Consider the following 54,202-nt stretch of genomic DNA (forward strand, 5'->3'; position numbering starts at 1 on the left):
CAGCTCGCGGCTCCACGTCTTGGTGAACCCGAGCACCCCGAACTTCGCGGCCGCGTAATTGGTCTGGCCGAAGTTCCCGTACAGGCCGACCACCGAACTGGCGTTGAGGATCACGCCGCCGCCCTGGGCCACCATGATGTCGGCGACGGCCTGCGATGTGTGGAACACGCCGCGCAGGTTGACGTCGATCACGCGGTCGAACTGTTCCAGCGTCATCTTCTGCAGGCGGGCGTCCTGGGTGATGCCGGCGTTGTTCACCAGCACGTCGATGCGGCCGAACCGCTCCTTCACGCGCCGCGTCGCGGCATCCACCATCTCGCGCTGGGTGACGTCGACGACCCAGCCCTCGGCCCGTGCGCCGAGCTCCCGGCATTGCCTCACTGCAGCGTCGATCGCTTCCTGCTTCACGTCCCAGATGGCGAGCAGCGCGCCTTCGCGGGCGAACTTGAGCGCCGTCGCCAGCCCGATTCCCTGGGCGGCGCCGGTGACGATGCAGACCTTGTCCTGCAGGCGGGTGGATGGCATTACGATGCTCCGCATTGGCACTGAAGAGCTGAAGTTACCATGAGCACGACGCCGCGCCTCGAGCCTTTCGTCAAGGGATTGGCATTTCCGGAGGCTCCGCGCTGGCACGCCGGCGCGCTGTGGCTGTCGGACTTCTACCAGTGCGTTGTCCTGCGCGTGACACCGGATGGCGCCGTGGAGACAGTGGCCGAGGTTCCGGCGCAGCCGTCCGGCCTCGGCTGGCTGCCCGATGGCCGGCTGCTCGTCGTCTCCATGAACGACCGCCGGCTGCTGCGACAGGACGGCCGGGAGCTGGTCGAGGCGGCCGACCTCTCCGGGCTGGCGGCCTGGCCGTGCAACGACATGCTCGTGGACGGGATGGGCCGGGCCTACATCGGCAATTTCGGCTTCGATCTGCACGCGCGGGCGCCGTTCGCGGCCACGTCGCTGCTCCTGGTGACGCCCGACGGCCGGGTCCAGGTGGCCGCGGACGACCTGCACTTCCCCAACGGCACGGTGCTGACGCCCGACGGGCGCACGCTCATCGTCGCGGAAAGCTACGGCCAGCGGCTCACGGCATTCGACGTTGCGCCGGACGGAACCCTCGGGCGGCGGCGGGTCTGGGCCCAGCTGGAGGGAAAAGGCGTCGGGCCGGACGGCATCTGCCTGGACGCGCAAGGCGCGGTCTGGCTGGCGTCGCCAGTCAGCCGCGAGGTGCTGCGGGTGAAGGAGGGCGGCGAGGTGGTGGAGCGGATTCCGACCGACGGGCAGGCGATCGCCTGCATGTTGGGCGGCCCCGACCGCCGCACGCTGTTCGTGCTCACCGGACGGGTGCTGGTGACGCCGCAGCAGTCACTCGCCGAGCGCAGCGGCGCGATCTGGCACGCGCGGGTGCCGGTGCCCGGGGCCGGCCTGCCTTGAGGCGCCGGCGTCAGCCGGCGAATGGGTGCCAGTCGTCCTCGGGCTGCGCCATCCGGTCGGCGATGATGCGGCGCACCTCGGGGTGGTCGGCCAGCGTCCGGTGGCCGGCCGCGGGCACCATGATCGACTGCGACAGCGGTGAATCGGGTTCCACGCACATCTGCCAGGGCACCGCGCGGTCGCTCATGCTGTAGATGGACGTGCAGGGGACGGGCGGCCGTTCGCGCAGTTGCTGCTGCAGGTCGGGCGGCAGCCGGCCGGTTTCGTCCTGCAGCGGGCGCAGCATCGCGCACTCGCCGGCCGCGGCGTTGAACGGCGTTCCCAGCGTGATCACCTGCCGCACCAGCGGCGCGGTGCGCTTGGCCAGTTCGCGGGCATAGATGCCGGAAAAACCCCAGCCGATCAGCGTCACGATGCTGCGTTCGGCCTCGAAGATGTCGATCACCAGCTCTTCCAGGCGGCGCAGGCGGTTGCGCAGGGAGCCCGAGCGCGGACCGGTGTCCTCGCCGTAGCCCCAGTCGTGGGTGCGGAAGCCGGCGGCATCCAGCGCGGCGCGCAGCCGGGCCGTGCTTTCCGGCCCGGCGCCGAACATCGGGAACACGAGCGCTGCCTGCCCTTCACCAAGGCTGGCGCCGGATTCGTGCAGCGCCCGCGGCACGGGGTGCCAGCCCTGCCACTGCTGCAGCAGCGCACCGGGGATCGGCGGCCGTGAGGGAACCCATGGGGAACCGCGTTCCATGCTTTTCCGTTCGCAAGAGCCGTAAGAAAGTGGCTGATGCTAGGAGCCCGCCTGACGGGCGCCGCATAGGACGACGCCCCGGCGGGCCGTAGGACGGCGATGACAGCGGCCGCTAGAGCAGACGCTTGAGTGCCTTGACCACCGAGGAGGCTTTGGCGCCGAAGGGCGGCCGCAGCATGGCGGTGCGGGCCAGCCGCGACTGCTCGAACACCGGCTTTTCCTTGGAGAACAGGCGAAAGCCCCATTCGCCGTGGTAGGCGCCGATGCCACTGTCGCCGACGCCCCCGAAGGGCAGGTTCTCCTGGGCAATGTGCAGCAGCACATCGTTGATCGTGACCCCGCCCGAGATCGTGGCGCGCAGCACCTGTTCCGCCCGCGAGCGCTCGCGTCCGAACCAGTACAGGGCCAGGGGCCGCGGCCGCTCGTTGACGAAGGCCAGCGCCTGCGCGGCCGTGTCGTAAGGCACCACCGGCAGGAGCGGCCCGAAGATCTCTTCGCGCATCACGGCCATTGCGCTGTCGACCTGCAGCAGCAGGTGCGGGCGCATGCGGCGCGCGGCCGGCTCCTGCGGCTCGCCGCCGGGATTGACCTCGATGACGCGCGCGCCGGCGGCGCGGGCATCGTCGATGAGCGTCTGCAGCCGCGCATGGTGGCGCCCGTTGACGATGCTGGTGTAGTCCGGGTTGCGCTCGAGCGTCGGATACAGCTCGCCGACTGCCTGCGCGTACGCGTCGGCGAATGCCTGCTGCTTGCCCGCCGGCACCAGCACGTAGTCCGGCGCGATGCAGGTCTGGCCCGCGTTGAACAGCTTGCCGGCGGCGATCTTGTGCGCGCTGTCGGCGAGGTCGGCGCTGTCGTCGACGATGGCGGGCGACTTGCCGCCCAGTTCCAGCGTCACCGGGGTCAGGTTGGCCGCCGCGGCCAGGGCCACCTGGCGCCCGACGGCGGTGGACCCGGTGAAGAAGAGGTGGTCGAAGGGCAGGCGAACGAAGGCCTTGCCCAGTTCGGCATCGCCGGTGAGCACCGTGCATTCGTCGGGCCTGAACGCGGCACCGACCAGTTCCGCGAGCAACTGCGACAGCCGCGGCGTGATTTCACTGGGCTTGATCATCACCCGGTTGCCGGCGGCCAGCGCCGCGACCGCCGGCGCCAGCGCCAGTTGCAGCGGATAGTTCCAGGGGCTGACGACGCCGACGACGCCCAGCGGCTGCGGGAGGATCCAGCTGCGGCCCGGCAGCGAATGGAACGAGGTGCCTACCCGCCGCTTCTTCATCCACCCGGCCAGGTGCCGGCGCGTGTGCGAGATGCCGGCCAGCACGAAGAACGTCTCCGCGATCATGGTTTCGTGCCGCGAACGGTTGCCGAAGTCGGCGCAGATGGCGCTGGCGAACCGCTGTTCGTTCTCCTCGACCAGCCGCTTGATCCGCTCCAGCCGGTCGCGGCGCGTCGCCGCGTCGGGAAAGCTGTCGGCCGCGAACGCGCGGCGCTGCGCCTGGAAGCGTGCCTGCAGGTCGGCGTCCGGCGCCGGGCTCGCGATGTGCGTCATCCGCTGGGCAGCGACGTCCATGGGCGTTCCTGGTTCAGTACACCGGCTGGTGCGAGCGGATCGCATCGACCACCTTGCCGGTCAGCACGAACCCGGGGCCGTAGCGCTGGGCGAGCTCGCCCGACCGCTCGGAGAAGCGGTCCATCCCCATGCCGTAGATGAACTGCAGCACGCCGCCGGTCCACGCCGGAAACCCGATGCCGAAAATCGAGCCCACGTTCGCGTCGTGCACGCTGGTCAGCACCCGCTCGGACAGGCAGCGGGCGGCCTCGATGGCCTGCCGATAGAGCAGGCGGTCCTGCAGGTCGCGCAGGTCCCACTGCGTGCCGGGCTTCTCGAACAGCTTCTTCAGCTCGGGCCACAGGTACTTCGCCGCGCCCTCTTCGGTGGGGTATTCGTAGAAGCCGGCGCCGGCGGCCCGGCCGTTGCGGTCGAACTCCTTGACCATCCGCTCCACCACCAGCTCGCCCGGCGATGCGATGTACGTGCCGCCCTCGGCCCGATAGTCGGCGCGGGTCTGGTCGAGCACGTGGACGGACAGCGACAACGCCGTTTCGTCCAGCACGGCCAGCGGGCCGACCGGCATGCCGGCCATGATGCCGGCGTGCTCCACCACGGGCGCCGGGATGCCTTCGCCGATCATCGCCGCCCCTTCCATCACGAAGGAGCCGAACACGCGCGAGGTGAAGAAGCCGCGCGAATCGTTGACGACGATCGGGATCTTGCCGATGGCCTGCACGTAGTCGAAAGCGCGGGCCACCGTCTCGTCGCTGGTCTGTTCGCCGCGGATGATCTCGACCAGCTTCATCTTGTCGACCGGGCTGAAGAAGTGGATGCCGACGAACCGCTCCGGCGCGCTGCTCGCCCTGGCCAGGCCGCTGATCGGCAGGGTCGACGTGTTGCTGGCGAAGATCCCGCCGGCCGCGAGCATCGGCTCGGCCTCCTGCGTCACGCGCGCCTTCAGCTCGCGGTTCTCGAAGACGGCCTCGATGATGAGGTCGCACCCCTGCAGCGCCTGCACCGAGTCGGTGGGCGTGATGCGCGCGAGCAGTTCCTCCTGCTCCTGCGTGCTCATGCGGCCCTTGCGCATCCGGGGTTCGGTGAGCCGGCGCGTGCAGTCGCGGCCGGCCTCCGCCTTTTCCATCGACACGTCGCGCAGCACCGTGGCCACGCCCTGGCCCGCCTGCACGCACGCGATGCCGCTGCCCATCATGCCGGCGCCAAGGATGCCGACCTTCCGCGGCCGCCAGCGCGGTGGGCCCTTCGGCCGCGACTGTCCCGACTTGACGGCGTTCAGGTCGAAGAAGAACGTGTTGATCATGTTCTTCGCTACCGGACCGACCAGCAGCCGGGCGAGATAGCGCGACTCGATGCGCAAGGCCGTGTCGAAGTCGACCTGGGCGCCTTCCACCATCGCCGCGAGCGCGCATTCCGGCGCCGGGTACAGGCCGCGCGTCTTGCGCTTGAGCACCGCGGGGGCGACCGCCAGCAGCCCCGCGACCTTGGAGCTGCCAGGGGTGCCGCCCGGCATGCGGTAGTTCTTGTCGTCCCAGGGGTGCCGGGCCGGCGCTTCGCCGCTCGCGTGCTTCTCGATCCAGGCCAGGGCCTGGGCCCGCATCGCCGCCGCGTCACGGGCGAGTTCGTGGATGAGCCCGCTCTGCAGCGCCTCGTGCGGGTCGAACAGCCTGCTCTCCAGGATGTAGGGCTGCGCGCCCATGAGTCCGAGCAGCCGGGTCATCTTGGTGATCCCGCCGCCGCCCGGGATCAGGCCCAGCGTCACTTCGGGCATGCCGAACCGGATCTGCGGATCGTCCACCGCGATGCGGTAGTGCCCCACCAGCGCGACCTCCCAGCCGCCGCCCAGCGCGGACCCGTTGAGGCAGCTCACCACCGGCTTGCCGAGCGTCTCGAGCGTGCGGAAATGGCCTTTCATCGCCTCGATCTCGCGGAACGCCCGCGGCCCGTCTTGCGGCCGCATCCGCATGACGGCTTTCAGGTCCGCCCCGGCGAAAAAGGTGCTCTTGGCCGACGCGAGCAGGATGCCGCGAATCGCCGCCTGGTCGGCCACGACCTGCGCCGTCGCCTCGGCCAGGTCGGCCTGCCACTGTTCGCTCATCGTGTTCACCGGCGAAGCCGGGTCGTCGAACGTGATCGTCGCGACGCCGTCGCGCAGTTCGTACTTGATGGTGTTCATGGCGGGCTCACATCCGTTCCACGATGGTCGCGATCCCCATGCCGCCGCCTACGCACAGGGTCGCCAGCCCGAAACGCAGCCGGCGGCGGTGCAATTCGTCGACCAGCGTGTTGAGAATCATGGTGCCGGTCGCCCCCAGCGGATGCCCCATCGCGATGGCGCCCCCGTTGACGTTCACCTTCTCGTGCGGTACCTCCATCTCGTGCATGAACTTGAGCGGGACCGCGGCGAAAGCCTCGTTGACCTCGAACAGGTCGATCTGCGCGATCGTCATGCCGGCCTTGGCGAGCGCCTTGCGGGTGGCCGGCATCGGCCCGGTCAGCATGATCGTCGGATCGGCGCCGGACAGGGCTGCCGCGACGATGCGCGCGCGCGGCTTGAAGCCGTGCACGCGACCCGCCTGCTCGCTGCCGATCAGGACCGCGGCCGCGCCGTCGACGATGCCGGACGAGTTGCCCGCGTGGTGCACGTGGTGGATGCGCTCGACCTGCGGGTAACGGCTGATCGCCACGTCGTCGAACCCCATGGCGCCGAGCTGCTCGAAGGCCGGTTTCAATGCCGCCAGGCCGGCCAGCGTCGTGTGCGGCTTGATGAACTCGTCCTCGTCCAGCAGCGTCTGGTCCAGGAAGTCCCTGACCGGCACGATCGAGCCCGCGAAGAAGCCGCCTTCGCGGGCCCGCGCCGCGCGCCGCTGGCTCTCCAGCGCGAAGGCGTCGACGTCCTCGCGGCTGAAGCCCTCCAGCGTGGCGATCAGGTCGGCGCCTATGCCTTGCGGCACGAACGCGGTGGCCGAGTTGGTCTCGGGGTCCTGCGCCCAGGCGCCGCCGTCGGAGCCGATCGGCACGCGGCTCATGCTCTCCACGCCGCCGGCGACCACCAGGTCCTCCCATCCCGAGCGGACCTTCTGCGCCGCCATGTTGACGGCCTCCAGCCCCGAAGCGCAGAAGCGATTGAGCTGCACGCCGGCACAGCGCCAGTCCCAGCCGGCCTTGAGCGCCGCCACCTTCGCGATGACGGAGCCCTGTTCGCCGACGGGAGAGACCACGCCCATGACGACGTCGTCGACCTGGGACGTGTCGAAGTCGTTGCGCCGCTGCAGTTCGGCCAGCACGCCGGCCAGCAGGTTGACCGGCTTCACTTCGTAGAGAGCGCCGTCCCGCTTGCCCTTGCCCCGCGGGGTGCGGATGGCGTCGTACACATAGGCTTCGGTCGTCATCATCGTCTCCTCCTCCGTTCACGCTCGTGCCGCGGGCAGGACCGGGTGGAAGCGCGGGCCGGGATGCCTCGTGCAGTATATTCATCCGCGCGACCCGCAGCGCTGTCATTGGGGCGACAGCGTCCGCCTGCGGCCCCGCCCTGCCGCTCGCGCTCCGCATGCGAAAGGACTCCGATGATCGAACGCACCTTGTTCAGCGCGGACCACGACGCCTTCCGCGACAGCTTCCGCCGTTTCATGGAGCGCGAGATCGCCCCGCACCACGAGGCCTGGGAGGAGCAGGGATTCGTCGACCGCGCCGTGTGGAACAAGGCCGGCGCGAACGGTTTCCTGTGCATGACCATGCCCGGGCAGTACGGGGGCGCCGGCGCCGACAAGCTGTATTCGGTGGTGCAGATGGAGGAACTCGCGCGCGGCGGCTACAGCGGGATCGGTTTCGGTCTTCACAGCGAGATCGTTGCGCCTTACATCCTGCACTACGGCACGCAGGCGCAGAAGCAGCGCTGGCTGCCGCGGCTGGCCAGCGGCGAGCTGGTCGGGGCGATCGCGATGAGCGAACCGGCCGCCGGCAGCGACCTGCAGGGCATCAAGGCGACGGCCCTGCGCCAGCCGGACGGCGGTTACCTGCTCCATGGCAGCAAGACCTTCATCACCAACGGCTGGCACGCCGACCTCGTGATCGTCGTCGCCAAGACCGATCCGCAGGCCGGCGCGAAGGGCACCAGCCTGCTGCTGGTCGAGCGTGGCATGAAAGGGTTCGAATACGGCAAGCGACTGAAGAAGCTGGGCCTGAAGGCGCAGGACACCGCCGAGCTGTTCTTCGACAACGTGCGCCTGCCCGCGGAGAACCTGCTGGGCGGCGAGTCCTTCGAGAACAAGGGCTTCATCTGCCTCATGGAGCAGCTGCCCTGGGAGCGGCTGCAGATCGCCGTCACCGCGGTCGCGGTCGCGGCCGCGCAAGCGGCGATCGACTCCACGGTGCGGTACGTGAAGGACCGCCAGGTGTTCGGCCAGCCGGTGGCCGCATTCCAGAACACGCGCTACACGCTGGCCGAGTTGCAGACGCAGGTGCAGGTGGCGCGCGTCTTCGTCGACAAGTGCGTGGAACTGGTCGCCGCCGACCGGCTCGACACGGCCACGGCCAGCATGGCGAAATACTGGACCACCGACCTGCAGTGCCGCGTCATGGACGAATGCCTGCAGCTGCATGGCGGCTACGGCTACATGTGGGAATATCCGATCGCTCGCGCCTACGCCGATGCGCGGGTGCAGCGCATCTATGGCGGCACCAACGAGATCATGAAGGAGGTGATCTCGCGGGCGATGGGTCTGGGCGGGCGCTGAGGGCGCCGCAACGCTTTCGAGGGAGACGACGATGCTCTACACCGGCAGCTGCCATTGCGGCCGCATCAAATTCGAAGTCGAGGGCGAGGTCGACAGCGGCCTGGCCTGCAACTGCTCCATGTGCTCGCGCAAGGGCTCGCTGCTGTGGTTCGTCCCGCGCGACAAGCTGCGCCTGCTCACCGACGAAGCGGACGCGGCCACCTACCTCTTCAACAAGCACGTGATCAGGCACCGCTTCTGTCCCACCTGCGGCATCCACCCCTATGGCGAGGGACCGGGGCCCGGCGGCGTGCAGATGGCCGCGGTCAACCTGCGCACGCTCGAGGATTTTGACCTCGACCGCGTGCCGGTGAAGCATTTCGACGGCCGGTCGCTGTAGCGGCCTGCGCGGCCTTCACCGCTCGCGCGGCACCGTGCGCTGCGGGTGGCGCCGCGCGGTGGGGAAGGGCGTCTTCGGACGCGTGTAGTGGTCGTAGATCTTCTTGGCGAGGCCGGACGAGACGGCCAGCCACAGCAGTTTGCGAAGCATGGGAATTCTCCTGAGCGTCTGGAATCAACCATAACGGCCCCGCCCCGGCCGGCGTGGCAGCGCATTGCGCATGAGGACGTCGGCGCGGCGCCGACGCGTATTCTCCGATCCTGAAGGACTCCCATGCTGCGTGCACTGAAAAACCTCCTCGACACCGTGCTTGCGCCGCCGGCGGAGCGCTCGGAAGCCGAGCAGTCGCATTTCCTGCGGCTTGCCACGGCCGTGCTGCTGGTGGAAGTGATGCGGGCTGACCCGGCGCTGGGCGTCGCGGAGCGCCGCGCGGTGGTGGCGGGGCTGCGCGCGAAGTTCGCGCTGTCGGACCAGGAGATCGGCGAACTGGTGGCGCTGGCGGAGGAGACCGCCCGCAGCGCCAACGACTTCCACCAGTTCACGTCGGCGCTCAACGAAGGCTTCGGCCAGGAGCAGAAGATCCGCATCGTCGAGAACATGTGGCGGGTGGCATTCGCCGACGGCCACCTCGACGCGCACGAGAACCACGTGATCTCGAAAGTGGCGGGACTGCTGCACGTGACCCATGGCGAATACATCGCCGCCAAGATGCGCGCCCGCGAGGGCTGAGGAGTGCGGACCGGGCAGGTCGGCGTCCGACCCGGCAACCGCAGCGCGTGAATATTCACTGCCGGTCTGGTCCTACCGGCGGCGGACCCCTGTGCCGACGGTCGAGCGACGCCACGCTGCATACAGTGGAGCGGTCTGGAATGCAGAAAGGGCAAGGACGCGACCATGGACGGGACCTCGCGGTCAGGCGAGTGGCACGACGGCAGCGAGGCGAAAGACCTCGGCCGCGACGTGCGCGCCATGGCGCCCGCGAGCGGCGAGGGGTCGCAGGCCGCGCTGGAAATGTGGAAGCGGCGCGAGCGCGCCCGCGCCCTCCTCAATGCGCGCGAGCCACGCCGGTTCCGCTCCGACACGCGCTCGCGGCGCGACGGCGACCGGCCCGGCTGAGCGCGTCGCGGATGCGGCGGCGGGCCTTGCGCCCCTTCGATCGTGCGCCGATGTGACGGTGATCACCCGCCTTACGGTTGGGTACTACTGATGCGCATGTATCAAACCGTGCCTTGCGGCGGTGTGGCATTCTTGCTGTGCTTCCACTCCGCTGCAGGTCCATGAATCTCGTCGTCGCATCCCGCCACAACGACCGCCATGTCCGTTTCGACGTGGAGGGACGCTGGGCGAACGGTGATGCCTTGAAGCTGGCCTACATGGTCAAGGCGGCCGTGGCCCGGATGCGCAACGACCAGGTGCTGATCGACTTGCGGCGCGTGGACGCGGCGCCCGGCGCGGACGGCAAGTTCCTGATCTGCGACCGCCTGCGCCGCGCGCTCGCGCCCACGATCCGCGTGGGACTGGTCGCCCCCGCGGAACTCGTCGACGAGGCGGGCCTGAACGGCCTGCCGCAGTGCGCCGACATCGCGCTGTTCGAAGCGGAGCCGGAGGCGGTGCGCTGGCTCGGCCGCCGGCAGGGGCGCGGTGCCACGCCGAAAGAAAAAGTCCCCCGGTTGTGACGCCGAGGGACCGAAGAGCCGGGGGAAGAAACTTGAAGAAAACCCGGCCACTTCGTTGGAGTGCGCCAGTGCCCTTTTGTTCCGCGCGCGGGCGCGTCGCGTCGTGCTTTTTTCCAGCTCAGGAACTTCACGGCCCACGCCGCGCTCCCTTGCAGGCGGGCGCGCGAAACGCAGCCGACGCAGCACCTGCGTCCTCGAACAACGGTGCTGCGCGCGAGGCGCGTGAATATGTCACGAGACGGTCGCACTGCACTGTTTCATTGCCCATGAGCGTAGCCGGACATCGCGTGAGTCTGTAGGATTGCGCTGACAAAAAGACAGCCCGGCACATCGCCGGCCGGGCGTGCAGTGAAGCCATTGCAGCGGCGATCCCGGTCGGGCATTCCCCGACTTCCGAAAACACCACGGATGCGTTGCCAGGACGTGTCCACCACGTGCGAGTCACCAAGGACTGTATGTCTGATCTGTCGGCCAGCCCGCAACCCGCCCCCGAGTCCCCGGCGCAGGAGCCCTCGCGCAGTCCGTGGCTGCTGGCGAAGAAATCCGCCGCCCGCGTGCAGGACTGGTTCACGATCCAGCCGATGTGGATCAAGGTCATGGTCGTCGCCGTGGCGCTGCTGATCCCGGCGCTGGGCGTCTACTCGGCCGCCCTGCAGCAGAAGCAGGCGGCCGTCGCGGCGGAACTGAAGGCGATGAACGTCGCCGCCGCGCCCGCCGCCATCGACGCCAGGCTGCCGGTGGTCTTCGGCACGGGTTCCGTCCTGGGCTTCCTGGAGAGCAACCCCGTCGAGCGCATCACGGTGGTGTACAAGCCGCTGCTGTGGAACCTGTCGGAGCGCTTCGTGCTGATCGAGTCGCAGGGCAAGCAGTACGCCTACTACCCGAGCGACATGGAAACCAAGATCTTCGCCGACAAGGCGGTGACGGCCGCGTGGGGCGCGAAGCTCAATTTCGTGCCGCGCGCCGATCTCGATCCCGCCAGCCTGCAGGTGCTGGAGCGCCTCGACGAGCGCTTCGCCGGCGCGCGGCCGCAGTCCGAGAAGGACGGCTGGAAGGCCGGCGTCAGCGGCGTGCTGTCGGCCGCCCTCACCGTGGGCCTGCTCGGTTTTCTCGCGTTCCAGCTCAAGGGCCAGTTCAAGTCGCTCAAGTTCCTCGAGCCGGGCCAGGTGCAGGGCAGCATCGACGACCTGGTCGGCATGGACGACATCAAGGGCGAGGTCGCGCAGATCAAGGACCAGTACCAGCGCCGCGCCGAGTACGCCGAATACGGCATCAGCAAGCCGTTCAACGTGATGTTCAGCGGGCCGGCCGGCACCGGCAAGACCAAGCTCGCCAGTTACCTGGCCAAGGAACTGGGCCTGCCGATCCTGTTTCACTCGGCCGCCAACCTGGAGACGGGCTACGTGGCCGGCGGCGCCAATACGCTGGGCCGGATCGCCGCGATGGCCAAGCGCCGCAAGCGCTGCATCGTGTTCCTGGACGAGGCGCAGGACCTGTTCATGAAGCGCGGCGGCCACCGCAAGTTCGACGACGACACGCAGAACTCGCTGCTGGCGATCCTGGACGGCGTGCGCAGCCGCAACGAAGCCGAGATCATCTGGATCGTGGCGAGCAACTTCAACAGCGAGTCCATGCAGATGGACGAGGCCATGCTGCGCCGCTTCCAGATGAAGGTGGACTTCCGCCTGCCCAACAAGGAAGAGCGGCTGGCGATCGTGAAGCACTACCTGTCGCAGCGCGCGGGCAAGGTGCTGCCCGACCTGGACCTGCGCCACTTCGTGGAGGTGACCGAGGGCCGCAGCCCGGCCGACCTCGAGACCATCGTCAACCAGGCCGGCATCACGGCGGTGCAGGCGGGCGACCTGATCGGCGCCGACACGCTGATGCAGGCCGCCGAGCGCGTGATGGTCGGCAACGTGAACTCCAACACGACGAAGGAGCGCGAGCGCGATCGCCGCATCATCGCCATCCACGAGTGGGGCCACTTCCTGGTCGACTTCGAGCGCGAACGCAGGCAGGCCGACGGCGACTGGGAAAAGATCCTGGCCGACATGAAGACGATCAAGATCTCGCTCAAGGCCAATCCGCGCAACAACGCGCTAGGCTTCGTGTTCCACAAGCAGGGCACGAACCTGCTCAAGACCAAGGGCGACATCGAGCACGACGTGCGCGTGCTGCTCGGCGGGATGGCGAACGAGGAACTGTTCTTCGGCGAGGAAGGCACCACCAACGGCGCGCACAACGACATCACGCGTGTCACGAAGCTGCTGCACCACGCCGTGGCGGAGATGGGCATGTACCGGAAGACGCGACTGAATTTCGGCGCGCTGTCGAACGACGGCCACGGCGGCGGTCGCCACCTCGACGAGGAGACCCGCGGCATCATGGAAGCGCAGAGCGAACGCCTCTATGGCGAGACCAAGGCGCTGCTCTCGCGGCTGAAGCCGCTGACCGAGCACCTGGCCGGCAAGCTGATGGACAAGGGCGAGATGGACCTGAAGGAAGCCCTGTTCGAGATCCGCAGCTTCGAGGCGGCCTGCCACGAGTTCAGCAGCCGCGCCGGGCTGGCGAGCGTCTGAGGCCAGCCGCCGCGCGCACGGCCCGGGCGGCGTAGGCCGCGCCGAGCCGCTCGCTCATCTGTCGTCCTACAAAGGCGCTGCCGCATGCGGTACGCGCCTTTCCTGTCTTTTCCGTCGTGGCCGGCGGCCCAGCCCGCCTACTCTGGCCGCACCGAGAAGGAGGTCCGCATGTCCGAAGACAACACGAGGCAAGGCGACGACGAACTGGTCATCAACCTCGACCACGACTGGGAACGGAGCAACTGGAGCCGCTGGCTGAACTGCAGCGAGCCGGAGCTGTTGCACGCGGTGGAGTCGGTCGGCGCCGACCCCGACAACGTGCGGCGCTTCCTGCGCCAGGCGCGCTGAGCGCCCGGCCTACTTCGCCGCGGGCCTGGCGCGGGAGGCGGCGCCTTGCGGACTGCCGCCGGCGCCGTTGGGCGGCACGCCCAGCCGCTTGGCCACCGACTGCTCCAGCGCCCGCACCTTCGGCTCGATCGTGCCGCGCGTTTCGGCGACCAGCTTGTCGGCCAGCGCCTTCTGCATGTCGTCGCCCATGCGCTGGAACCGGGTGTAGACCGGCGACTCGACGATTGCCACCAGCTGCTTCAGTTCCTCTTCGCTGAACTTCTCTTCGAGCAGGGCGCCGACGCTGGCCGGCGCGATCTTGACGGCCCGCGCCTGCGCCAGAGGCACGGCCTCCGCGAGGTACTTCTGGACGTCGGCCTGGATTTCCTTGGCGACCGCTTCCTGCTTGTCCTTGGCGACGCGCGCCGGCAGCGCGCTGGCGGCATTGCCCATCAACTCGATCGCGGGCTGTTCGACCAGGCTGCGGGCGATGTTTTCGATTCCCGCCTGCTGCTGTTTGAGGATGCGGGCGACCAGGTCCTTCTTGGCAGGGCTGGCGGGGCTGGCGGGCGCCTGGGCGTGGGCGGCGAAAGCCGCGCCGAGCACGATGGCCATGAGTGATTTCTTGAGCATGACCGATCTTACCTGCCGTGGCGCGAGGACCCCGGCCGCCGCGTCTCAGTCGTGCGTGAGGCTCTTGTCGGTGAACAGGTAGTCGCGCAGCTCGTGATCGAAGGACGCGTCCTTGCGCCGGATCCACTCCAGGATCATCGCGGCATGCTCCTTCTCCTCGTCGCGGTTGTGTTCGAGGATGGCGCGCAGCACCGGGTCGGTGCAGGCGTCGACGCGCTGGTTGTACCAGTCGACCGCCTCCAGTTCTTCCATCAGGGAAGTGATGGCGCGGTGCATGTCGCGCGTTTCCGCGCGCAATTCGTTGACCGGCTCGTGGTAGCCCTCGTTGGCCATCTTGATCCTTTCGTGCGCGGCAGCGCCATGCGGGAAACGGGCGCGCCGGCGATCGGACCAAGTATAGGCGCGCCCCACGGCGAGCGGCCGCGCCTGCCCGGGGGGCGCTCAGCGGCCGGCGCCTGCCGGGCCGCGGCCTGCCTCGGCGGCGATCCGCTCCAGGTCGAGCGACTGGATCGCGCCCACGGCCGCCTCCCAGCGCCCTTCGGCGCAGAGGCCCGAGATGCCGGCATCCTCGTAGGCGGCGAGCGCCGCCTCGATGCAGGCCCGGCGCACCGCGTCCATGAGTTCGTGGTCGGTCATGGCCCGATTGTGGCCGGACCGGCCGTCCTCAGTGGCGTCGTGGATTGTTGGGCCGGGCGTCGTCGCGATTGCGCACTCCGTCGCCGTCACGATCGCGGTCGAAGCGATTCGGGATGCCGTCGCGGTCGAGGTCGCGCTCGCCGCGGGGGCGGCGATGATGCCCGCCGTGGTCGTAGATGTATGTCGGCGCGGTCTGCACCGTGTAGGGAACCGTGTTGCCGTAATAGACGGAGCCGCTGGAATAGTACGGACTCGTCGGGTAGACGGCGCCGCCGCTGTAGTACGGATCGCCACCGTAGGCGACGCATCCGGACAGGCCGGCGACGGCGAGGAGGGGGACCAGCAGCTTCATGAGGTACTCCTTGCGGGCCCGGGGCCCTTGGCTCATTTCACCCCCGCCGCGTAAGCCCCGGGTGTCCCCGGGGTAGCGCAAGGGTGTCTGCTGGTGACGGGGTGTTTCCTCGTCAGCCGCCCTGGTGCGCGCGCTTGCCAGGGTTCTTCTTGCTGCGTGTGGCGACCCCGCGCTCCAGGCTGATCCGCTGGCCCCCGCCGCTGCGCGGCGGCGTGTAGCCCTCCATCGCCTTCGGCGCCGGTGCTCGCTTGCGGTCGGCTTCGGTCACGATCTTGTTGCCCATGGATGCTCCCTCGAAAAAAAACGGAACCGCGATTGCGCCACAGCGCGGCCACCGTTGCCGGGCGGCGGACCTGAGTCCCGGCGCGGCGTGGGGATTCACGGGCAGGCGACGAGGCCGCAGAGACCGCTGCACACGCCACCGGGACCGACCAGCAACGGGCCCATCTGGTTGAGCCTGCGTCCCTCGCTGTCCCAGCACCCGGCAGGATCGCAGGCGGTGATGGCGGTCGGCCGCGGCACGGAAAGTGGCGGCGGCGGCGGCGCAGGTGCCGGCGGCAGCTCCGACGGCTGGCGCCGGGTGGCGATGGTGGGCTGCACCACCTGCGGCTGCCCGGCTGCGCCGGGACGCCGGCGGGCGCCGTCGTCGCTCGCGCCCAGGCAAGCCTGTGCCGCCCGGTGCCGTGCCTGCTCCAGGCGCCCGCCGGCCGCGGGGCGCTGCGCCAGCGCCGCCTCCAGTTCGGCCCGCGCCACCGCGCATGGCGCGGACCGCAGTGGGTCCGCAGCACCGCGCTGCGCGAGGGCAGGCGCCGGTCCGAAGAGGAGGAGGGCGCTCAGCGCGGCAACGGGTCTCATGGATGTTGGAGGCGGCGCGGCGGCACAGGTTCTCGCGGCTTCGTCCGACACCGGGCGTCGCGGCCGCGGCCTACGCTGGTCATCAGGAGGCCCTGGACCCATCCAGCCGTTTCGTGGCTTCCAACGACGGAGGGCCGCCATGGCTTCGCGCAAAGACACAGCTCCCAGCCGAGGAGTGGCCGGGGAACGCAGCGATACCGATTCGATTCCGGCGCCGAGCGACATCGGCGACAACAGCGCCAGCGAGCTGATCGAGGCGCCGCTCAAGCCCGGCCACGATCCACTCGACGCGCACGACTTCGGCGATGGTGGTGGCGGGGGTGGGGGCGAGGCGTTCCGCCGCACGCCGCGGCCCGCGCCACGGTAGCGGGACAGGACACCAGCTTCACGACGGCTGGCCGGCGTCCTGGTCCTTGATGAAGCCGGGCGCGTTGATGTCCTGCCCGGGCTTGGCCTCGCCGGACTCCGGCGTGCCGTTGCGCTCGCGGCTCGAGCCGCCGCGCTCGCGTCGCTCGTGCCCGGCGGGGCCCTGCCGCTGCTGGCCGGGACTGCGCTGCGGCTCGGCCATCGGGGTGTCGTCGCCAATCACATCGGCATTGGCCGCTACGGTGGTGAATCGGATCATGGTCGTCCTTGGGACCCGGCGCGCCGCCGGGGGCGGCAAAGTCGCCGGTCGTTTCGTCCCACTATGCGCCGGGGCCACGACGGTCCCTGTAGGACGCGGCCCCGGCACGAGTGTCCCGCCCCCGCGCGAGCGGCAGGCGCGGCGGGCTTGCGCGATGATCGGTCCATGAAGATCGCCACCTTCAACGTCAACGGAATCAAGACGCGCCTGCCCAACCTGCTGGAGTGGCTGCAGCGCGAACAACCCGACGTCGCCTGCCTGCAGGAGCTCAAGGCGCTCGACGGGGCGTTTCCCCAGGTGGCGCTGCGCGAGGCGGGCTACGGGTCCCTCTGGAAGGGCCAGCGCTCCTGGAACGGGGTGGCGATCCTGGCCCGTGGCCTGCAACCGGTGGAGATCCGGCGCGAGCTGCCCGGCGAGCCCGGCGACGAACATGCGCGCTATCTGGAGGCGGCGGTGGACGGCGTCGTGGTCGCCTGCCTGTACCTGCCCAACGGCAACCCGCAGCCGGGACCCAAGTTCGACTACAAGCTGGCGTGGTTCGAGCGGTTGATCGCGCATGCGCGCGGCCTGCTCGGGTCGGAGCATCCTGTCGTGATCGCGGGCGACTTCAACGTGGTGCCGACCGACTTCGACATCTACAACCCGCGATCGTGGCGCAAGGACGCGCTGTTGCAGCCGCAGACCCGCGACTGCTGGCGCCGCCTGCTGGAGCAGGGATGGGTCGACGCCATCCGCCACCAGCATCCCGGCGAGGCGATCTTCACTTTCTGGGACTACTTCCGCCAGCATTGGCAACGCGACGCGGGGCTGCGCATCGACCACCTGCTGCTCAACGCGCGGCTCGCGCCGGCGCTCGTCGCGAGCGGCGTCGACCGGTGGGTGCGCGGGCAGGATCGCGCCAGCGACCATGCGCCGGCCTGGGTGGAGCTGGACCTGGAGCGGATCGCGGCGCCGGCGCCCGCGCCGGCCGCCACTCGTCGCCGGCGCTGAGCGCGGCCCGCCTGTCGGCGGCCGCCTACGCGCGCCGGACGCAACGCCCGACCCTGGCTGAGCGCGACGGGCACCACACTGGGGTGTGCCCGCGCTGCGCCGCCGGGCCTTCGACCACAGGAGGGTTCACATGGCGAAGATCTTCAGCACGTTTGTCGACCACGCCGCCGCCGAGCGGGCGGTGGACCAGCTGCTCCATGCCGGCTTCGCGGCGCCGGACGTGTACATCGATCCCGCCTCGCAGCGCAATGTGCCCGGAGCGGGCGATCGGGCGCACGATGGCGACACCCAGGGCCAGGAAGGCCATGGCGTGCTGCAATCGATCGGCCACGCCGTCGCGAGCGTCGTCGGCATGGACACGCCCGACGCGCAGGCGCAGCCGTACCTGGAAGGCCACCGCCACGGCGGCACCATCGTCGTAGTGGACGCCATCGGCGATGCCGAGGCCGCGCAGGCCGAGCAGCTGCTGCGGGCCGCCGGCGGAATGGACGTCCACCGCGCCGGCCGGCGCCCGCCGCCCTGGGGGCGCGGGGGCACCCCGTCGGCGCAGGACGAAGACGATGCCAGGAACGCGGAGGCGGAGCGCCGCCGCACGGTGGAGCGCGCGCTGGCTGCCGACCAGGCGAACAGCGAACGGGCATGGGATCCCGACGCGCCGCCGGCCGCCGCCAGCGACCGCCCCGATCGGGCGTCCAGATAGCGTGGCGATGGACCCGCGTGGCGCCGCCGCGCAGCGACAAGGGCTCGCGGTGGATTCCTACAGCGACCGCCGGACGCTGTCCTTAGCCTCTCGCGCATTGCTTCGAACGGCGAGAAACGAAATGCGCTTCCACTTCGTCATGCTGCTGATCGTGGTCCTCGTCTCGCTGAGCATGCACAGCATGGCGAGCGCCGCAGCGCAACCGGCAGGCGCCGGTCTCCGCGCCGGCATCGAAGCGGACGCGATGACGCCCCGGCATTGACTGCCGGCGAACCGCACGGAAAAGGGACGCCGCGGCGTCCCTTTTTCCTGGCGTGCGCGCAGTGTCAGCGGTTGCGGTCGCTGCCCTGGCTGCCCTGGCTACCCTGGTTGCCCTGGTTCCAGCTCTCTTCGTCGTCGTCCAGGCTCGACTGCCGGCCCTGTTCGCCGCGGCTTGCCTGTCCACGGTCCTGCTGCTGGTTGCCCATGGAGCCGCCGCGCTGGTCCTGCTGCGAGCCCTGGTTGCCCTGCTGCGATCCCCGGTTGGCCTGGCCACGATCCTGCTGGTTCTGCTGCTGGCTCGAACCCTGGTTCGAGCGCGAGCCCTGCTCCTGCTGCTGGCCGCGTTGGCCGCCCTGGTCGTTGCCCTGGTTTTGCGCCATCGATGTCTCTCCTGAAGTTGAACACTGGCGTGGCCGGATCGCCAGCCACCGGAACCACTCTAGGGATCCGGCTGTGGCGCGCTGTCGGACAAGGGTGCGAACGGCCTGTAGGACCGCTTCTCTGCCGTTTACGGCTCGTGCGTCAATGCTGCGGCACGAAACAGTTCACCCATGCGCGTGGGCGGCGTGCAGCTGCGCGTCCAGCAGCGCGATGAACTTGTCGTTGAACTGCGGGAGGTCCGCCGGCTTGCGGCTCGACACCCAGTTGCGGTCCACCACCACCGGTTCATCGCGCCAGTGGCCGCCGGCATTCACAATGTCGGCCTGCAGCGTCGGCCAGCTCGTCAGGGTGCGGCCGCGCACCATACCGGCCGAGACCAGGAGCCATGGTCCGTGGCAGATGACCGCCAGCGGCTTGTCCTGCTGGTCCATCGCGCGCACGAACTGCTGCGCGTGCTGGCTGGCGCGGATCATGTCGGCATTGCGCACGCCCCCAGGGACGAGCACGCCGTCGAAGGCCTCCGGCCGCGCTTCTTCCAGCGTGAGGTCGACGTCGAAGTGGTCGCCCGGGCGGTCGTGGTGGAATCCCTGGATGCGGCCGCGGCTCACCGCCAGGAGGCGGGTGGTGACGCCGAGCTCGTCGAGCGCCCGGCGCGGCTCGACCAGTTCGGACTGCTCGAACCCGTTGCCGGCCACGATGGCGACCGCCAGGCCCGACAGGCGTTGGGAAGGTGCTGTCTTGTCCATGATCAGCCAAGCGTAGGCCGGGGCGGGGTGGCTGGCTGTCGGATGGCGACGCGTTGCGCGTAGGAGTTTGCGTGTGCCCCGAGCGGCACGCCGGCGGCGCGGACCGCGCGCCTCACCGGCTGGCGCTGGCGTAGAGGTCGGTGGACAGGTACTTGAGGCCCGAGTCGCACGCCAGCGTGGCCACGGTGCGACCCGGTCCCAGCTGCCGGGCCAGGCGCAGGGCAGCGAAGACGTTGGCGCCGGTCGAGGTGCCGGCGAACAGCGCTTCGTCGCGCGCCAGCCGCCGCGCCATCTCCTTGGCCTGCGCCGTGGACACCTGCACGATCTCGTCGGCGATGGCGGCCGTCCACATCGGCGGCACGAAGCCGGGCCCGACGCCTTCGATCTTGTGGGCGCCGGCCGCGCCGCCGGAGAGCACTGCCGATTCGGCAGGCTCGACGGCGGCGATGCGGATCTGCGGGTCGAGCTCGCGCAACACGGCGGCGACCCCCTTGATGCATTGCGCGGTGCCGACCGACTGCACGAACGCGTCGATGCGCCGCCCCGACTGCTCCCACAGCTCCCGCGCCAGCGGCGCGTAGCCGGCGGCTGCCTGGGGATTGTTGAACTGGTCGGCATAGAACGTGCCGGGCGCCGCCGCCAGTTCGCCCGCCTTGTCAATCATGCGCTGGATCAGCTCCTTCGTGGTGCGGCCGCCTTCGCTCGGAATCTCGACCACCGTCGCGCCGAGCGCCCGCATGTGGTCGCGTTTCTCGCGGCTGAACGCGTCCGACGTCACCAGGGTGGCCGGATAGCCCAGCGCGGCGCAGACGAACGCCAGCGACGTGCCGGTGCTGCCGCCGGTGTACTCCACGAGCGTGCCACCGCGGGCGAGCCGCCCAGCGGCCGCGGCGCCTTGCACAACGGCCAGCGCCATGCGGTCCTTCATGCTGCCGGTCGGGTTGTGGCTCTCCAGCTTGACCAGCACGCGGGCGCAGCCGCCGGGGACGAGCTGGCGCAGTTCGATGACGGGCGTGTTCCCGACGGATGCGAGGGTGGTGGGTCCGGATGCCATGGTGCGGGCGGTGTCGCGGGCCGATGGAGCTCGGCCGAGGCCCGGAGGATAGCGCCTGGCGCGGCTCGCTGTGCCGCAGCGGCGGCGGCCGGGTGCATCAGCGCTCGCGCACCGCCAGGGCGAATGCGACGGCGAAGGCGAAGGCGAGCAGCAGCCCCCATTTCAGCGATGCGGCCAGCGCCGCGGCCGTGTACGCCCAGGGAACGCCGAACCGCGGCACTTCGGTGAGCCACAGATGCAGGGCGTTCTCGGTCGAGTCGAACGCGGCTGCCAGCGGCAGGGCCCACTTCGCCCAGCAGCGCAATGCCGGCTGGCCGGCGAACAGCGCCGTGCGGGTGGCCAGCAGCCAGCCGAAGGCGCCGTAGCAGGCGAGCAGGGCGAAATCAGCCGGGAAGTGCGAGCGGTACCGCGCCAGGTGCTCCGCAGGCCAGAGATGGACGACCTGCCCGAACACGCGCGGCGAGAACGCCAGTTGCAGGGTGAGCACGCCCGGCTCGAGCGGCGCGAGGTAGAGCGCGATGCCGGCGAAGAGCGCTGCGGCCAGGCCGCCGGTGGCCCGGACGAGGAATACCGCCTTCATGCACGCGCCGTCCGGTGCGCCACGGGCGCGGTCCGGCCGACGGCGACGACCGCGACCACGAGCGCGGCGACCATCCAGGTCACGATGTCGCCCGGCTCGCCGAGCAGCAGCGCCGCGGCGAGGATCGTGAGGAACGGCTGAAGCAGCTGTGTCTGTCCCACCCGGGCGATGCCGCCCAGCGCCAGCCCGCGGTACCAGGGAATGAACGCCAGGAACTGGCTGATCACCATGACGTACCCGAAACCGGCCCAGGACTCGACGGGCAGGCGGATGGTCGAAGGCGCGGCCAGCAGCACGGGCACGAGCAGCACCGGCGCGCTGAGGACGAGCGCCCACGAGATCACCTGCAGTCCGCCCAGCGTCCGGGAGAGCCGGGCGCCTTCCGCGTAGCCGATGGCGGCGCTGATCACCGCGCCCACCAGCGCCGCGTCGGCCAGCGCCGGCGCGCCGCGCGACTGGGTGAGCGAGTAGCCGGCGACGAGCGCCGAGCCGACCACGGCGCAGACCCAGAAACGGGCCGATGGACGTTCGCCGGAGAACAGGGCGGCGGTCGCGGCGGTGGCCAGCGGAAGGATGCCGAGCACCACGCCGCCGTGCGAGGCATCGACATGCCGCATCGCCCAGGCCGACAGCAGCGGAAAGCCGACCACGACGCCGGCGGCGACGACGGCCAGCGACCTGAGCTGCTGGCGCGAAGGCAGGGGTTGCCGCGTCGCGAGCAGGAAGACGCCCGCCAGGAGCGCCGCACCCACGGCGCGGCCGAGCCCGACGAAGACCGGATCGAGCGCCCGCACCGCCACCCGCGTCGCGGGCAAGGTCACGGCGAACGCCACCACGGCCAGCAGGCCGAGCAGGTAGCCGAGGTTTTCGTCGCGGGCGGTCACTGGCAGTCGCAGGAGGAGGGCCGATCATAGACAGGGGCAGCCGGCCGCGACGTGACGCGGGTCTTGTCGTCAGCCCGCAGGGCTCAACCTGCCCGGCGCTGTTCCACCGCCAGGCGCACGGCGAGTCCGGCGAGCACGCAACCCATGACGTACTGCTGGATGGCGAGCCAACGCGGGTGGCGCCCGAACCAGCGGGCCAGGGCGCCGGCCGACAGCACGATGGTCAGGTTGAAGCCGAAGCTGATGGCCAGCTGCGTGAGCCCGAGCACGATGCTCTGCCCGAACACCGATCCGTGGTCGGGCGAGACGAACTGCGGAAAGATCGACAGGTAGAAGACGGCGATCTTCGGATTGAGCAGGTTGGTGACGAATCCCATCACGAACAACCTGCCGGGCGGGTCCCGCGGCAGCTCGCGCGCCTCGAACGGAGAGCGGCCGCCGGGCCTGAGCGCCTGCCAGGCGAGGTACAGCAGATAGGCCGCGCCGGCCCACCTGAGCACGTCGTACGCAAGCGGCACCGCCATGAACAACGCCGTCAGGCCCAGCGCGGTCGCGAAGATGTGGACGAAGAAGGCGGTGATGACGCCGAACAGCGAAATCACCCCGGCGCGCCGCCCCTGGCACAGCGACCGGGACAGCAGGTAGATCATGTTCGGCCCCGGCGACAGCGTGATCAGCAGTGCCGCGCCGACGAACAGCAGCCACTCGTGCAAAGGGACCATGGCGTTCGCGACTGTGGTTCTTGCGGGAAGGGCAGGGCACCCGGCTCAGCGCCGCGCGGGACCGTCCGCCTGGAATGCCTCGTGGAAGGTGACGGTGCCTCGCGGGACACGGCCGTCGAACGACAGCGCGAAGAACACTTCCGGTGGAACTCCCTCGTAGACGAGGCCGGGGACGTTCCCGAACCCGAACCGCCGGTAGTACCCGGGATGTCCCACGAGACAGCAGCCGCGGGCCTGCAAGGCCTGGAGCCGCGACAGTCCCTCCCGGATCAGCGCCTGCCCGATGCCGCGGCGCTGGTAGTGCGGGAGGACCGAGACCGGTCCGAGTCCGTACCAGCGCGTGGTGCCGTCTGAGAGCGTCACCGGCGAGAAGGCGACATGCCCCACCACGCAGCCGTCGAGTTCGGCGACCAGCGACACGGTCAGCGCCTTCGCCGCGCGCAGCGCCCGGACGATGAACTGCTCGGTGTGGCTGCTGACCGGCAGCGCCTCGAACGCCGCGACGGTGACGTCGTCGATGGCGTGCTCGTCGGCGCGCGTTTCGTCGCGGATGATGGCGGCGTCCATGGGAGGCTCATTTTCGCCGGATCGGGGCCGTAGCCAATTCGGCCGCTATGGTTCCCCCTAATGGCCCGGACGGAGGTCCCCGTTAGATTGCAAGTTGTCGGACAACTTCGCACCACAACAAGGAGACTCGCATGGTCACCCGTTCCCGCCGTTCACTGCTTGCCGCCGCGGCCGCCGCATTGGCGCTCGGCGCCGCCGCGCTGCCGGCTGCCGCCCAGAACTACCCAACGCGCCCGATCACGCTGATCGTGCCGTGGGGCGCCGGCGGCGGCACCGACGCCACCGCCCGGATCATCGGCAGCCTGATGGAAAAGGACCTGGGGCAACCGGTCAACGTCGTCAACCGCACCGGCGGCAGCGGGGTGGTGGGTCATGCGGCCATCGCCTCGGCGCCGCCGGACGGCTACACGATCGGCCTGGCCACGGTGGAAATCGGCATGATGCACTGGCAGGGCCTGACCCAGTTGTCGGGCGCGTCGTACACGCCGATCGGCCTGGTCAATGCCGATCCGGCGGGCATCCAGGTGCGCGCCGACGCGCCGTACAAGACCGTGAACGACCTGCTGGCCGCGATCAAGGCCAATCCGGGCAAGTTCAAGGCGTCCGGCACGGGGCAGGGCGGCATCTGGCACCTGGCGCTGGCCGGCATGTTGCGCGACCTCAAGATGGATCCGGCGTCGGTGCCCTGGGTGCCGAGCAACGGCGCCGCGCCCGGGCTGCAGGACATGGTGGCCGGCGGCATCGAGATCGCTCCCGTCTCCCTGCCCGAAGCGCGCTCGCTGATCGACGCGGGCAAGGTCAAGAGCCTGGCGATCATGAACGACAAGCCGTCGGCGCTGTACCCGAACGTACCGACGCTCAAGTCGGCGACCGGCAGCGACTGGACGATGGCCGCATGGCGCGGCATCGTCGCGCCCAAGGGCCTGCCCAACGACATCCGCGACAAGCTGGCCGCCTCGGTGAAGAAGATCGCGGCCAGCAAGGAGTACAACGAGTTCATGGCCAGCCGCGGCTATGGCGTGATCTACGCGCCGCCCGAGGAGTTCGGCAAGTACATGGCCAAGTCGGATGCCGAGATGGGCGTCACGATGAAGGCCGTCGGCCTGGTCAAGTAGACCGGCCGGCGTGAAACTCAACGACGCGATCTTCGGGCTGGCGCTGCTGGCCCTGGGCGTGGCCGTGCTGTTCGGGGTGCAGGGCTTCCCGAAGATCCCCGGGCAGCCGGTCGGCCCGGCGCTGTTTCCCGGACTGATTGCGGCGGGCCTGTGCATCGCCGGCGTGCTGCTGGTGGTGCAGGGCCTGCGGCGGCAGGCCGGCCAGCCATGGCTGGCCTGGGACAACTGGGTGCGGTCGCCCCGGCACGGCGCCGCGCTCGCCGTGCTGCTCGGGTCGGTGCTGTTCTACATCGCCGCGGCGGACCTGCTGGGCTTCCTGCCGACGGCTGCGCTGATCCTGCTGCTGCTGTTCGGCGTGCTGCGCGTGCCGGTACCCCGGGCGGTCCTGCTCGCCGCGGTGGTGTCGCTCGCGATCCACTTCGCCTTCTACAAACTGCTGCGCGTGCCCTTGCCATGGGGCGTGCTGGCGCCTTATGCCTGGTGACGGCGCACCGCGCGCGCTGAAGGAATCCGCTGCATGCTGACTGCCGTGACCCAGGCGTTCGCGATGGTGTTCGAGCCGTACACCATCATGGTGATGATCGGCGCCTCGCTGTTCGGCCTGTTCGTGGGCTCGGTGCCGGGCCTCACCGCCACGATGGCGACGGCGCTGCTGGTGCCGGTCACCTTCTTCATGCCGCCGATCCCGGCCATCGCCGCGATGGTCACGGCCACGGCGATGGCGATCTTTGCCGGTGACATTCCCGGTTGCCTGCTGCGTATTCCGGGCACGCCGGCCTCGGCTGCGTACACCGACGAGGCCTACGCGATGACGCGCAAGGGCCAGGCCGAGAAGGCGCTCGGCGCGGGACTGGTGTTCTCCGCGATCGGCGGCCTGTTCGGTACGGTGGTCCTGATCGTCGCCGCGCCGGCGCTGGCCAGCTTCGCGCTGAACTTCAGCTCGTTCGAGTACTTCTGGCTGGTCCTGCTGGGCCTGACCTGCGCCGTGTTCATCACGTCGGGCAACCCGCTGAAGGGCATCGTCACGCTGCTGCTCGGGCTGCTGGTCGCGTGCGTGGGACTGGGCAACCCGGCGGGCTTCCCCCGCTTCACGTTCGGCAACAACGAGTTGATGGGCGGCATCGGCATGATCCCGATGATGATCGGCATGTTCGCCATCTCGGAGATCATCCGCTACGTGGTCGACACCAGCCCGCCGCCCGACCTGGTGGTGGAGAAGGTGGGGAACGTGCTCAGGGGACAGTGGCGACTGGCCCGCCAGTACCCGCTTCAGATCCTGCGCGGCAGCACGCTCGGCACCGCGGTCGGCGCGCTGCCAGGTGCCGGGGCCGACATGGCCGCCTGGATCTCGTACGCGATGAGCAAGAAGTTCTCGAAGGAGCCGCACAAGTTCGGCACCGGGCACGTCGAGGGCATCGTCGAATCGGGCGCCGCCAACAACAGCTCGCTGGCGGGTGCCTGGATTCCGGCGCTGGTGTTCGGCATCCCGGGCGACTCGATCACGGCGATCGTGATCGGTGTGCTGTACATGAAGAACATGAATCCGGGGCCGACGCTCTTCACCACCAACCCCCAGAACATCTATGCGGTGTTCATGCTGTTCATCATCGCCAACCTCATCATGATCCCGCTGGGCATCCTGTGCATCAAGGTGGCCAAGCGCATCCTGCTCGTGCCGCGCAACGTGCTGATGCCGACGATCCTGCTGTTCTGCATCGTCGGCACGTTCGCGATCAACAACACGCCGTTCGACGTCGGCGTGATGCTGGCGGCGGGGGTCGTGGCCTACCTGCTGGAGGCCAACGGGTTCCCGATCGCGCCGGCGATCCTGGGGGTGGTGCTGGGCGGGATGCTGGAGGAGAACTTCATCACCTCGATGATCAAGTCCAACGGCGACCTGGGCGCGTTCTTCTCGCGCCCGATCGCGATGGGGCTGGCGGCGGTCACGATGCTGGTGTGGTTCGCGCCGGTGCTGCTGCGCCGCTTGCGGGCGGCGCGGTCGCGGCCCGTGCCGACCTGAACCGCTGAATGCGGCGTCCGGCGGCCCGCATTACAAGTCCGCTGGTGGCGGAAGCGGCACCGAGAGCTTGCCTGCCCACGCCTCGAGCGCCGGCATGATCGACGGATAGAGCGCCACACCCTGCGCGCGCTGCTGCGCGGCGAGCTGCAGGCCATGCTCGCCCGGCGTGCGCACCGGCGTACCCGCGTTCGCGGGACGCGAGGCGCGGCAGCGCTGCGTCACGGCGCCGGTCTGCCGCGTGAAGGCATCGATGCCCGCGAAGGCGCGCGGATCGATGATCTGCATGAACACGGTGGCGCCCCAGCCCTCGCGCGGATCGGCGCGGCCATGGCCGGCCAGGCCGCCCGTGAGCGCCTCGACCAGCAGCGTCAGGCCGTAGCCCTTGTGCCCGGAATCCATGCCACCGAGCGGCAGGATGGTGCCCTTGGGCTCGTCGAACAGCACGGCCGGATCGTCGCTCGGACGGCCACGACCATCGATCACCCAGGGCGCCGGCAGGCGCCGGCCCTCCTGGTGCAGCCGGTTGGTGAGGCCGTTGGTCGTCGCCGAGGTCGAGATGTCGACGACCACCGGCAGGCCAGGCGTCGGGATGCCGGCCGAGATGGGGTTCGGGGTGAACACCGGATCGAGACCGCCGAACGGAGCGACGCTGGCGACGTTGGGATCCGAGCAGGCCAGCAGCATCAGGAGCCCCTGGCGCGTCGCGCGCTCGTGGTAGGCGGCGAGGCACGCGATGTGATGGCTGCGGCGGATCACCACGGTGCCGGTGCCGCAGCGCTTCGCGCGTTCGGTTGCCGCGTCCATCGCCCGCAGCACCAGCCAGGGTCCTGGCAGCCGGCGGCCGTCCCACGTCAGCGCAGCGGGCGCGTCCGCGACGACCTCGGGCTCGCCTTCGCGCGTCATGGAACCGGACTCCAGCTCCGCCAGGTAGGGCGCGAGCAAGGCCAGGCCATGCGTGCTGTGCCCCATGAGGTCGGCCTCGACGAGGATGCCGGCGACGGCTTGCGCCTTGTCGTGCGACAGGCCTGCCGCCTGCAGCAGCTGCGTGGCGAATGCGGTGAGGTCGTCTGCGTGCCAGGTGGGTGAGCTCATGCGGCACTGTAGCGTCGGTCGCGGCGCCGCGCCCCGGCGGTTCCACCGATTGCAGCCGGCGTCCTACATCGCCGCCGGGACGGCGGCGCTACCTTGGGATCAGGACCAAGGAGCCTTCCAGATGAGCAACACCAGCATCGGCCGGGGCCCGGCCCACGGCAGCAACGAGAACCACGCCAGCGATCCCACCCACACCACCCTGGGCGAGGAAGCGTCGCAGGAGGATGCGCCGAGCGGCAGCGAGTCGCTCACGGGCGCCGACATGCCCGCCGGCGTTCCCGGCGGCCAGCCGAAGCCTGGCATCCGCAAGGGCCCGCAGTCGTATCCGGACGGCCCCAACGTGGAGGCGAGCCCGTGGGAACTGGACGCGGCCAAGGGAAAACCGCCCAGGGACAAGGCCTGAGCCCGCACCGACGGTGCAGGCGCGTCGGCGCCGTCCTACGGGCGGCGTGCGTGTGCCTGCCCACAATCGGCAGTTCCCCCGACACTCAAGGACCAGGCCGATGAACCGTCATACCTTCCTGCGCGCCGCCTGCGCCGCCGGCGCCCTGTCGCTCGCCGTCGCGGGCTGCGGCCAGTTGCGCCCCTCGCAGCGGGTCGACATCTACGAGGCGACGCTCACCGGGGCCGAGGAAGTCCCGGCCGTCGCCACGCCGGCCAGGGGCATGGCCGAAGTCCACCTGGACACGATGCGCAACCTGGTCACCTGGAAGGTCACGTTCAGCGGGCTCTCGGGCCCGCCGACCGGCGCCCACATCCACGGGCCGGCCGCGGCGGGGCAGAACGCGCCGGTCGTGGTGCCCTTCACCGGGCCGCTCGGCCTGGACATCCGCGGCCAGGCGTCACTCACCCCGCAGCAGGTCGCCGATCTCGCGGCCGGCCGCTGGTACGTCAACATCCACTCGGCGGCCCACCCGGCCGGCGAGATCCGCGGCCAGCTGCGCCTGCGCGGCCGGTGAGTCACCCGCCGCCCCCGCGCTCGGGCGCCAGACTGGTTGCGGGAGACCTTGCCTGGTGACTGGAAACTCCGCCGCTTCGGATCGACGCTGGCCCGTGCTGATCGCGGGCGGCGGCCCCGTCGGCCTCGCGTTCGCGGCGCTGCTGGCGCGACATGGCGTGCGCAGCCGGGTGGTCGAAGCCGACGAGGGTTATTGCACCGGCAGCCGGGCCATCTGCATCTCGCGCCGCTCCCAGGAAATCCTGGCGTGGGCCGGTGCGCAGCAGGCGCTGGTCCGCACCGGCCTGCCGTGGACCGGCGGGCGCAGCTTCTGGCGCGACACCGAGGTGCTGCAGTTCCGGATGCCCAGCGAGCCGACGCAGCGCTTCGCCCCGATGATCAACATCCAGCAGTACCACGTGGAGCGGTTCGTGCACGAGGCGCTGCAGCACGCGCCGCAGCTTGCGACGGTGAGCTGGGCGAGCCGGGTGAGCGCGGTGCGGCCGCGCACGGACGGCGTGGAAGTCGACATCGAGGGGCCGCACGGCAGCGAAACCGCGCTGTCGGACTGGCTCGTCGCCTGCGACGGCGGCCGCAGCACGGTGCGCGAGCAGCTGGGGCTGCAGCTGGAAGGCACGCAGTACGAAGGCCGCTACGTGATCGTCGACCTCGTGCAGAAGACGAAGCGGCCGGTGGAGCGGCTCGCGTGGTTCGACCCGCCGTCCAATCCGGGATCGACCATCCTGATGCACCGCCAGCCCGGCGACGTGTGGCGCATCGACTACCAGATCCGCGACGACGAGGATGCCGCCGAGGCCGTGAAGCCGGAGAACGTGCTGCCGCGCGTGAGCAGCCATCTGGCAATGATCGGCGAGGACGAACCGTGGGAGCCGCTGTGGATCTCGATCTACAACGCCAAGTGCCTCACGCTGCGCGACTACCGGCACGGGCGCGTGTTCTTCGCCGGCGACGCCGCGCACCTGGTGCCGATCTTCGGCGTGCGCGGCCTCAATTCGGGTCTGGACGACGCGGGCAACCTCGCGTGGAAGCTGGCCCGGGTCATCGAGGGTAGCGCGCCCGATGCGCTGCTGGACAGCTATTCGGCCGAGCGCGTGCCGGCCACGCACGAGAACATCGCCTACGGCGCGAAGAGCACCGAGTTCATGGCGCCGCCGAATTTCGCCTTTCGGCTGATGCGCGAGGCCGTGCTGCGGCTGGCGGTGTCGGATCCGTCCGTTCGCTCGCTGATCAATCCGCGGCAGACGGCGCCGGCCGCCTACGCCGCCTCCCCGCTCAACATTCCCCAGCAAGGCGAATGGACCAGCGCCCTGGCGGCACCGGGCATGCCGGCGCCCGAGGCGCTGCTTTCCGCGCCGCACGGCGACATGCACCTGACGCAGTGCTTCGGCAAGGAATTCGTGTGCCTGGTGTTCGGCGACGGGCCCCTGCCCGAGGCGGTGGCCGAGCTCACCGGGCACGGCCTGGCCGTGCTGGACATCCCGCCCGAGGCCGATCGCCTCGGCCAGGCGCGCGAACGATACGGCCTGCCCGCGGGCCCGGCGCAGGGCCTGGTGCTGGTGCGCCCGGATGGCTACGTGATGGGTCGCTGGCGCGGCCTCGACCCGGCGGCGCTGCTGGCCGCAATGAACGAGAAGGAACTTGCCTGATGACCGACCAGGACCTCGACCGCAGTTACACCACCTTGTGCCAGTCGCTGGCCGCCGTCGGCGAAGAGCGGGCCCAACTGTTCCTGTCGATGCTGTGCCTGGCGCTGATGGCCCGCCATGAACGCGCGGACGACGTGCTGCCGCTCATCGCGAACGTCCAGGCGCAGTGCGCCGCGGAAGCGCAGTGACCGGGCGGCGGAAGACGCAGCCGGAGTACCCATGACGGCGGCTGGAAACGGGCTGCCCGCCTAGAATGGCAGGTTCCCCCGAAGACCCCCGATGAACGCCCCCGTCGACGTTTCCTTTTTCGCGCGCGCCGCCAGGCCGATCACCAGTTACCGCAAGTACTGGGCGGCCCGCTTCGGCGCGGCCCCGTTCCTGCCGATGAGCCGCGCCGAGATGGACAAGCTCGGCTGGGACAGCTGCGACATCGTCATCGTCACCGGCGACGCGTACGTGGACCATCCGAGCTTCGGCATGGCCGTGATCGGGCGCGTGCTCGAAGCGCAGGGATTTCGCGTCGGCATCATCGCGCAGCCGGACTGGCAGAGCGCCGAGCCGTTCAAGGCGCTGGGCAAGCCGAACCTCTTCTTCGGCGTCACGGCGGGGAACATGGATTCGATGATCAACCGGTACACCGCCGACCGCAAGATCCGCAGCGACGACGCCTACACGCCCGGCGACGTGGCCGGCCAGCGGCCGGACCGCGCCGGCATCGTGTACAGCCAGCGTTGCCGCGAAGCCTACAAGGACGTGCCGATCGTCCTCGGCGGCATCGAGGGCAGCCTGCGCCGCATCGCGCACTACGACTACTGGTCGGACAAGGTGCGGCGCTCGATCCTGGTCGACTCGAAGTGCGACCTGCTGCTGTACGGCAACGCGGAGCGCGCGATCGTCGACATCGCGCATCGCCTGGCGGCCAGGGAGCCGGTGGAGCGGATCACGGACATCCGCGGCACCGCGTTCATCCAGCGCCAGAGCCCGGAAGGCTGGTTCGAGATCGATTCGACGACGGTGGACCAGCCCGGCCGCGTGGAAGACCACGTCAACCCCTACCAGACGACGTCGGAGCAGGCGGCGGGGCAGGGAACGACGTGCGCGAAGGAGGACGGCTCTTCTTCACTCCCTCCCCCTCCGGGGGAGGGCGGGGGTGGGGGCAACGAGCGGCCGCTCATCTTCATGCCCAATCCCAATCTGACGGCGGGCAGCCCCCACCCCAACCCTCCCCCAGCGGGGGAGGGAGCAACAGTCAAGAGCGTCCAGACCGACGCTGCTCCAGCAGCGGAGGGAGAACGGAAGCGACCCCCGCCCCGTGACCGCACCGTCATCCGCATGCCGTCGTACGAGCAGGTCAAGGCCGACCCGGTGCTGTATGCGCACGCCAACCGCGTGCTGCACCTGGAGACCAACCCCGGCAACGCGCGGGCGCTGGTGCAGGCGCACGGCGACCGCGACGTGTGGCTCAATCCGCCGCCCATTCCACTGACCACCGCGGAGATGGACCACGTGTTCGGCCTGCCGTATGCGCGCAGCCCGCACCCGCGGTATGCCGACGAGCAGGGCGGCCACTACGGCGCCACGAAGATCCCCGCGTGGGAAATGATCCGCTTCTCGGTGAACATCATGCGCGGCTGCTTCGGCGGCTGCACCTTCTGCTCGATCACCGAGCACGAGGGCCGCATCATCCAGAGCCGCAGCGAGGACTCGGTGATCCGCGAGATCGAGGAGATGCGCGACAAGGTTGCCGGATTCACCGGTGTCGTTTCCGACCTGGGCGGACCGACGGCCAACATGTACCGCCTGGGCTGCCGCAGCCCCGAGATCGAGGCCGCCTGCCGCAAGCCCAGTTGCGTCTATCCGGGCATCTGCCAGAACCTCAAGACCGACCACGGGCCGCTGATCAGGATCTACCGCCGGGCGCGGCAGCTCAAGGGCATCAAGAAGATCCTGATCGGATCGGGCCTGCGCTACGACCTCGCGGTGCAGTCGCCCGAGTACGTGAAGGAACTGGTTCAGCACCACGTCGGCGGCTATCTCAAGATCGCGCCCGAGCACACCGAGCAGGGGCCGCTGTCCAAGATGATGAAGCCGGGCATCGGCAACTACGACAGGTTCAAGGTGCTGTTCGACAAGTACAGCGCCGAGGCCGGCAAGAAGCAGTACCTGGTCCCGTACTTCATCGCCGCGCATCCGGGCACGACCGACGGGGACATGATGAACCTCGCGCTGTGGCTCAAGAAGAACGGCTTCCGCGCCGACCAGGTGCAGGCGTTCTACCCGAGCCCGATGGCGAGCGCGACGGCGATGTACCACACCGGCAAGAACCCGCTGCGCAAGGTCGGACGCGAGAGCGAAGGCGTCGACATCGTCCGCGGCGAGCGCCGGCGGCGGCTGCACAAGGCCTTCCTGCGCTACCACGACGCCAACAACTGGCCGCTGCTGCGCGAGGCTCTGAAGGCGATGGGCCGCGCGGACCTGATCGGCAGCGGCAAGCACCAGCTGGTGCCGGCCTTCCAGCCGGTCACCGGCGGCTGCTACGAGAGCGCGCGCAGGAAGAATTCGACGCCGGCCAAACCGGCCACGCCGGCCAAGGGCCGGCTGCTGACGCAGCACACCGGGCTGCCGCCGCGCCCCACCGGGGCCGCCAAGCCCCCGCGGGCGCGCTGACGGCCGGCGCATCGCGCCTCAAGCGGCGGAGGTCTCCTGCCGCCGCCCGGCCATCTTCGCCAGCAGCGCTTCCACCGCCGGCAGCTCCGCCGGCTTGGTCAGGTGATGGTCGAACCCGGCGCTCCTGGAGCGCGCGCGGTCGTCCTGCGCGCCCCAGCCGGTGAGGGCGACCAGCATGGTGTCGCGGTTGCGCGGATCGCGGCGCAGCTCGCGCGCCACCTCGTAGCCGTCCTTGCCGGGCATGCCGATGTCGAGGAACACGATTTCCGGCCGGAACTCGGCGGCCTGCGCGATCGCCGAGTCCCCGTCGTGGGCGACGCGGATATCGTGGCCGTCCAGTTCCAGCAGCGCCGCCAGGCTCTCGGCGGCGTCCACGTTGTCGTCCACCACCAACACGCGGAACACCGGCGCGGCCTCGGCCGCGGCGGAAGCGGCCGGCACCTGCGGCAGCGGCGCCGCCGCCCCGGCGCCGACCGGCAGGCGCACCGTGAACGTGCTGCCCCGGCCGACGCCGGCGCTGTGCGCGGTGACGCTGCCGCCATGCAGTTCCACCAGCCGGCGCACCAGCGCCAGCCCGATGCCCAGCCCGCCTTGCGAGCGTTCGCGGTGCCGGCCGACCTGGGTGAACATCTCGAACACCTGCGGCAGCGCCTCGGCGGCGATGCCGATGCCGGTGTCGGTCACCGAGATCACCACCTCCTCGCCGTCGCGGCGCGCCGCGAGCTCGATGCGCCCGCCGTCGGGGGTGTACTTGGCGGCATTGTTCAGCAGGTTGCTGACCACCTGCGCCAGTCGCGTCCCGTCGGCCACCAGCTGCAGGCCCGGCTCGGCGATGTTCACGTCGAGCTGGTGGCCGGCCGCGTTCAGCAGCGGCATGCTGCTTTCCACGGCGCTGCCCAGGATGGCGTCGAGCGCCGTCCGCTCCTTCTTCAGTTCGACCTTGCCGCTGGAGATGCGCGCGATGTCCAGCAGGTCGTCGACCAGCCGCACCAGGTGCCGCAACTGCCGCTCCATCATGTTGCGTGCCCGCTCCTTGGCCTCCGCATCGCCGTCGGCGATGCGCAGCAGTTGCAGTCCGTTGGAGATCGGCGCCAGCGGGTTGCGCAGCTCGTGCGCCAGCGTGGCCAGGAACTCGGTCTTGCGCCGGTCGCTTTCCGCCAGTTCCGCCGCCAGCCGCCGCAGGCTTTCCTCCGAGCGGCGCCGTTCCGTGATGTCGGTGAACAGCAGCGCCACCTTGCCAGTGGCCCGGTCGGTGCACGTGGCGTAGACGTCGAACCAGCGGCCGAGGGCGCGGGCCTCGTTTTCGAACCGCACGGGCTCGCCCGTGCGCGCGACGCGGCCGTAGATCTCGAACCAGTGGGCCTCATGCTCGGGAGCGATCTCCCGCATCGTCCGGCCGACGGCGCCGACCATGCCGGTGTGCTTCTCGAAGGCGGGATTGACCTGCAGGAAGCGATAGTCGACCGGGCGGCCGTCCGGGGCGTAGAGCATCTGGATGACGCAGAACCCTTCGTCCAGCGACTCCATCAATGCGCGGTAGCGCTCCTCGCTGCGGCGCAGTTCGTCCTCGGCGTGCTTGCGGTCCGTGATGTCCACGGCCGTACCGAGCACGCGCGCCGGCGTCGCATCCTGGGCCGGCTGCAGGATGCCGGTGAGCTCGATCCAGCGCAGCGACCGGTCGCTGCGGCGGAAGAACCGGCCTTCGAAGCGCAGGCGCTCGCCGGTCCGCGCGGTCCGCAGCAGCGCGGCGCGGCAGGCGTCGGCGTCGTCGGCATGGGCGAGTTCCGTCAGGCGGTCGCCGAGGCGGCCCGGCTCCAGGCTGCCGCGCGCCGCGCCGGTGAGGCCGAAGATCTCGAACAGGCGCTCGTTCTCCCAGGTGAGCTGGTCGCTGCCGAGGTCCCACACCCAGACGCCCAGGCCCGCGGCTTCGGTCGCGAGCCGCACCCGCTGCTCGCTTTCGCGCAGGCGCTCGCGGCTTTCGCGGATCAGCTCCGCAGCGGCTTCGGCTTCCTCGCGGCGGGTCTGTTCCGTGATGGCCGCCTCGCGGGCCTGTTCGGCCTCGCGCTGCGCCGAGACGTCGTGCATCGACACCACCGCGCCGAGCTTGTGCCCGGCCTCGTCGTAAAGCGGCTGCCCGCTGGCGAGCAGGTGCCGCGCCTTGCCGCCCGGCGGGGCGATCACCAGTTCCACGTTGCGCACCACCTCGCCGCCCAGCGCCCGGTGCAGTGGCACTTCCTCCGGCCGCAGCGGCGTGACGCCGTCGGGGCCGTACAGGTCGTACTGCTGCGACCAGTTGCTGGCGCCGACCGGCTCGAAGTCCATCGCGTGGAACTCGCGCGTCGCGCGGTTGAACAGGGTCAGCCGGCCGTCCGGCCCGCATGCCACGATGCCGTCCTCGACGGCCTCCAGCACGGCGGACAGAAACGCACGGTCCTGCACCGCCTTGCGCTCGGCCGCCTGCAGTTCCTGCCGGCTGCGGTGCAGCTCGACGAAGAACGCGAGCTTGGCCTTGAGGACGGGCGCCACGATGGGCTTGGTGAGGAAGTCCACTGCGCCGATCGCATAGGCCTCCTCCACCGAGAGGTCGGAGGCGTCGGCCGTGATGAAGATGATGGGCGTGCGGCGCGAGCGGCGCTGCGCGCGGATCAGGCGGGCGGTTTCGAAGCCGTCCATGCCCGGCATGCGGACGTCGAGCAGCACCGCGGCGTAATCGGCGTCGCGCAGGCGCCGCAGCGCTTCCTGGCCGGACCCGGCACGCACCAGCGGCTCGCCCAGTGTCTGGAGCACGGCTTCGAGGGCCAGCAGGTTGGCCGGGGCGTCGTCGACCAGGAGAATGGGAGCTGGGGGGCGCAAGTTCACCCTGCGAAGCTACACCAAAAACGAGGGCCGCGGCGCCGCGGCGCGGGGCCTCGCCCCGAGCGGGCGCACATAATCGTCCCGATGCAAGAGCCGACACGGATGAGCATGCACGAACGCGCGGCACGACGCGTGATCCTGGCGCATGCGATCGAGGCCGGCGACGGCCAGGGCCGGCTCCTCGGCCAGGGCGAGCGCGACCAGATCGACGCGCAGGCGCGCGAGGCCGCCCTGCCCGGTGGCGCGACCGAGCCGGTGATCGCGCCCGAACGCTTCCTCGACCTGCGGGCCCAGCGCGTCGTCGCGGCCGTCGAGGCGCGTCATCCGGCGGTAGCCGCGCTGCAGGACCCGGGTTCGTGGCACGGCTGGTTGACGATCGGGCTGCCGCTGGCGGCGGTGGCCATGGGCGTGCTGACGGACGTCGTCGCCAATCCGCACCGCGTCGACCTCGTGTCGCTGCCGCTGCTGGCGATCGTCGGCTGGAACCTGGCCGCGTACCTGGCGCTGCTCCTGGGCTGGGCGCTCGGGCGCCGCCGTCCACGGGCCGGCGCGAAGGCGCGCCGCCGCCGCGCCGAGGGCCTGCTGCACTGGCGCCGCGGGGGCGCGCGCGCCGGCGTGGAGGTGGCGGCATTCTTCCACCTGCGCTGGCAGCGCGCGAGCCAGGCCTTGTCCGTCGTCCGGGTGAAGAAGGTGCTGCACCTCGCTGCCGCGGGCTGGGCGGTGGGGGTCGGGCTGTCGCTGCTGGCGCGCGGGCTGGTGGTCGAGTACCGCGTCGGCTGGGAAAGCACCTTCCTCGAGGCCGGCCAGGTGCACGCGATCCTGAGCCTGCTGCGCGTGCCGGCGCTCCTGCTGTTTCCGTTCGAGCCCTTTTCGGTGCAGGAGGTGGCGTCGCTGCGATTCAGCGCCGGTGGCGGCGCCCTGGGCGGCGCGCGCTGGGTCCTCATGTACGTGGCGCTGCTGGCCGTGGTGGTGGTGCTGCCGCGGATGCTGCTCGCGGCCTGGTGCCACTGGCGTGAGCGCGTGCTGGCCCGGCGCGTGCCGATCGAGGTCGACGATCCGTATTACCGGCGCGTGCTGTCGCTGCTGAGCGCCGCGCGCGTGCACCTGGGCCTGGTGACGCACCGCGCCACCGATAGCGAGGCGCTGCTGCGGGTGCTGGCGCAGGAGCCGGCGGCCGGCGACACGCTGATCCGCACGCCCCAGGGCGACGTGCTGCAGCTGCTCGACCTGTCCGGCCGGCAACCGCCGCGGCAGGACGGGGCCGGCGGGTGGCTGTCGGGGCTGCGGCGCCGGGTGCTCGCGCGAGAGGAAGCGGCGGGCGACGCGGATACCGCACTGTCGCTCGCGCGCCGCGAGAACGACGTGGTGCTGCACGTGGTGCGCGAGCCGGCGGACGTCGCAGCGGGGGCGCCGCTGCTGCAGTGGCTCGGCAAGCCGGTGCTGGTCCTGGTCGACCCGCCGGGCGGCGAGGCCGCGGCCCGGCCCGGTGCCGCCGTCGCCAGCGCCGACCTGGCGCGCGGCCAGCCGCTGGTGGCCGGCGTCCTCTCGTTCGGTGAATTCGGCCGCTGCTGGGTCCAGGAGCGCGTGCTGCTGGACGCGGTCGGCCGCTGCCTGTCCGACGAGGACCGGCCCGGCTTCGAGCGGATCGTCGTCGCCTGGCAACAGCGCAACGAGCTGCGCCTGCATCGCGCGATGACCGCCGTCGCGGAGCACCTCCTGTTCGCTGCGCGGCAGGCGCAGGAGGTGCCGGCCGGCGCGTTGTCGATCAAGAGCCTGCTGCCCGCGGAGCGGCAGGCGCAGGCCGGCGCGCGGCAGGCCGCGATGGACGAAGTCGTGCAGCGGCTCGACGTGTCGGCCGGCCAGATGTTCACGCGGGTGCGGGAACTGCACGGGCTGGAGGTGACCGACGCGGTGACGCTGCAGCACCGGCTGCAGGAGAAGTTCGTCGTGCAGCACGCGGTGGAAGGGCGGCAGGCCGGGATGGCGGGCGCGGCCACCGGCGCGGCGATGGGCGCGTCGGTCGACCTGCTCGTGGGCGGGCTCACGCTGGGCGCGGCCGCGGCGCTGGGCGCGCTGGTCGGCGGCGGCGCGGGCTACCTTGCCGCGGCCTGGAAGAATCGCGCCACGCCGGGCGGCGCGACGCACGTTCAACTGAGCGACGAGATGCTGCACGCGCTCGCCGAGGCGGCGCTGCTGCGCTATCTCGCGGTGGTGCATCACGACCGCGGCATGGGAGAGTTGCCGGCGTCGTGGCCGGCCGACGTCGTGGCCGGGGTGGAGGTCCATCGCGACCGCCTGGCGCCGTTCTGGGCCGCGGCGCGCACTCAGGCGGAGCCGGCGCGGCTCGCCAGCGCTCTCGCGCGCGAACTCGAGGCGATTGCGCGCGAGCTGCTGCAGAAGATCCATCCGGGCGCGCTCTGATACCGCGTGCCGGCCCCCCGGAAAGCCGGATCGCGTCAGGCGTTTCCTACGCACGTCGGCGCCGTCCTACGCCGTGGCAAATAAAGTGCCTGGCGCCGCTGCTTCTGGCGTGCGAGGCCGTGCCGCGCTTCTAGAATCGATCCCCGCGAGCGGGCGCCCGGTGTCCATCCCACCTGCGCCCGCATTGTTTTGAACGACAGGAAAGGGTCGGCCGTAATGAAGAGGGAACAGGAAGCGTTGCTCGCGATCGTGTCCGAGGAGGAGTCCGGCATTCTCGACGAATGGATCAAGGAGAGCGGAGTCCCCGAGTCGCGCCGCCGCGCCGTCACGGACGAAGCCACGCAGTTGCTGCGCGCATTCCGCGCCGGCCTGCGCGCCGGGGCCGACCCGGCCGTCCTGCGCGACGAGCGATGGGCCGACCTCACGCATTCGCTGCAGGCACTTTCGAGCTCGCGCGCCGCGCAGGGCCAGAAGGCCGGCGATACCAGCCGTTTCGTGCTGGCCTTCAAGCGCCCGCTGCTGGCGCTGGCACAGAAGCGGCTGGCTGCCGACCCCGCGCTGCTGATGGACACCGTCTGGGCGATCTCGGCGCTGGTCGACCAGATGGCGCAGTTGACGGTGACCACCTACCAGGAAACCCGCGAAGCCGTGATCACGCGCCAGCAGGAGGAACTGCTGGAGCTGTCGACGCCGGTGATCAAGCTGTGGACCGGCGTGCTGGCGGTGCCGATGATCGGCACGCTGGACAGCAGCCGCACCCAGATGGTCATGGAGGCCCTGCTGCAGAAGATCGTCGAGACCGAGTCCGGACTCGCCATCATCGACATCACCGGCGTGCCGACGGTGGACACGCTGGTCGCGCAGCACCTGCTCAAGACCGTGAGCGCGATCCGCCTGATGGGCGCCGACTGCATCATCAGCGGCATCCGGCCGCAGATCGCGCAGACCATCGTGCACCTGGGCATCGACCTGCAGGGGATCATGACCAAGGCCACGCTGGCCGACGCGCTCGCCCTCGCGCTGGAGCGCACCGGCTGGCGCATCGTGGCGCAGGCGGCCTGAGCGTGGACCGCATCCCGATTCTCCGCATGGGCCAGACGCTGCTGGTCACCATCCAGGTCGACATGCTGGACCAGATGGCGCTGGCGCTGCAGGACGACCTGGCCAACAAGATCGCGCAGACCGCGGCCCACGGCGTCGTCATCGACATCTCCGCGCTCGAGATCGTCGACTCGTTCGTCGGCCGCATGCTGGCCAGCATCTCGGGCATCGCGCGCGTGCTCGACGCGGTGACCGTCGTCGTCGGCATGCGGCCGGCCGTGGCGATCACGCTGGTCGAACTGGGGCTGTCGCTGGAAGGCGTGAAGACGGCCCTGAACGTCGAGCGTGGCATGGAGATGCTGGCGCACTCCCGCAAGGGAGCGTCCCGTGCCGCATGAACCCGGTGGTACCCGGCCGATCCGGTCGGAGCAGGACGTGGTCGCCTGCCGCCAGCTGGTGCGCACGCTCACGCAGGAGCTGAAGTTCTCGCTGGTGGACCAGACCAAGATGGTGACGGCCGCCAGCGAGCTGTCGCGCAACACGCTGGTGCACGGCGGCGGCGGCCAGGTCAGGTGGGAGACCATCCAGCAGGGACCGCGCATGGGCCTGCGGCTGCATTTCGAGGACCAGGGGCCGGGCATCGCCGACGTGAAGCAGGCGCTGGTCGACGGGTGGACGTCCAACAAGGGCATGGGCCTGGGCCTGCCCGGCAGCAAGCGGCTGGTGCACGAGTTCGAGATCGAATCGGCGCCGGGCGCCGGCACCCGAGTGAGCGTCACCCGGTGGAAATGATCGCGGGCTGGGTCCACGTCGCGTTTCCGGTCGACGATGCGAGCCGCATCGGCGAGGCGCGGCGCCATGCCGCGGCGCAGGCCAGGGACCTGGGCTGGGACGAGGTGGACGCGGGCCGGCTGGCCCTGGTCGTCACCGAACTCGGCTCCAACCTGCTGCGCCACGCCAACAAGGGCCGCCTGCTGGTGGCCGCCCGGCCGCAGTCGGGCGAGATCGAGGTGCTCGCCATCGACAAGGGGCCCGGCATCTCGAACGTCGCGCAGTGCCTGGGGGATGGATTTTCCACCGGCAGCACGCCGGGCACCGGCCTTGGCGCCGTGCGGCGGCTGGCGGACGTCTTCGACATCCACTCGTCGGTGCCGCAAGGCACGGTGGTCCTCGCGCGGCTGGCGCGGCAGCGCCTGCTGCCGGCGCGTGGCCGCGGCCTGGAGCTCGGTGCGGTGGCGGTGTGCGCGCCGGGCGAGATTGTCTGCGGCGACGGCTGGACCGCCAGCCTGGACGGCGGCCGTGCGGCCGTGCTGCTGGCCGACGGCCTCGGGCACGGGCCCGAGGCGGCGGCCGCGGCGCAGGCTGCGGTCGACGTGTTTGCGCGCGATCCGCACGGCGACCTGCGGGCAACGCTGGAAGAAGCGCACCGCGAACTGCGAAGCACCCGCGGCGCGGCCGTCACGGCGCTGCAGGCCGACGGCGCCGACGGCAGCATCCGGTCCGCCGGCGCCGGCAACATCACGGTGCGCATCGTCGCCGGCGACCACGACCGGACGCTGCTGTCGCAACACGGCACCATCGGCGTCCAGATGCGGCGGCTGCAGGAGGTGCGTGCCGACTGGCCGCCGCATGCCGCGATCGTGCTGTACAGCGACGGCGTCGAAGGGCGCTGGGCGCCGCAACTCATTCACCCCTTGCTCGCCCATGACCCCGCGCTGATCGCGGCGGTGCTGGTGCGGGATCATTTCCGGGGCCGCGACGACGCGACGGTGGTCGTGCTGCGGCGCAAAGGCTGACGATGACCCAGCAGGACGTGCCCGGCCCGGCAGGGGCCGAGGACCTCGAGGCGGCCCGGCGCGAGCTCGACGCGCTGCGCGCGGAGCTCGAGGAGACCAACCGCGGCGTGGTCGCGCTGTATGGCGAGCTGGACGCCCAGGCCGAGCGCCTGCGCGAAGCCACCGAGCTCAAGAGCCGGTTCCTCGCCTACATGAGCCATGAATTCCGCACGCCGATCAACGCGATCCGCAGCATTGCCCGCCTGCTCACCGACCGCCTCGACGGCCCGTTGACGCCGGAGCAGGAGCGGCAGGTGGTCTTCATCCAGGACACGGCCACCGAGTTCGCGGCGATGGTGGACGACCTGCTGGACCTGGCACGGGTGGAGGCGGGCCGCGTCGACATCTCGCCGGCGTGGTTCGAGATGGTGGACCTGTTCACCGCGCTGCGCGGCATGTTCAAGCCGATCCTCACCAACCCCGACGTGGTGCTGGTGTTCGAGGAGCCGCAGGACATCCCGAAGCTCTACACCGACCACCAGAAGCTGTCGCAGATCCTGCGCAACTACATTTCCAACGCGCTCAAGTTCACCCAGCACGGCGAGGTGCGCGTCTGCGCGTACCGCGCCGACGGCGACATGGTGACTTTCGCCGTTGCCGACACCGGGATCGGGATCGCGCCGGAGCATCATGGCGCGGTGTTCCACGATTTCGCGCAGCTGGACTCGCCGATCCAGAAGCGCCTGCGCGGCACGGGCCTCGGCCTGTCCCTGAGCAAGCGGCTGGCGCAGCTGCTGGGCGGCAGCGTCGGCCTCGAGAGCGAACTGGGCAAGGGGTCCACGTTCACCGTGACCATCCCGGTGCAGCTCAAGCCTGCCGAAGCGAAGGAGGCGTGAGATGGAATCTTCGAGCGATGTGATCAACACCACCATCGACCGCGGCGCGCACACCTTGCTGGTGGTCGACGACAACCCCGCCACCCGTTATTCCACGGCACGCGTGCTGCGCGCCGCCGGCTTCAGGACGGCCGAGGCGGGCACCGGCGGGGAGGCGCTGGAGATGGCGCGCAGCGGCGTGTCCGCCGTGGTCCTGGACGTGGACCTGCCGGACATCAACGGCTTCGACGTGTGCCGCAAGCTGCGCTCGCAGCCGGAAACCGCCTTGCTGCCGGTGGTGCACCTGTCGGCCATCTATGCGAAGAGCGAGGACCGGGTCGCCGGCTTCAACGCCGGCGCCGACGCATACCTGATCCACCCCGCCGAGCCGGCGGTGCTGGTGGCCACGTTGCAGGCGCTGATCCGGGCCCGGATGGCCGAGGACGGCCTGCGCCGCAGCGAGACGCGCTTTCGCGCGATCTACAGCGAGGCCCAGAGCGGCGTGTGCCTGCTTGATGCGCAAGGGCGGTTCGCCGACGTCAATCCCGCCATGGAGCGCCTGCTCGGACGTCCGGGCGGGGGGTTGCTCGGTCACGCCGTCAGCGATTTCGCCCCGCCCGAGTGGGTCGAGTTCGTCGCCCGGCACACCAGCGAAAGCGCCGACGCCGGGCAGCCCTGGAGCGGCGAGTTTGCGCTGCTCGACGCCGCCGGCGGCCGGGTCCACCTGGAGTGGCGCATCTCGCACCACGTGGAGCCGGGACTGCGCATCGGGATCGCCCTCGACATTTCCGGCCGCGCGCAACTGGAGCAGCAGCGGCGCGAGATGCTGGAGCGGGAGCAGGCCGCGCGTTCGCTCGCCGAGCGCCACAGCCGCACCAAGGACGACTTCATCGCGGTGCTGTCGCACGAGCTGCGCACGCCGCTCAACTCGATCGTCGGCTGGGTGCACATCCTCAAGCGGCGCGGCGGCACGCCCGAGCTGCTGAAGGGGCTCGATGCGATCGACCGCAGCGTGAAGACGCAGGCGCGCATCATCTCGGACATCCTGGACGTTTCGCGCATCAACTCGGGCAAGCTGCGGCTGGAGCAGGAGTGGGCCGACCCGGGCGAACTGGTGAGCGCCTCGGTCACGTCGCTGCGCGATTCGCTCGGGGAAAGGAAGCTGGCGGTCCACCTGGACGTCGGTCCGGACCTCGGCCGCGCCTGGATCGACCCGGCCCGCTTCCAGCAGATCTTCTGGAACCTGCTGACCAACGCCATCAAGTTCTCGTCCCGGGGCGGCGTGATCGACGTGTCGCTGCACGCGAGCGGCGGCCGGCTGCGCCTGGTGGTCCAGGACTTCGGGCAGGGGATCCATCCCGAGTTCATGGACCAACTGTTCGACCGCTTCACGCAAGGGGATTCGCCCGGCAACCGCTACCACGGCGGGCTCGGGCTCGGGCTGTCGATCGTGAAGCACCTCGTGGAACTGCACGGCGGCTCGGTGGCCGTGGAAAGCGCCGGCGTCGGCCAGGGCACGACGATGCGGGTGGAACTGCCGATGGCACCGGCCCAGGCGCCGGCCGCCGCGGTGGCCGTCTCCGCGGGGCAGGCGCCGGAACTGGCGGACAAGGTGCTGCAAGGGGTCGACGTGCTGGTCGTGGAAGACGACGAGGACGCCTGCGAGATGCTGCGCATGATCCTCAGCGACCGCGGCGCGCGGGTGCGCTGCGCGCATGATTTCGAGGGAGCGATGCGCCTGCTGCGCGACTGCTGGCCCGACGTGCTGGTGAGCGACATCGGCCTGCCCGGCCGCGACGGCTACGAGCTGATGCGCCTGGTGCGCCAGGAGACGCCCGCCGGCCGGCAACGGCTGCCCGCGATCGCGCTGACGGCCTTCACCCGCGCCGAGGACGAGGCGAGCGCGTTCCAGGCTGGTTTCGATACGCACCTGACCAAGCCGCTCAAGCCGCACGAGCTCATCGGTGCGGTGGCGCGCATGTGGCGCACGGACTCGGAAGCGGGCCGGCGGCCGGCCTGATCGCCGCGCGAGATCGTCGATGACCTTGCCATCGCGAGGGGCTTCACGCCGTTCTGCGCATGTCTTGACGCGGATCATGCGCCCGGATTGCCGACGCGGATATGGTTGGGTGCTTGACCGCCATGACATCCACGAACTCCACCGCCGCGCCGGAACTGGTGTGTCCCGCCGGCAGCCTCCCCGCGCTGCGGGCGGCCGTCGACAACGGCGCCAACTGCGTGTACCTCGGCCTGCGCGACGCGACCAACGCACGCAACTTCGCCGGCCTCAACTTCGACGAGAACGCGATCGCCACCGGCATCCGCTACGCGCACGAGCACGGCTGCAAGGTGTTCATGGCGCTCAACACCTACCCGCAGGCGGCCAACCCCGCGATGTGGCGTGCCGGCCTCGACAAGGCGGTGGACCTCGGCGTGGACGCCGTCATCCTGGCCGATCCGGGGTTGATGCAGTACGCCGCGAAGACCCATCCGAAGCTGCGCCTGCACCTCTCCGTGCAAGGCTCGGCGACCAACTACGACGCGATCAATTTCTACCGGGAGCAGTTCGGCATCGTGCGTGCGGTGCTGCCGCGCGTGCTGTCGCTGCAGCAGGTGGAGCAGCTGATCGAGAAGACGCCGGTCGAATGCGAGGTGTTCGGCTTCGGCAGCCTGTGCGTGATGGTCGAAGGCCGCTGCCAGCTGTCGTCCTACGTCACCGGCGAGTCGCCCAACACGCATGGCGTGTGCTCGCCGGCCAAGGCCGTGCGCTGGCAGGAGACGCCCACCGGCCTCGAGTCGCGCCTGAACGGCGTGCTGATCGACCGCTACGCGCACGGCGAGAACGCCGGCTACCCGACGCTGTGCAAGGGCCGCTTCGACGTCGGCCAGGAACAGAGTTACTACGCGGTGGAAGAGCCCACCAGCCTCAACACCCTGGAACTGCTGCCCCAGCTGTTCAAGATCGGCGTGAAGGCGATCAAGATCGAGGGCCGCCAGCGCAGCCCCGCGTACGTGGCGCAGGTGACGCGGGTGTGGCGCGAGGCGATCGACAGCTGCCGCGCGAACGCGCACCGCTACGCGCCCAAGCGCGCGTGGATGGCGAGCCTGGACCAGGTGGCCGAAGGCCAGCAGCACACGCTGGGCGCCTATCACCGGCCCTGGAAGTAGGGGCCACGACATGATGAAGCTTTCCCTCGGCCCACTGCAGTACTACTGGCCGCGCAACACGGTGTTCCGCTTCTACGAGGCGATCGGCGCGACGCCGGTCGACATCGTCTACCTCGGCGAGACGGTCTGTTCGCGCCGCCACGAATTGCGCCTGGCCGACTGGCTGGAGATCGCCCGCAAGCTCGCCGAAGCCGGCAAGGAGGTCGTGCTCTCGACGCAGGTGCTGCTGGAATCGGGCAGCGACGTGGCCACCATGCACAAGGTCGCCGGCAACGGCGAGTTCCTGGTCGAGGCCAACGACATGGGAGCGGTGCAGCGCCTCGCCGGCAAGGCGCCCTTCGTGGCCGGGCCGCACCTGAACATCTACAACCAGCCGACGCTGCAGTGGCTGGCCGGGCTGGGCGCCAGCCGCTGGGTCATCCCGCTCGAGATGAAGCGCGACGACCTGGCGCTGCTGCAGCGCGAGCGGCCGGATGGCCTGCAGACCGAAGTCTTCTCGTACGGCCGCATGCCGCTCGCGTTCTCCGCGCGCTGCTTCACGGCGCGCCACCACGACCTGCCCAAGGACGACTGCCGCTTCAGCTGCATGGAAGATCCCGACGGCCTGATGCTCAGGACGCGCGAGGGCGAGCAGTTCCTGGTGCTCAACGGCATCCAGACGCAGTCCGCGCGCGTCTACAACCTGGTCGACCAGCTCGCGGCCATGGACGAGATCGGCGTCGACGTGGTGCGGCTGAGCCCGCAGTCGATCGACACGCAGGACGTGATCGCCGTCTTCGACGCGGCGCGGCGCCGCGCCATCGCCCCGGCCGAAGCCGTGCGCAGGCTGGAGGCGTTGATGCCCGCCGCCGGCTGCAACGGGTACTGGCACGGACGCGCCGGACTGGAGCAGGGCGCGCCGGCGTAGGGCATGGACCACGGTGAGCGGTTCAACAGCATCAGTCACCTGATCGGCGCGGCGCTGGCCCTGGCCGGCGGATCGGCGCTGGTGGTGCTCGCGGCGCGGATCGGCGATCCGTGGAAGATCGTCAGCTTCAGCATCTACGCGGCGATGCTGTTCGCCCTGTACGTCTTTTCGACGCTGTATCACGGCACCCGCGGACGGGCCAAGGCGGTGCTGCGCAAGTTCGACCATTGCAGCATCTACCTGCTGATCGCGGGCAGCTACACGCCGTTCGCACTGGTGTCCCTGCGCGGCGCGTGGGGCTGGTCGCTGCTGGGGACGGTCTGGGGGCTGGCGATCGTCGGCGTGGTGCAGGAACTGTGGCTCGCGCGCGGGGCGCGCATGCTGTCGATGGCGATCTATCTCGTCATGGGCTGGCTGGCGCTGGTCGCCGCCTGGCCGCTGTGGATCGCCCTCCAGCCCGAGGGCTTTGCCTGGCTGCTCGCCGGCGGTGCCTTGTACACGGCCGGAATCGTCTTCTACGTGCGCGACCGCACGGTGCGCCACGGGCACGGCATCTGGCACCTGTTCGTGATGGGCGGCAGCACCTGCCATTTCCTCACGGTGCTGCTGCACGTGGCCTGAAGGTGCGAAACTGCAGGAAAGAACCATGGAAACATCGACCTCCCACCTCGTCCCGCCGCCGCTGGGGGCGCTGCTCGGGCGCCTGCCCGCCTATCCCGGCTCCGTGATGCTGGTGGCGGCGCTCAACGTCGGCCTGGCCGACCAGTTGCCGGAGGACGTTCGCCAGATCCTCGCCGGCAAGAAGCTGCGGATCCACGTGCGCGACGCCCAGCTGACCTTCGACTTCACGTGGTCGGGCAGCGGCTTCGCGCCGCGCAGCGCCGGTGGGCCGGTGGACCTCACCATCGGCGCCAGCGCCTATGACTTCCTGCAACTGGCGCAGCGGCGCGAAGACCCGGACACGCTGTTCTTCAGCCGGCGCCTGTCGATGGAAGGCGATACCGAGCTGGGGCTGGTCGTGAAGAACACGCTCGATGCGCTGGAGATGCCGGTGCTCGAATGGCATCGCTGGGCCCCGCATCGCGTCCTGGCGCGGCTCGCACCGCACTGGCGCGGGCCCGGCATCGGGCCGCGCCGCCCGGGCGAAAGCCGCCCGGAATGAGCGGCGCGGCGGCCGCGCGGCGGCGCATCGTCCTGGCCATCTCCGGGGCCACCGGCGCGGTGTACGGCGCGCGGCTGCTGCAGGTGCTGCAAGGCAGCCCGGGCATCGAGACCCACCTGGTCGTCTCCGATGCCGGCTGGCGCAACCTGGAGATCGAACAAGGGCTGGCGCGCGAGGCCATCGAGGCGTTCGCCCACCATGTGCACGACGTGCGCAACATCGGGGCCGCCATCGCGAGCGGCTCGTTCCACTGCGACGGCATGGTGGTCGCGCCGTGTTCGATGCGCACGCTGGCGGCGGTCGCGCACGGGCTGGGGGACAACCTGATCACGCGCGCGGCCGATGTCATGCTCAAGGAGCGGCGACGGCTGGTGCTGATGGTGCGCGAGACGCCGCTGAACCTGGCGCACCTGCGCAACATGGTGGCGGTGACCGAGATGGGCGCGATCGTCGCGCCGCCGCTGCCGGCTTTCTACCTGCGGCCGCAGAGCGTGCAGGACGTGATCGACGCCAGCGTGGCGCGGGTGCTGGACCTGCTGGACGTGCCGCACCAGTTGTCGGGCCGCTGGTCGGTCGCGGCCGGCGAGGATTGAATGGGATATCGCGACCTGCGCGACTTCATCGCGCAACTGGAAGAGGCCGGCGAACTGCGGCGCATCGCCGAGCCCGTGTCGCCGCACCTGGAGATGACGGCGATCGCCGACCCGGTGCTGCGCGCCGGCGGCCCGGCGCTGCTGTTCGAGCACGCGACCGGCCACGACATGCCGGTGCTGGCCAACCTGTTCGGCACCACGCAGCGCGTCGCGCGCGCCATGGGCGTGGCCGACGTGCGCGAGCTGCGGGCCTTCGGCGAAGTGCTGGCGTCGCTGAAGGAACCGGAAGCGCCCAAGGGCCTGAAGGACGCGATGGGCCTGGGCAGCCACCTGCTCAGGACACTGTGGAACATGGCGCCGCGCGAAGTGCGTTCGCCGGCGTGCCAGGAGATCGTCCGGGAAGGCAATGAAGTCGACCTGGCGCGCCTGCCGGTGCAGTACTGCTGGCCCGGTGACGCCGCGCCGCTGATCACGTGGGGCCTGGTCATCACGCGCGGGCCGAACAAGCCGCGCCAGAACCTGGGTATCTACCGCCAGCAGGTGATCGCGCGCGACAAGGTGATCATGCGCTGGCTGGCGCACCGCGGCGGCGCGCTCGATTTCCGCGAGCACTGCATCGCCAATCCGGGCCAGCCGTATCCGGTGGCCGTGGCGATCGGCGCCGACCCGGCGACGCTGCTGGGAGCGGTGACGCCGGTGCCCGATGCGCTGTCCGAATACCAGTTCGCAGGCCTCCTGCGCGGCAGCAAGACCGAAGTCGCGTCGGCCCTGGGCAGCGGCCTGAGCGTGCCGGCCGGCGCGGAGATCGTGCTGGAGGGGCACATCCAGCCGGACCCAGGCCACCCGAGCGGCTTCGAGCACGCGCTGGAAGGCCCGTTCGGCGACCACACGGGCTATTACAACGAGCAGGCGTCGTTCCCCGTGTTCACGATCGACCGCATCACGATGCGGCGCGACGCCATCTACCACTCCACCTACACCGGCAAGCCGCCCGACGAGCCGGCGGTGCTGGGCATGGCGCTCAACGAGGTGTTCGTGCCGTTGCTGCAGCGGCAGTTCCCGGAGATCCTCGACTTCTACCTGCCACCCGAGGGCTGCAGCTACCGGATGGCGCTGGTGCGCATCCGCAAGGCCTACCCCGGGCATGCGCGGCGCGTCATGATGGGGGTGTGGAGCCACCTGCGGCAGTTCATGTACACCAAGTTCATCGTCGTGGTCGACGAGGACGTGGACGTGCGCGACTGGCGCGAGGTGATCTGGGCGATGACGACGCGGATGGACCCGGCGCGCGACACCATGCTGGTGGAGCACACGCCGATCGACTACCTGGACTTCGCGTCGCCGGTGAGCGGCCTGGGCAGCAAGATGGGGATGGACGCGACCAGCAAGTGGCCGGGCGAGACCCAGCGCGAGTGGGGCCGGACGATCACGATGGACGCGGACGTGACGAAGCGGGTGGAGGGCATTCTCGCGTCACTGGGGCTCTGACGGCGCACGCTGGACAGCCGAACGCAGAAGCCGCGGAAGTTTCGCAAAAGCCGCGAAAGAACAGCCTGAAAATTGATGCGTCGGTCCGCGGCGTATGCGCAATGGCTGCAGGTCACCGCGCCGAAACATCAATATCTTTTTGCGGTTTCTGCGCAGCCTTTGCGGCTTCTGCGTTCGGATGTCCGCCTTCAAGCGGCCGCAGTCGCGCCGGCTGAAGGCAGGAAGGCATCCGAGAAGCACGCGTCCTCGCCCAGCCCGTGCGCCAGGAACGCCGGCACGGCCGTCTCCACCATCTTCAGCGACCCGCACACGTACACCTCGAAGCCGGTGAGGTCGCCATGGTCGGCCAGCATCGCCTCGTGCACGAGGCCGGTGCGGCCGGTCCATCCGTCTTCCGGCTGTGGCTCGGACAGCACCGGGATCACCTCGAAGTTGGGGTGCTCGCGCTGCCACTGCTGCGCCGCTTCGAGCAGGTACAGGTCGGCTCGCCGGCGAACGCCCCAGTACAGGCGCATCGGCCGCTGCACGCCGCGGTGGAACGCGTCCTCCAGGATGCTCTTGACGGGCGCGAAGCCCGTGGCGCCCGCGATGAACAGGATCGGCTTGCTGCTGTCCTGCAGGCTGAAGCTGCCAAGCGGTCCCTCGAAGCGCAAGGTGTCGCCGACCTGCATCGCGTCGAACACGTGGCCGGTGAAGCGGCCGCCCGGAATCCGGCGCACGTGCAGTTCGATGTGGTCGCGCTGGTGCGGCGGGTTGGCGAACGAGAAGGCGCGCCGCTGGCCGTCCTCCAGCACGATGTTGATGTACTGGCCCGCCGTGAATTCCGGCGGCGCGCCATCGGGCGCGACCAGCACCCGCATCACGTCGGCGGCCAGCAGTTCGAGCGCTGCCACCCGTCCGGTGCGCAGTTCGAGCGCGCCGGCCGGCGCCGCGACCAGGCCCTCGACTTCGATCACGACGTCCTCGGCCGGGACCGCGCAGCACATGAGCGCCTTGCCCTGCGCCTTGAGCGCGTCCGGCAGCGCGCTGCGCTGGTACGGCAGGTGCTCCACCCGCCCGTGTTCCACGCTGCACAGGCACTTGCCGCAGCCGCCGTTGCGGCACTCGTAAGGGAGCGCGAGGCCCTGCCGCAGGCCGCCTTCGAGCAAGGTCTCGCCTTCGCGCAGGTGCAGCTGGGTGGCCGCGCCGGCGGCACCGTGCACGACCACCAGCCGCTCGCGGCGCGCGCCGCGGCGGAACCTGGGTGGCAGCCACGGGAGGAGGACCAGCAGCGCGGTGCCGCCGAGCGCGAGCGCCCAGACCTGTCCCATCGGCCACGCGTTGATCAGCGGGAAGAGCGCGAGGTAGAACCAGTCGAGCTGGACGCTCGTCACGGCGCTGCCCAGGTCGGCGGCGCCGCCCTGGCTGCCGACCGGCTGCGCCAGCGACAGCGCCAGCAGCGTCGCCAGCAGGCTCCACACGATAGCCCGCGGCGGCGTGGTCCGGGCCTTGGGCACGCGCTGCACGTGCACCCACATCAGCAGCAGCACCAGCAGCGGCAGGCCGATATGGACGAACGACAGCAGGGAGAAGAAGCGGTCCCCCACGCTGCCGGCGTAGATGAAGTTGCGCATCAGCGTGCCGCCGAAGCTCGGTAGCCAGTCGAGCCACTCGAAGCTGCCGACGATGACGAACTGCGCCAGGCGGTCCCAGGGCAGCATGTAGCCGTTGATGCCGGAGGCGTAGACCATCCAGATCAGGATGACGCCGGTGAACCAGGAGAACCAGCGGAAACCGCGGTAATGGCCGAAGGCGAAGTGGCGCAGCAGGTGGACCAGCATCGTGACTACCATCGCGTCCGAGGCATAGCGATGCACGCTGCGCAGGATGCCGCCGGCGAACCACTGGCCGTGCGTCAGCGCCTCCACCGAGGCGTACGCCTCCGCGACCCCGGTTTCGAAGAACGCGTAGAGGTACAGCCCGCTCGCCCCCACCACCCAGAACAGGAAGAAGCTCATGGCCCCCAGGTGGTACAGCGGATTGAGGCGGTCGCCGAAGGCGCGGTTGAACACCGCTTCGGCCTGCATGAACGCCCATTGCAGCAGGGCCTGCAGCTGCTTCATCGGGTGGCGGCCTCCGGCATCCTGGCGCCGACCGCCGGACGGCGCATGGCGCGCAGCACGACCACCACGAACAGCAGCCCGCCGACGATGGCGATCGCGCCGCCCAGTCCCATCAGGCCCATGCCGGCGATTTCAGCCGGCGTGCGCAGTACCTGCTCGGCGCCCGCGACCTTGCGCTGCACGCCGTAGCCGCCGGACCATACCAGGCCGGTGATGTGCATCAACTGCCCGGCGGCGTACAACCAGGGCTGGCTGGTGGCCAGGCGCCCTTGCGGCGCCTGGTAGCCCAGCGCCGGCAGCAGCTTGTAGACCAGGCCCATCAGCGCCAGGGTCACGCCGACGATGCAGCCGTGGTAGTGCGCCGGGATGCGCACGTTGCTGCCGTTGATGAAGATCCCGATCACGCCGCCCGCCGCGAACAGCACCACCGAAGACAGCAGGGCCGCGCGCAGCGGCCGCGCGACGGCATCGGCTCGCGGCGCCGAAGCCAGCGCGACGACGACGGCGAGGGCCACCGGCAGGATCGCCACGCCGCCACCCAGGCGCATGGCCCAGGTCAGCAGCGAGCGGTGTTCCACCGACGCGATGTCGTGGGCGACGTAGGCCCAGGGCGTGACGAACACGCTGGCCATCGCCAGCCCGAACATCAGCACCGTGACGCGGGGGGTGAGCGGGATGCGGCCGCCGCAGTCATTCGCCAGCCACAGCCAGGCGGCCAGCATCAGCAGCGTCCACGTGAACTGCAGCACGTGGCCGCCGCCCCAGAACAGGATCTCGTAGTAGGCCTTGCCGCCGAGGTCGCCCGGCAGCACCGCGTACGACCAGCCGAAGGCCAGCAATGCGACCGCGGTGGAAACGGCCGCGGCGTTGAGGCCGAAGCGCAGCGCCCCGCGGCCGTCGAACTGCAGGCCCAGCCGCGGCGCGTTCAACAGGCTGACCAGCACCAGGACGCCCACGCCGGCCGCGAACAGTACCAGGCCGCCCATGAACAGCGGGCTGGTCAGCACCGGGATGTAGTTGGCCATGATGGCCTCGCCGGTGGAAAGGAAGGGTGACAGGGCCATGCCGCCCGCACCGGCGCCGGCCAGCGCGAGCGCCGACCACTGCCAGCCCAGCCGGGCGCGCGAGCCGTTCAGGCTCCACAACATGCCGGCCAGCGCCATGAACCAGACCAGTACCGACAGGTCGACGTGCACCACCAGCGAAACGTGGAACAGGTCGGCCACGGGCAGCAGCGTGTTGATGCCCGGCGTGCGCGAGAGCACCAGCAGGACCGAGAACAGGCCGGAGCCGATCAGCGCGGCCAGGCCGAGCCAGAGCCAGCCGCGGGCCAGCGCCAGGCGCTCGTCGCGCGGCACGGCCACGCTGTAGTCGGCGCCGGCCAGCACGGCCGGCAACGGCAGGCGGGCGTCCGGGGTGAAGGCAGATGCGGGCAATGCGCTCATGACAGCGTGATACCTCCCTTTTCCGCGTCGAAGTCGATGACCAGCACCTGGGCCGGCTTCAGCGTCACCGTCGCTTCGCGCGTGTGGTTGAAATCGGCACCGGCCTTGTCGCGCAGCCGCACCGCGATCCGGTGCTGCCCGGCCGGCACCTGCAGCCGGTGATAGACCGAGGACGGGCCGTCGCGCGACAGCCCCGAAGGAACGGCTTCGTGCCGGTACACGGTGGCGCCGTCCAGGACGACCTCGATCGCCACCGGCGCGCGTTCGCGCTGGCACTTCATCGGGGTGCGCATGTTGGGTGCCAGCTTCGCCAGCTCCTCGGCGGTATGGGGCCGGCATTCGGCGACCCGTTGCCCGTGGTGGATGAAGCTCACCTTGACCTGGGCCTGGCCGGGGGCCAGCGGGCGGTAGCTCGGCCAGGTGGAGAAGACGCCGATCACCAGCGCAAAGAGTCCATACAGCAGGACCTGGCCGGCCCAGGTCATCGCGCGGGTCATGCGGGCACCTCCGTTGCAATCCGTGGCGCAGCGGCGCCACGCAGCGCCTGGAGCGCCGCGTGCAGCCGGTCTTCGTCGCCGGCGTCGGCCCAGGCGGTGGCCCAGCGTGTGCGGTCGACGGCGCGGCGCAGGTGCGGCTCGCGCGCGCCGTCGAGCCGCTCGTGCGTCCAGCGCTGGCCGAGGCGGAACTCGCAGGCGCCGGGACGGCAGCCGGCGACGAGGACGCTGCCGGCGCCGGCGCGCAACGCGTACTCGACGAACGCCGGCGGCAGCATCCCGGTGCAAGGCAGGCTCAACGCCAGCACGCCCGGCCCCGCCACTGCGTCGACGCGGGCACCGCAGTCGCAGCCGAAGACGACCGTCGGCTGCTCGCCGCGCAGCGCGGCCAATCCTGCAGCCAGCCGCCGGCGCAGCGCATCGATCGGCCACTGCGGCATGTCGATGCCCGTCACCAGCGCGGCGGCGCCGCGGAACGGCGTCGAGGACGGGCACGAGCCGACGCAGATGCCGCAGCTGGCGCACAGGTCGGGGTCGACGACCGCCAGTTGCGACCGGCCGTTGGGGTGCGGCGCCATCGTGATGGCCGCGTACGGGCAGTCCTCGACACAGCGGCGGCAGCCGTTGCAGTGCGCCGGATCGACGACCGCGACCTGGGCGCGGGCGCGCCGGTGCAGCCAGGGGAGGGCGAACAGGCCTCCGATCGCCAGCGCGACGGCGGCCCACACGGCGCCGTCGGAAGTCGCCTCGGCCAGCGGATGGATGAACAGCAGGAACCAGTCCAGGGACAGCGACTCGGGCACCAGCCGCAGGTCGGCCGGTCCCTGGCTGCGCACCGGCCAGGCGAGCGCGAGCGCCAGCAGCACGCCGACGCTGCCCAGCGCCAGCGCCCGCGGCGGAAACACGGCGGCGCGGCTGATGCGCTGGACGTGGAACCAGAGGCCGAACACCAGCAGCAGCGGCACG

At 70.5% G+C, this 54,202-nt stretch carries 59 protein-coding genes (2 of these 59 cut by a window edge); 33 read left to right on the forward strand and 26 right to left on the reverse strand.

Annotated elements, in window-relative coordinates; all coding sequences use genetic code 11:
* A protein-coding gene (locus tag RAMLITH_RS01050) for a beta-ketoacyl-ACP reductase (RefSeq protein WP_168105486.1) crosses the window boundary here: on the reverse strand, positions 1-525 show its 5' portion. Its footprint begins 225 nt before the window's first position; only the first 525 of its 750 coding nucleotides appear in the window; its start codon is at positions 523-525; the stop codon falls past the left edge of the window.
* A 39-nt stretch (positions 526-564) separates the two neighbouring features.
* Between RAMLITH_RS01050 and RAMLITH_RS01055 the strand changes: the two genes are divergently transcribed.
* On the forward strand, positions 565-1,425 hold the full coding sequence (locus RAMLITH_RS01055) for an SMP-30/gluconolactonase/LRE family protein (protein WP_168105487.1): 861 nt from the start codon (positions 565-567) through the stop codon (positions 1,423-1,425).
* Positions 1,426-1,435: 10 nt separating this feature from the next.
* Here the strand turns inward: RAMLITH_RS01055 and RAMLITH_RS01060 are convergent, their stop codons facing one another.
* The 4 genes from RAMLITH_RS01060 to RAMLITH_RS01075 form a co-directional block, all read right to left on the reverse strand.
* Positions 1,436-2,164, reverse strand: coding sequence for an alpha/beta hydrolase (locus RAMLITH_RS01060; protein ID WP_168105488.1), 729 nt, complete (start codon positions 2,162-2,164; stop codon positions 1,436-1,438).
* A gap of 112 nt (positions 2,165-2,276) precedes the next feature.
* A complete protein-coding gene (locus RAMLITH_RS01065; RefSeq protein WP_238343970.1) occupies positions 2,277-3,731 on the reverse strand; it encodes a coniferyl aldehyde dehydrogenase in 1,455 nt (484 codons plus the stop codon).
* A gap of 13 nt (positions 3,732-3,744) precedes the next feature.
* Complete coding sequence (locus RAMLITH_RS01070; RefSeq protein WP_168105489.1) at positions 3,745-5,904, reverse strand: 3-hydroxyacyl-CoA dehydrogenase NAD-binding domain-containing protein; 2,160 nt, start codon at positions 5,902-5,904, stop codon at positions 3,745-3,747.
* A 7-nt stretch (positions 5,905-5,911) separates the two neighbouring features.
* Entirely contained in the window at positions 5,912-7,120 is a 1,209-nt protein-coding gene (locus RAMLITH_RS01075) for an acetyl-CoA C-acetyltransferase (protein ID WP_168106395.1), read from the reverse strand.
* 174 nt (positions 7,121-7,294) lie between these two features.
* On the opposite strand from RAMLITH_RS01075, the gene RAMLITH_RS01080 reads away from it, so the two are divergent.
* A complete protein-coding gene (locus RAMLITH_RS01080; RefSeq protein WP_168105490.1) occupies positions 7,295-8,464 on the forward strand; it encodes an acyl-CoA dehydrogenase family protein in 1,170 nt (389 codons plus the stop codon).
* A 31-nt stretch (positions 8,465-8,495) separates the two neighbouring features.
* A complete protein-coding gene (locus tag RAMLITH_RS01085; protein ID WP_168105491.1) occupies positions 8,496-8,843 on the forward strand; it encodes a GFA family protein in 348 nt (115 codons plus the stop codon).
* A gap of 15 nt (positions 8,844-8,858) precedes the next feature.
* On the opposite strand, the gene RAMLITH_RS25980 is transcribed toward RAMLITH_RS01085, so the two are convergent.
* On the reverse strand, positions 8,859-8,993 hold the full coding sequence (locus RAMLITH_RS25980; protein ID WP_272954141.1) for a hypothetical protein: 135 nt from the start codon (positions 8,991-8,993) through the stop codon (positions 8,859-8,861).
* A 123-nt stretch (positions 8,994-9,116) separates the two neighbouring features.
* Between RAMLITH_RS25980 and RAMLITH_RS01090 the strand changes: the two genes are divergently transcribed.
* The 5 genes from RAMLITH_RS01090 to RAMLITH_RS01110 all read left to right on the forward strand — a co-directional run bounded on the left by RAMLITH_RS01090 (position 9,117) and on the right by RAMLITH_RS01110 (position 13,446).
* On the forward strand, positions 9,117-9,572 hold the full coding sequence (locus RAMLITH_RS01090; protein ID WP_168105492.1) for a tellurite resistance TerB family protein: 456 nt from the start codon (positions 9,117-9,119) through the stop codon (positions 9,570-9,572).
* 165 nt (positions 9,573-9,737) lie between these two features.
* Positions 9,738-9,959, forward strand: a complete 222-nt coding sequence (locus tag RAMLITH_RS01095) for a hypothetical protein (protein WP_168105493.1) — start codon at positions 9,738-9,740, stop codon at positions 9,957-9,959.
* A 161-nt stretch (positions 9,960-10,120) separates the two neighbouring features.
* A complete protein-coding gene (locus RAMLITH_RS01100) occupies positions 10,121-10,519 on the forward strand; it encodes a hypothetical protein (RefSeq protein ID WP_168105494.1) in 399 nt (132 codons plus the stop codon).
* Between the two features lie 455 nt (positions 10,520-10,974).
* Positions 10,975-13,098 (forward strand): AAA family ATPase, encoded by a 2,124-nt coding sequence (locus RAMLITH_RS01105; RefSeq protein ID WP_168105495.1) that lies wholly within the window; start codon positions 10,975-10,977, stop codon positions 13,096-13,098.
* 168 nt (positions 13,099-13,266) lie between these two features.
* Entirely contained in the window at positions 13,267-13,446 is a 180-nt protein-coding gene (locus RAMLITH_RS01110; protein WP_168105496.1) for a DUF3606 domain-containing protein, read from the forward strand.
* A 9-nt stretch (positions 13,447-13,455) separates the two neighbouring features.
* Here RAMLITH_RS01110 and RAMLITH_RS01115 read toward each other — a convergent pair whose 3' ends face one another.
* From RAMLITH_RS01115 to RAMLITH_RS01140, 6 genes are all read right to left on the reverse strand, one after another.
* Entirely contained in the window at positions 13,456-14,058 is a 603-nt protein-coding gene (locus RAMLITH_RS01115) for a hypothetical protein (protein WP_181017732.1), read from the reverse strand.
* Positions 14,059-14,103: 45 nt separating this feature from the next.
* Complete coding sequence (locus RAMLITH_RS01120) at positions 14,104-14,391, reverse strand: encapsulin-associated ferritin-like protein (protein WP_168105497.1); 288 nt, start codon at positions 14,389-14,391, stop codon at positions 14,104-14,106.
* 108 nt (positions 14,392-14,499) lie between these two features.
* Positions 14,500-14,694: an acetyltransferase gene (locus RAMLITH_RS01125; RefSeq protein ID WP_168105498.1), complete on the reverse strand. Its 195-nt coding sequence runs from the start codon at positions 14,692-14,694 to the stop codon at positions 14,500-14,502.
* A gap of 28 nt (positions 14,695-14,722) precedes the next feature.
* Positions 14,723-15,046, reverse strand: coding sequence for a hypothetical protein (locus RAMLITH_RS01130; protein ID WP_168105303.1), 324 nt, complete (start codon positions 15,044-15,046; stop codon positions 14,723-14,725).
* A 112-nt stretch (positions 15,047-15,158) separates the two neighbouring features.
* Positions 15,159-15,329 carry a hypothetical protein gene (locus tag RAMLITH_RS01135; protein ID WP_168105499.1) on the reverse strand — a complete coding sequence of 57 codons (171 nt, stop codon included), beginning with the start codon at positions 15,327-15,329 and terminating at the stop codon, positions 15,159-15,161.
* 95 nt (positions 15,330-15,424) lie between these two features.
* Complete coding sequence (locus RAMLITH_RS01140; RefSeq protein ID WP_168105500.1) at positions 15,425-15,901, reverse strand: hypothetical protein; 477 nt, start codon at positions 15,899-15,901, stop codon at positions 15,425-15,427.
* Positions 15,902-16,040: 139 nt separating this feature from the next.
* Here RAMLITH_RS01140 and RAMLITH_RS01145 point away from each other — a divergent pair, with 139 nt between their 5' ends.
* Positions 16,041-16,268 carry a hypothetical protein gene (locus tag RAMLITH_RS01145; protein ID WP_168105501.1) on the forward strand — a complete coding sequence of 76 codons (228 nt, stop codon included), beginning with the start codon at positions 16,041-16,043 and terminating at the stop codon, positions 16,266-16,268.
* Between the two features lie 18 nt (positions 16,269-16,286).
* Here the strand turns inward: RAMLITH_RS01145 and RAMLITH_RS01150 are convergent, their stop codons facing one another.
* On the reverse strand, positions 16,287-16,526 hold the full coding sequence (locus RAMLITH_RS01150) for a hypothetical protein (RefSeq protein WP_168105502.1): 240 nt from the start codon (positions 16,524-16,526) through the stop codon (positions 16,287-16,289).
* Positions 16,527-16,691: 165 nt separating this feature from the next.
* Between RAMLITH_RS01150 and RAMLITH_RS01155 the strand changes: the two genes are divergently transcribed.
* The 3 genes from RAMLITH_RS01155 to RAMLITH_RS01165 all read left to right on the forward strand — a co-directional run bounded on the left by RAMLITH_RS01155 (position 16,692) and on the right by RAMLITH_RS01165 (position 18,478).
* Entirely contained in the window at positions 16,692-17,516 is an 825-nt protein-coding gene (locus RAMLITH_RS01155; protein ID WP_168105503.1) for an exodeoxyribonuclease III, read from the forward strand.
* Positions 17,517-17,646: 130 nt separating this feature from the next.
* Positions 17,647-18,216 carry a hypothetical protein gene (locus tag RAMLITH_RS01160; protein ID WP_168105504.1) on the forward strand — a complete coding sequence of 190 codons (570 nt, stop codon included), beginning with the start codon at positions 17,647-17,649 and terminating at the stop codon, positions 18,214-18,216.
* Between the two features lie 121 nt (positions 18,217-18,337).
* Complete coding sequence (locus RAMLITH_RS01165; protein WP_168105505.1) at positions 18,338-18,478, forward strand: hypothetical protein; 141 nt, start codon at positions 18,338-18,340, stop codon at positions 18,476-18,478.
* Positions 18,479-18,542: 64 nt separating this feature from the next.
* On the opposite strand, the gene RAMLITH_RS01170 is transcribed toward RAMLITH_RS01165, so the two are convergent.
* The 7 genes from RAMLITH_RS01170 to RAMLITH_RS01200 all read right to left on the reverse strand — a co-directional run bounded on the left by RAMLITH_RS01170 (position 18,543) and on the right by RAMLITH_RS01200 (position 23,411).
* Positions 18,543-18,857, reverse strand: a complete 315-nt coding sequence (locus RAMLITH_RS01170) for a hypothetical protein (protein ID WP_168105506.1) — start codon at positions 18,855-18,857, stop codon at positions 18,543-18,545.
* 165 nt (positions 18,858-19,022) lie between these two features.
* Entirely contained in the window at positions 19,023-19,604 is a 582-nt protein-coding gene (locus RAMLITH_RS01175) for a type 1 glutamine amidotransferase domain-containing protein (protein ID WP_168105507.1), read from the reverse strand.
* A gap of 112 nt (positions 19,605-19,716) precedes the next feature.
* Positions 19,717-20,658 (reverse strand): PLP-dependent cysteine synthase family protein, encoded by a 942-nt coding sequence (locus RAMLITH_RS01180; protein WP_168105508.1) that lies wholly within the window; start codon positions 20,656-20,658, stop codon positions 19,717-19,719.
* A gap of 97 nt (positions 20,659-20,755) precedes the next feature.
* Complete coding sequence (locus RAMLITH_RS01185) at positions 20,756-21,238, reverse strand: hypothetical protein (protein ID WP_168105509.1); 483 nt, start codon at positions 21,236-21,238, stop codon at positions 20,756-20,758.
* Complete coding sequence (locus RAMLITH_RS01190; RefSeq protein ID WP_337786085.1) at positions 21,235-22,122, reverse strand: DMT family transporter; 888 nt, start codon at positions 22,120-22,122, stop codon at positions 21,235-21,237. The genes RAMLITH_RS01185 and RAMLITH_RS01190 overlap by 4 nt, the downstream gene beginning before the upstream one ends.
* A gap of 83 nt (positions 22,123-22,205) precedes the next feature.
* Positions 22,206-22,844, reverse strand: coding sequence for a LysE family translocator (locus RAMLITH_RS01195; RefSeq protein WP_168105510.1), 639 nt, complete (start codon positions 22,842-22,844; stop codon positions 22,206-22,208).
* 45 nt (positions 22,845-22,889) lie between these two features.
* Positions 22,890-23,411, reverse strand: coding sequence for a GNAT family N-acetyltransferase (locus RAMLITH_RS01200; RefSeq protein WP_168105511.1), 522 nt, complete (start codon positions 23,409-23,411; stop codon positions 22,890-22,892).
* A gap of 131 nt (positions 23,412-23,542) precedes the next feature.
* Between RAMLITH_RS01200 and RAMLITH_RS01205 the strand changes: the two genes are divergently transcribed.
* The 3 genes from RAMLITH_RS01205 to RAMLITH_RS01215 are packed head-to-tail and all read left to right on the forward strand — an operon-like array spanning position 23,543 to position 26,546.
* Positions 23,543-24,526, forward strand: a complete 984-nt coding sequence (locus tag RAMLITH_RS01205) for a tripartite tricarboxylate transporter substrate binding protein (RefSeq protein ID WP_168105512.1) — start codon at positions 23,543-23,545, stop codon at positions 24,524-24,526.
* Positions 24,527-24,536: 10 nt separating this feature from the next.
* Positions 24,537-25,010, forward strand: a complete 474-nt coding sequence (locus tag RAMLITH_RS01210; protein ID WP_168105513.1) for a tripartite tricarboxylate transporter TctB family protein — start codon at positions 24,537-24,539, stop codon at positions 25,008-25,010.
* A 33-nt stretch (positions 25,011-25,043) separates the two neighbouring features.
* Positions 25,044-26,546 (forward strand): tripartite tricarboxylate transporter permease, encoded by a 1,503-nt coding sequence (locus RAMLITH_RS01215; RefSeq protein ID WP_168105514.1) that lies wholly within the window; start codon positions 25,044-25,046, stop codon positions 26,544-26,546.
* Between the two features lie 30 nt (positions 26,547-26,576).
* On the opposite strand, the gene RAMLITH_RS01220 is transcribed toward RAMLITH_RS01215, so the two are convergent.
* Positions 26,577-27,638, reverse strand: a complete 1,062-nt coding sequence (locus tag RAMLITH_RS01220) for an Ldh family oxidoreductase (protein ID WP_168105515.1) — start codon at positions 27,636-27,638, stop codon at positions 26,577-26,579.
* 121 nt (positions 27,639-27,759) lie between these two features.
* Between RAMLITH_RS01220 and RAMLITH_RS01225 the strand changes: the two genes are divergently transcribed.
* The 5 genes from RAMLITH_RS01225 to RAMLITH_RS01245 all read left to right on the forward strand — a co-directional run bounded on the left by RAMLITH_RS01225 (position 27,760) and on the right by RAMLITH_RS01245 (position 32,909).
* Positions 27,760-28,041 carry a hypothetical protein gene (locus RAMLITH_RS01225; protein WP_168105516.1) on the forward strand — a complete coding sequence of 94 codons (282 nt, stop codon included), beginning with the start codon at positions 27,760-27,762 and terminating at the stop codon, positions 28,039-28,041.
* Between the two features lie 100 nt (positions 28,042-28,141).
* On the forward strand, positions 28,142-28,597 hold the full coding sequence (locus RAMLITH_RS01230; RefSeq protein WP_168105517.1) for a CHRD domain-containing protein: 456 nt from the start codon (positions 28,142-28,144) through the stop codon (positions 28,595-28,597).
* Positions 28,598-28,649: 52 nt separating this feature from the next.
* Positions 28,650-30,242, forward strand: coding sequence for an FAD-dependent oxidoreductase (locus tag RAMLITH_RS01235; RefSeq protein WP_168106397.1), 1,593 nt, complete (start codon positions 28,650-28,652; stop codon positions 30,240-30,242).
* On the forward strand, positions 30,242-30,430 hold the full coding sequence (locus tag RAMLITH_RS01240) for a hypothetical protein (protein WP_168105518.1): 189 nt from the start codon (positions 30,242-30,244) through the stop codon (positions 30,428-30,430). The genes RAMLITH_RS01235 and RAMLITH_RS01240 overlap by 1 nt, the downstream gene beginning before the upstream one ends.
* 91 nt (positions 30,431-30,521) lie before the next feature.
* Positions 30,522-32,909, forward strand: a complete 2,388-nt coding sequence (locus tag RAMLITH_RS01245; protein WP_168105519.1) for a YgiQ family radical SAM protein — start codon at positions 30,522-30,524, stop codon at positions 32,907-32,909.
* Positions 32,910-32,927: 18 nt separating this feature from the next.
* Here RAMLITH_RS01245 and RAMLITH_RS01250 read toward each other — a convergent pair whose 3' ends face one another.
* Positions 32,928-35,768: a response regulator gene (locus RAMLITH_RS01250; protein ID WP_168105520.1), complete on the reverse strand. Its 2,841-nt coding sequence runs from the start codon at positions 35,766-35,768 to the stop codon at positions 32,928-32,930.
* 81 nt (positions 35,769-35,849) lie between these two features.
* On the opposite strand from RAMLITH_RS01250, the gene RAMLITH_RS25615 reads away from it, so the two are divergent.
* The 13 genes from RAMLITH_RS25615 (at position 35,850) to ubiD (ending at position 49,195) form a co-directional block, all read left to right on the forward strand.
* On the forward strand, positions 35,850-38,186 hold the full coding sequence (locus RAMLITH_RS25615) for a DUF3482 domain-containing protein (protein WP_238343971.1): 2,337 nt from the start codon (positions 35,850-35,852) through the stop codon (positions 38,184-38,186).
* A 216-nt stretch (positions 38,187-38,402) separates the two neighbouring features.
* Positions 38,403-39,248 (forward strand): STAS domain-containing protein, encoded by an 846-nt coding sequence (locus RAMLITH_RS01260; RefSeq protein ID WP_168105521.1) that lies wholly within the window; start codon positions 38,403-38,405, stop codon positions 39,246-39,248.
* 2 nt (positions 39,249-39,250) lie between these two features.
* Positions 39,251-39,625, forward strand: coding sequence for an STAS domain-containing protein (locus RAMLITH_RS01265; protein ID WP_168105522.1), 375 nt, complete (start codon positions 39,251-39,253; stop codon positions 39,623-39,625).
* Complete coding sequence (locus RAMLITH_RS01270; RefSeq protein ID WP_168105523.1) at positions 39,615-40,019, forward strand: ATP-binding protein; 405 nt, start codon at positions 39,615-39,617, stop codon at positions 40,017-40,019. Before RAMLITH_RS01265 ends, RAMLITH_RS01270 begins: the two co-directional genes overlap by 11 nt.
* Complete coding sequence (locus RAMLITH_RS01275) at positions 40,016-41,023, forward strand: ATP-binding protein (RefSeq protein ID WP_168106399.1); 1,008 nt, start codon at positions 40,016-40,018, stop codon at positions 41,021-41,023. The genes RAMLITH_RS01270 and RAMLITH_RS01275 overlap by 4 nt, the downstream gene beginning before the upstream one ends.
* 2 nt (positions 41,024-41,025) lie before the next feature.
* Positions 41,026-41,898: a sensor histidine kinase gene (locus RAMLITH_RS01280; RefSeq protein WP_168105524.1), complete on the forward strand. Its 873-nt coding sequence runs from the start codon at positions 41,026-41,028 to the stop codon at positions 41,896-41,898.
* A 1-nt stretch (position 41,899) separates the two neighbouring features.
* Positions 41,900-43,897, forward strand: a complete 1,998-nt coding sequence (locus tag RAMLITH_RS01285) for a hybrid sensor histidine kinase/response regulator (RefSeq protein ID WP_168105525.1) — start codon at positions 41,900-41,902, stop codon at positions 43,895-43,897.
* A gap of 122 nt (positions 43,898-44,019) precedes the next feature.
* Positions 44,020-45,045 carry a ubiquinone anaerobic biosynthesis protein UbiU gene (gene ubiU, locus RAMLITH_RS01290; protein ID WP_181017733.1) on the forward strand — a complete coding sequence of 342 codons (1,026 nt, stop codon included), beginning with the start codon at positions 44,020-44,022 and terminating at the stop codon, positions 45,043-45,045.
* A gap of 13 nt (positions 45,046-45,058) precedes the next feature.
* Positions 45,059-45,952, forward strand: coding sequence for a U32 family peptidase (locus RAMLITH_RS01295; RefSeq protein ID WP_168106400.1), 894 nt, complete (start codon positions 45,059-45,061; stop codon positions 45,950-45,952).
* Between the two features lie 3 nt (positions 45,953-45,955).
* Positions 45,956-46,573, forward strand: coding sequence for a PAQR family membrane homeostasis protein TrhA (gene trhA, locus RAMLITH_RS01300; RefSeq protein WP_168105527.1), 618 nt, complete (start codon positions 45,956-45,958; stop codon positions 46,571-46,573).
* Positions 46,574-46,598: 25 nt separating this feature from the next.
* Entirely contained in the window at positions 46,599-47,114 is a 516-nt protein-coding gene (gene ubiT, locus RAMLITH_RS01305) for a ubiquinone anaerobic biosynthesis accessory factor UbiT (protein WP_168105528.1), read from the forward strand.
* Complete coding sequence (locus tag RAMLITH_RS01310; RefSeq protein ID WP_168105529.1) at positions 47,111-47,707, forward strand: UbiX family flavin prenyltransferase; 597 nt, start codon at positions 47,111-47,113, stop codon at positions 47,705-47,707. Before ubiT ends, RAMLITH_RS01310 begins: the two co-directional genes overlap by 4 nt.
* Positions 47,708-49,195: a 4-hydroxy-3-polyprenylbenzoate decarboxylase gene (gene ubiD, locus RAMLITH_RS01315; RefSeq protein WP_168105530.1), complete on the forward strand. Its 1,488-nt coding sequence runs from the start codon at positions 47,708-47,710 to the stop codon at positions 49,193-49,195.
* A gap of 188 nt (positions 49,196-49,383) precedes the next feature.
* Here the strand turns inward: ubiD and RAMLITH_RS01320 are convergent, their stop codons facing one another.
* The 4 genes in view from RAMLITH_RS01320 to RAMLITH_RS01335 are tightly spaced (each overlapping or abutting the next) and all read right to left on the reverse strand, a layout consistent with a single transcriptional unit that may run on beyond the window.
* Positions 49,384-51,297, reverse strand: coding sequence for a cytochrome b N-terminal domain-containing protein (locus RAMLITH_RS01320; protein ID WP_168105531.1), 1,914 nt, complete (start codon positions 51,295-51,297; stop codon positions 49,384-49,386).
* Positions 51,294-52,742 carry a cbb3-type cytochrome c oxidase subunit I gene (locus tag RAMLITH_RS01325; protein ID WP_168105532.1) on the reverse strand — a complete coding sequence of 483 codons (1,449 nt, stop codon included), beginning with the start codon at positions 52,740-52,742 and terminating at the stop codon, positions 51,294-51,296. The genes RAMLITH_RS01320 and RAMLITH_RS01325 overlap by 4 nt, the downstream gene beginning before the upstream one ends.
* On the reverse strand, positions 52,739-53,239 hold the full coding sequence (locus RAMLITH_RS01330; protein WP_168105533.1) for a hypothetical protein: 501 nt from the start codon (positions 53,237-53,239) through the stop codon (positions 52,739-52,741). Before RAMLITH_RS01330 ends, RAMLITH_RS01325 begins: the two co-directional genes overlap by 4 nt.
* Positions 53,236-54,202: the 3' portion of a hydrogenase iron-sulfur subunit gene (locus RAMLITH_RS01335; protein WP_337786087.1), read on the reverse strand. The gene runs 506 nt beyond the window's last position; the window shows 967 of its 1,473 coding nt (coding positions 507-1,473); the start codon falls outside the window, past its right edge; it ends in the stop codon at positions 53,236-53,238. Before RAMLITH_RS01335 ends, RAMLITH_RS01330 begins: the two co-directional genes overlap by 4 nt.

Source organism: Ramlibacter lithotrophicus, assembly GCF_012184415.1.
Taxonomy (GTDB): domain Bacteria; phylum Pseudomonadota; class Gammaproteobacteria; order Burkholderiales; family Burkholderiaceae_C; genus Ramlibacter; species Ramlibacter lithotrophicus.

Bases quoted from the DNA above. Each gene is read 5' to 3' on its own strand.
- RAMLITH_RS01065 (WP_238343970.1), bottom strand. From the start codon at position 3,731: ATGGACGTCGCTGCCCAGCGGATGACGCACATCGCGAGCCCGGCGCCG.
- RAMLITH_RS01310 (WP_168105529.1), top strand. From the start codon at position 47,111: ATGAGCGGCGCGGCGGCCGCGCGGCGGCGCATCGTCCTGGCCATCTCC.
- RAMLITH_RS01165 (WP_168105505.1), top strand. From the start codon at position 18,338: ATGCGCTTCCACTTCGTCATGCTGCTGATCGTGGTCCTCGTCTCGCTG.
- RAMLITH_RS01090 (WP_168105492.1), top strand. From the start codon at position 9,117: ATGCTGCGTGCACTGAAAAACCTCCTCGACACCGTGCTTGCGCCGCCG.
- ubiU (WP_181017733.1), top strand. From the start codon at position 44,020: ATGACATCCACGAACTCCACCGCCGCGCCGGAACTGGTGTGTCCCGCC.
- RAMLITH_RS01140 (WP_168105500.1), bottom strand. From the start codon at position 15,901: ATGAGACCCGTTGCCGCGCTGAGCGCCCTCCTCCTCTTCGGACCGGCG.
- RAMLITH_RS01180 (WP_168105508.1), bottom strand. From the start codon at position 20,658: ATGGCATCCGGACCCACCACCCTCGCATCCGTCGGGAACACGCCCGTC.
- RAMLITH_RS01195 (WP_168105510.1), bottom strand. From the start codon at position 22,844: ATGGTCCCTTTGCACGAGTGGCTGCTGTTCGTCGGCGCGGCACTGCTG.
- RAMLITH_RS25615 (WP_238343971.1), top strand. From the start codon at position 35,850: ATGCAAGAGCCGACACGGATGAGCATGCACGAACGCGCGGCACGACGC.
- trhA (WP_168105527.1), top strand. From the start codon at position 45,956: ATGGACCACGGTGAGCGGTTCAACAGCATCAGTCACCTGATCGGCGCG.
- RAMLITH_RS01185 (WP_168105509.1), bottom strand. From the start codon at position 21,238: ATGAAGGCGGTATTCCTCGTCCGGGCCACCGGCGGCCTGGCCGCAGCG.
- RAMLITH_RS01070 (WP_168105489.1), bottom strand. From the start codon at position 5,904: ATGAACACCATCAAGTACGAACTGCGCGACGGCGTCGCGACGATCACG.
- RAMLITH_RS01110 (WP_168105496.1), top strand. From the start codon at position 13,267: ATGTCCGAAGACAACACGAGGCAAGGCGACGACGAACTGGTCATCAAC.
- RAMLITH_RS01135 (WP_168105499.1), bottom strand. From the start codon at position 15,329: ATGGGCAACAAGATCGTGACCGAAGCCGACCGCAAGCGAGCACCGGCG.
- RAMLITH_RS01245 (WP_168105519.1), top strand. From the start codon at position 30,522: ATGAACGCCCCCGTCGACGTTTCCTTTTTCGCGCGCGCCGCCAGGCCG.
- RAMLITH_RS01200 (WP_168105511.1), bottom strand. From the start codon at position 23,411: ATGGACGCCGCCATCATCCGCGACGAAACGCGCGCCGACGAGCACGCC.
- RAMLITH_RS01055 (WP_168105487.1), top strand. From the start codon at position 565: ATGAGCACGACGCCGCGCCTCGAGCCTTTCGTCAAGGGATTGGCATTT.
- RAMLITH_RS01105 (WP_168105495.1), top strand. From the start codon at position 10,975: ATGTCTGATCTGTCGGCCAGCCCGCAACCCGCCCCCGAGTCCCCGGCG.
- RAMLITH_RS01085 (WP_168105491.1), top strand. From the start codon at position 8,496: ATGCTCTACACCGGCAGCTGCCATTGCGGCCGCATCAAATTCGAAGTC.
- ubiD (WP_168105530.1), top strand. From the start codon at position 47,708: ATGGGATATCGCGACCTGCGCGACTTCATCGCGCAACTGGAAGAGGCC.
- RAMLITH_RS01170 (WP_168105506.1), bottom strand. From the start codon at position 18,857: ATGGCGCAAAACCAGGGCAACGACCAGGGCGGCCAACGCGGCCAGCAG.
- RAMLITH_RS01215 (WP_168105514.1), top strand. From the start codon at position 25,044: ATGCTGACTGCCGTGACCCAGGCGTTCGCGATGGTGTTCGAGCCGTAC.
- RAMLITH_RS01150 (WP_168105502.1), bottom strand. From the start codon at position 16,526: ATGATCCGATTCACCACCGTAGCGGCCAATGCCGATGTGATTGGCGAC.
- RAMLITH_RS01240 (WP_168105518.1), top strand. From the start codon at position 30,242: ATGACCGACCAGGACCTCGACCGCAGTTACACCACCTTGTGCCAGTCG.
- RAMLITH_RS01280 (WP_168105524.1), top strand. From the start codon at position 41,026: ATGACCCAGCAGGACGTGCCCGGCCCGGCAGGGGCCGAGGACCTCGAG.
- RAMLITH_RS01285 (WP_168105525.1), top strand. From the start codon at position 41,900: ATGGAATCTTCGAGCGATGTGATCAACACCACCATCGACCGCGGCGCG.
- RAMLITH_RS01125 (WP_168105498.1), bottom strand. From the start codon at position 14,694: ATGACCGACCACGAACTCATGGACGCGGTGCGCCGGGCCTGCATCGAG.
- RAMLITH_RS01080 (WP_168105490.1), top strand. From the start codon at position 7,295: ATGATCGAACGCACCTTGTTCAGCGCGGACCACGACGCCTTCCGCGAC.
- RAMLITH_RS01100 (WP_168105494.1), top strand. From the start codon at position 10,121: ATGAATCTCGTCGTCGCATCCCGCCACAACGACCGCCATGTCCGTTTC.
- RAMLITH_RS01230 (WP_168105517.1), top strand. From the start codon at position 28,142: ATGAACCGTCATACCTTCCTGCGCGCCGCCTGCGCCGCCGGCGCCCTG.
- RAMLITH_RS01225 (WP_168105516.1), top strand. From the start codon at position 27,760: ATGAGCAACACCAGCATCGGCCGGGGCCCGGCCCACGGCAGCAACGAG.
- RAMLITH_RS01075 (WP_168106395.1), bottom strand. From the start codon at position 7,120: ATGACGACCGAAGCCTATGTGTACGACGCCATCCGCACCCCGCGGGGC.
- RAMLITH_RS01330 (WP_168105533.1), bottom strand. From the start codon at position 53,239: ATGACCCGCGCGATGACCTGGGCCGGCCAGGTCCTGCTGTATGGACTC.
- RAMLITH_RS01295 (WP_168106400.1), top strand. From the start codon at position 45,059: ATGAAGCTTTCCCTCGGCCCACTGCAGTACTACTGGCCGCGCAACACG.
- RAMLITH_RS01320 (WP_168105531.1), bottom strand. From the start codon at position 51,297: ATGAAGCAGCTGCAGGCCCTGCTGCAATGGGCGTTCATGCAGGCCGAA.
- RAMLITH_RS01115 (WP_181017732.1), bottom strand. From the start codon at position 14,058: ATGCTCAAGAAATCACTCATGGCCATCGTGCTCGGCGCGGCTTTCGCC.
- ubiT (WP_168105528.1), top strand. From the start codon at position 46,599: ATGGAAACATCGACCTCCCACCTCGTCCCGCCGCCGCTGGGGGCGCTG.
- RAMLITH_RS01145 (WP_168105501.1), top strand. From the start codon at position 16,041: ATGGCTTCGCGCAAAGACACAGCTCCCAGCCGAGGAGTGGCCGGGGAA.
- RAMLITH_RS01160 (WP_168105504.1), top strand. From the start codon at position 17,647: ATGGCGAAGATCTTCAGCACGTTTGTCGACCACGCCGCCGCCGAGCGG.
- RAMLITH_RS01120 (WP_168105497.1), bottom strand. From the start codon at position 14,391: ATGGCCAACGAGGGCTACCACGAGCCGGTCAACGAATTGCGCGCGGAA.
- RAMLITH_RS01130 (WP_168105303.1), bottom strand. From the start codon at position 15,046: ATGAAGCTGCTGGTCCCCCTCCTCGCCGTCGCCGGCCTGTCCGGATGC.
- RAMLITH_RS25980 (WP_272954141.1), bottom strand. From the start codon at position 8,993: ATGCTTCGCAAACTGCTGTGGCTGGCCGTCTCGTCCGGCCTCGCCAAG.
- RAMLITH_RS01220 (WP_168105515.1), bottom strand. From the start codon at position 27,638: ATGAGCTCACCCACCTGGCACGCAGACGACCTCACCGCATTCGCCACG.
- RAMLITH_RS01060 (WP_168105488.1), bottom strand. From the start codon at position 2,164: ATGGAACGCGGTTCCCCATGGGTTCCCTCACGGCCGCCGATCCCCGGT.
- RAMLITH_RS01275 (WP_168106399.1), top strand. From the start codon at position 40,016: ATGATCGCGGGCTGGGTCCACGTCGCGTTTCCGGTCGACGATGCGAGC.
- RAMLITH_RS01175 (WP_168105507.1), bottom strand. From the start codon at position 19,604: ATGGACAAGACAGCACCTTCCCAACGCCTGTCGGGCCTGGCGGTCGCC.
- RAMLITH_RS01155 (WP_168105503.1), top strand. From the start codon at position 16,692: ATGAAGATCGCCACCTTCAACGTCAACGGAATCAAGACGCGCCTGCCC.
- RAMLITH_RS01095 (WP_168105493.1), top strand. From the start codon at position 9,738: ATGGACGGGACCTCGCGGTCAGGCGAGTGGCACGACGGCAGCGAGGCG.
- RAMLITH_RS01205 (WP_168105512.1), top strand. From the start codon at position 23,543: ATGGTCACCCGTTCCCGCCGTTCACTGCTTGCCGCCGCGGCCGCCGCA.
- RAMLITH_RS01260 (WP_168105521.1), top strand. From the start codon at position 38,403: ATGAAGAGGGAACAGGAAGCGTTGCTCGCGATCGTGTCCGAGGAGGAG.
- RAMLITH_RS01325 (WP_168105532.1), bottom strand. From the start codon at position 52,742: ATGAGCGCATTGCCCGCATCTGCCTTCACCCCGGACGCCCGCCTGCCG.